Here is a 48,581-nt window from a genome sequence, read left to right on the forward strand (position 1 = left end):
AAAATACCGGGTCATTGGGAAGCTGATTTAATTAAAGGTAAAGACAATAAAAGTTCGATAGCAACACTTATTGAACGAAATACACGGCTCTGTATCTTGGCAACATTACCTGATGCAAAGGCAGAATCAGTGCGCAAGGCTTTAACTGAAGCTCTGAAATATTTACCTGCAGAACTGCGTAAAACGTTGACCTATGACCGTGGACGCGAGATGTCAGAACATAAAATACTCGAAGAAGATTTAGGCATAGATGTATATTTCTGTGACCCACATTCACCTTGGCAAAAAGGCACATGCGAAAATATGAATGGTTTAATTAGGCAATATTTACCTAAAGGGATTGATTTAAATCAGGCAGATCAGCATTATTTAAATCAAGTTGCCATGTCACTGAATACTCGTCCTAGAAAGGCGTTAGATTGGCTTACACCATTAGAGAAATTTGCTCAGCTTGTTGATTATCATATGGCTTTTGAAACTGTCGCACCTCATGTTTGAATTCGCCTTTTCTCGTATTTTAAACTGTATGTTCAACCGTATTTTCTAAATTTCTTATTATTTGCTGTACATCTTCAGAAATTGGCATTTTTTGCATGCTATTTTTATTTATACAAACCAGAACCGCTTCAGAAATTGCCACTATACTTTGCTGCTGCTCACTCCATAATAAATAACTCATACGAAATGAGGTAGTGCCTATATCTTCAATACGCACACCGATTTTAAGTTGATCCGGATAAACCACAGGCTTTAAATAGCGACATTGATTCGTAGCCACAACAGTTAATAATGGACCAACCAGTATATTTAATCGATCCAGATAAGCCAGTCGGGCACTTTCAATATAACGGTAATACACCGCATTATTAACATGACCAAAGGCATCCATATCACCCCAAGCCACGCGTTGCTCAAAAATCACTGGATACTGCGCAAGTGATTCCATATATTATCCCCTATATTCTTGTATCAATAAAATTGGCATTTGATTCAAACACCTGATTCAGTTGTTGTTGTAACTCATCCTGCCCCTGCAAGGCAGATTTAATGCGCAGATAACTCATACGCACATCATCTGGATAGAGTGCAAGCAGTTGCTGGGCTTCCTCTACTCGACCCGCAGCTTGCAGTACATGCCATTTGGCAAATGTTAAGACCGGCACTGCTGTATATTTTTCTTCCCACAATGAAATTTGCTGGTTAATAATTTCATAATCAGGATTTTGTCGAAGTAATTGTTGCTGAAACCATAAATAAAATACGTCCTGATTAAATTGCTGTTCCAATAAATGCACTGCTAGCGCTTCATGCTCGGCACTCATTTCAGGCATTTTAAATAACAACTTCAGCCACAATATTTTGACGGTATAGTCACGTGTAAATATTTCTTCGCTTAAGTCGATATAGCGCTGTTGCAAGTATTTTAAATCTTCCTGATCCGCCTGTTCAAAAGCCAGTAATAATTGTTCTAGCCAAAGTGTTTTAGTATTTTGCTCTAAATGACCATATTGAGTTGATCTTAAATACAACCAGGGAAATTTCAAGGCAAATTGTCCCCATAATTTGGTTAATCGCTGCTCATAAGCTGATTTAACTTTAAACAGCCACGGGGATAATTCATGCTGATTTAAGAATTCAAGATGGGTTAATGCCTGCTGACCGTCCTGTTGCGATAAGTACACTTCAATACGCTGTAATTCAGCCAGTTCAAATGCCATCGGATTGGACTGATTTAAAGATTTCAAGGCCTCATCAAAATCTTGCTGCCCCCAAGACAAACGTGCATGAATAATATCTTTTAATAATCCAGACTGGACAAAAGACTGCTGAATAAAATCACGTTGATCCTGTGAGGCATTGAGCAGCCACACCACTGCCAGCTGTTCATAAGGATGTAAATGATGAAAACTGAAAACGCGCTGTTTTTTGCGCTGCTCGCGATTCAGATAACGCGTAACCGCATACCACAGCATATGCATGACAAAGCTGATCGTAACCAGTAGCGCTGCCAGTATCCATAGACTGGTCTGTACCTGCCAGTTACGCCAGTACAGATAGACATACCCTGGTCCGTGACCGTAACTGAGTAGACTTAAAGCCGCAATACCGAGCAGACTGACAAATAAATAGGCAAGCAGAATCTGTTTCATAAGCGATCAGCTCATTAAGGTACGGGCATTCAGAGGAGGAACCGGTGTCAGCGGTATGGTGCGGATCTGTTCCAGCTGTTTAACCCATTGCTGGCTTTTCGCATCCGGTAATTGTTTGAGGACTTCAGCCACGGCACCAAGCGATTGCTGGAAAGGAATTTGCTGACTTTGCTGTAGCGCGTTTTGTGCCATCAATAAACGTAATTGCGCCTCTTTCAACACTAGTCCTCGCTGCATTAACACCGTACTTGGCTGCTGCACAGCTTCAATTTGAATCAGATTGCGCCAGAAGGAACCAGACTCTGCCGGTGTGGCACTGTGCTGGGCTTTTAACTCCCTGGCAATTTCAGCATCCATTTGATTAAGTAAATCCCGGATTTTATTCTGCTGTACCAGACGACTATTGATGAACTGTTGCAACATTACCTGATCTTTACTGAGTACACGCTCCAAACCGTCTAATAAAGCCGGTGCAAGCGTATAATTCGGCAAATCCAGTTGCAGCTGACTGAGTTTTTCCAATGCTGTGCTGTATTGCTGCTGCTGCAAAGCGAACTCAATCAGGCTGAGTTGCTGACGAACCAGTTCGGCATCATGCGATTCAGGTGCAGTAGCTATCTGTGAGTTGAATACAGCTGGTGCATCCTGGCGCTGTTCAGTTACCTGGCGTTTAAGTGCAACCACCTTGTCATTCAAACTGGCATTTTGCTGCTGCAATAGAGTAAAGCTGGAGCTGAGTTCTGTATGGGCCTGGCGCAAACTGAACAGGTCATAACTGATTTTGACCATCCAGGCGAATGCCACAATGAACAGCACGATTAAAATTTTCTTCATGAGTTCCCCAGTACTCGCTTCATCTCCCGTACGATCACATCGCTGCTCAGGCTCTCAAGTTGTACATACTCAAATGCTGCAGCATGATGTTGACGGTATTCCCCTAAAATAGCAGCCAAACGTGGGCCTAAAACCAAATAAATTCCCTTGCTGATCAGGGAGATGTCCTGCTGCATTAGCTGCACCCAGTTTAACCAGCTGGCTTCACTACTCATCAGAACCATATAATGGCGATTGTCCTGCAATCGAGGCAAAAGCGCAGCTATGGTCTGTTGTGACTGAACCGGACACTGACGTTGATACAGTACAAAATTTAGTACCTCAACACCCTGCTGACGCAAATGGTCCATCATAAATAATCGACCGCCCTCACCTCGCCAAAAGGCTACAACAGCATCTTTTTCAAGACTCTCCAAAATCGGTAATTGTAGCATTCCTTCAGAGGTTTCAACCTCAGGCACATGACTTTGAATGCCATATTGTAGCAATGCCTGTTCAGTGCTTCGCCCTACAGCAATCCACTGTATATGGGCCAATGTAGCCAGTTCAATGCCTGCCTGCGCCAGATATTGCATGCCAATCTGCACCGCAGTCGGACTCACCACCACAATGACTTGAGCACGATTCAACTGCTGATACAAGCTATTCAATTCTGCTGAATAAGGCTGTGCAACCAGCTCCAGCAAAGGTAGCTCCACCACAGGAATTTGTGCTGCCTGTAACTGCTGTGTGAGTCGGACAGCACGATCCTGAGGACGAGTATTGATAAACAGCATGAATCTTATGAATATAGTGCTTTAAGCAAATCACCCGCACCTTGGGCTAATAGATTCTGTGCCAGAGCCACACCGAGCTGCTCCGCCTGATTTACATCACCCTGTAATTCTGCTTTTAATAAAGTGGCACCATCCACGCTACCCACACGGCCTTCGATGGCAATTTTACCATCCTGTAAAGTTGCATAACCTGCAATCGGCACCTGACAACCACCTTCCAGATAGGCATTAAATGCGCGTTCAGCACGGACACAGGCATCAGTCTCCGCATGTAAGAGTGGCAGGATCAGGTCAAGTACGGCCTGATCACGATCACGACATTCAAGACCAAGCGCACCCTGTCCCACAGCTGGTAAACTGACCGCAGGCTTAAGCGTATGACGAATACGATCTGCCAATCCCAGACGTTTTAAACCGGCACTGGCAAGAATAATAGCATCGTAATTACCTGCATCGAGTTTCGACAGCCGTGTGCCGACGTTACCTCGCAGATCAATGATCTCAAGGTCCGGACGTGCCTTTAAAATCTGACTCTTACGACGCAGACTGGATGTGCCTACTTTAGCGCCCTGTGGCAACTCGTCAAAGCTGGCATAGGTATTAGACACAAAGGCATCCAATGGATCCTCACGTTCGCAGATCACTGCAAGACTTAAACCTTCAGGCAGTGCCATAGGTACATCTTTCATGGAATGCACGGCCAAGTCTGCACGACCATCCAGTAATGCAGCCTCAAGTTCTTTAACAAACAGGCCCTTGCCACCAATTTTTGCCAATGGGGTATCAAGAATTTTATCACCCTGTGTCACAAACGTGACCAACTCGACCTGAAGGTCGGCATGCAGTTCCTGCAGACGTGCACGGATATGCTCCGCTTGCCATAGTGCAAGAGGACTTTGTCGAGTTGCAATTTTTAGGGTCTTCATAAATTTCAAATACAGTGAATGAGAACAATAGTCTAAACTTAACCTGATCACTTTAAAATGCAAGTGAATTTATGCAAGTTTCAACTGCAACCCGATCCCATACGCTTCAGAGCTTATGAATGCGTTCACGTAAAAATGGTAAATGGCGCCGACTTACTGCAAGTCTTTCATCCAGCTCACGGCAACGCACCTGATACTGCCCCGAACTGACCACTTCCAGCCCATCCAGATAGTTCACAGACACCAGCGCATTGCGGTGAATCCTGATAAAATTCTGACCGAATTCCTGTTCCAAGTCCTTTAATGTTTCATCGATCAGGACACTGCCATTTTTATGCCGTACCGTGACATATTTCTGATCAGCCAGGAAATAGTAAATATTTTCCACAGGGACAAGCTCCACCCCGCGATAAGTCTTTGCCGCAATCTGATGGCGGCTGATATTGAGTTCTTCCATATTTTCTTTTTGTTTTAGTTGGCTCATCTGAGCTTGGGTAAGTTTGGTTAAATGCTCGAATACCTGTGCTAACTCCTGTTGCATCACTGGTTTGAGCAAGTAGCCTTCTGCATTCGACTTGAATGCATCAAGCGCATGGTTGTCATAGGCCGTACAAAAAACAATTGCCGGCATTGGGTCAAGCTGGCGCAGATGTTGTGCGCAATGCAGACCGTCCATTTCGGGCATTTGAATATCTAATAGAATGACATCGGGCTCGTGCTGATGGGCCAGATCAAGGGCTTGCTGACCATGGGTTGCGGTTGCAACCACAGTATGGCCGAGCTGGCTGACCAGGCGTGCCAAACGCTCTATGGCAAGAGGCTCATCATCACAGATCAGGATGTCCATTTATCCTCCTTCAGTTAACGGCATGTCATTGTTGTTAAGTTAACTGCATTTTATTGTTATTTATATTGATATTGCACAACCGTCGTAAAAATTCCCTTACCGGCATAGGTTCTAAAGGTTACTCTCGGGCCATAATAGGCCTTCAAACGCTGTCGAACATTTTCAATTGCAATACCATTTCCCCGCTTTAATGCTGCATGATCCTGTGAATATGGGTTTGTTATAATAATATTAATTTGATTTTGCAGGATTTCAATCAATACGCTTATCGTACTCTTTGTTAGAATTTTTTCAACTCCATGGAAAATACTATTTTCTAATAGGGGTTGTAAAGTCAGTAATGGAATTTGGACTTGTGAGTATAAGTCTTTGTTTTCTAATTTCCATTCAACCTGCAAACGATCACCAAGCCGGATTTGCTCAATCTCCAGATAACGTTTGCACAAATCGATTTCTTCTTGCAAGCTGACCAGCTTTAATTCCTGAAAGCTGGCACGAAACAGTCGGGAAAGATTAAGTAGCATATGTTCCGCTTTATCGGGATCAATGCTGATCAGGCTGATAGCACTATTTAGACTATTAAATAAAAAATGTGGTTGAATCCGGGCCTGCATCGCCTGAATCCGTGAATTTAACTCGCTATGGCGTTGACGTGTCCATTGCTCCCTTAAGTAAAGATAACGAAAACAGAAAGTTCCGAGCAAAATTCCAAAACTCAGGTGCATTCCGACCTGCTTAAAAGCAATTTCAGATGTAAGATCATGCAGATGAAAATTTATCCCAAAATGTATCAGAATGTTTAAACTAACTGTCGTTACCAGCACGATAGCCTGTAATAACAAGAATCCGGTAATCAATGCAGATTTGATCCCCATACGATCAAAATACTGGTGAAACAGTTCTACACAAGCCGCAAATGATAGCAACACCCAGTTAATATAGAGGATGTATTGCAGCAAGTGCATAAAATTGAGCGCTTGCCAGGACTGGGCTTCTGCCAGACTCAGTACCAAAGCCAAAACATTACCGCCAACAAACAGTTCCAGCAGATAACGCCAATTGCCAATCTGGCCAAAAAAATAAGAAGATTGTTGCTGCCCCATCAGATCTGTAACAGATTGAGCAGATGGGACTTCGGCAACAGCCGTTGAATTTGCTATACTCTTTTTCGTTCTACTGCTTTTAATCTTATTGAGCCGACATGACCACATCTTCTAATTCCTCAAATCCATCACAAGCCCAGACTTCGGGTATGTGGGGCGGTCGTTTCTCTGAAGCGACTGATGCTTTTGTTGCTGAATTTACAGCATCTGTACAATTTGACCAACGTTTTTATAAACAAGATATTGCGGGTTCAATTGCGCATGCAACCATGCTTGCAAAAGTGGGCGTGCTGACTGAACAAGAACGTGATGACATCATTGAAGGCCTGACTGCGATTAAGGCAGATATTGAAGCAGGTAATTTCGAGTGGCGCATTGACCTTGAAGATGTGCACATGAACATTGAGTCACGTCTGACTCAGCGTATCGGCATTACAGGTAAAAAATTACATACTGGCCGTAGCCGTAATGACCAGGTGGCAACAGACATCCGCCTTTATGTCCGTGATGAAATTGATGCCATCCTAAAATTATTAGAGAAATTACAAAAAGGCATTTTGAGCTTGGCGGCGAAAAATACCAATACCATCATGCCAGGTTTTACTCACCTGCAAACGGCACAGCCTGTGACTTTTGGTCACCACTTGATGGCCTGGTTTGAAATGCTGGTCCGAGACTCTGAGCGTCTGATTGACTGCCGTAAACGCGTTAACCGTATGCCATTGGGTTCTGCTGCTTTAGCAGGCACTACGTATCCAATCGACCGTACTTATACAGCTGAACTGCTAGGTTTTGAAGCAGTAGCTGAAAACTCATTAGATGCTGTTTCTGATCGTGACTTCGGCATCGAATTCAATGCAGCAGCATCTTTAATCATGATGCACCTGTCTCGCATGTCTGAAGAAATGATTCTGTGGACATCTGCACAGTTCAAGTTTGTGAATATTCCGGACCGCTTCTGTACTGGTTCATCGATCATGCCACAGAAGAAAAACCCAGACGTGCCTGAGCTGATCCGTGGTAAGACTGGCCGTGTGTATGGCGACTTGATGAGCTTGTTGACTCTAATGAAAGGTCAGCCATTAGCCTACAATAAAGACAATCAGGAAGACAAAGAACCATTATTTGATGCGATCGATACCGTTCGTGGTTCATTGATGGCATTTGCAGATATGATTCCTGCACTGGTTCCAAATATCGAAATTATGCGTGAGGCAGCGCTTCGTGGTTTCTCGACTGCAACTGACCTTGCAGATTACCTGGTGAAAAATGGCGTTGCTTTCCGTGATGCACATGAGATTGTGGGTAAAGCCGTTGCACTTGGTGTTCAGGAAGGTAAAGACTTGTCTGAACTCACCCTTGAACAGCTACAGCAATTCTCTGACCTGATCCAGGCAGATGTATTTGAAAAAGCGTTAACTTTAGAAGCATCTGTAAATGCGCGTAACCACATTGGTGGTACTGCACCTGTACAAGTCGCAGCAGCAATCGAACGCGCCTATGCACGTCTGGAAAAACTTTACGCTTAATTGCGCTATCTTAAATTCGGAGTATTGATATGTCTCGACAAGTATTTTGCCGTAAGTATCAAAAAGAAATGGAAGGCTTAGACTTTGCACCCTTCCCAGGTGCAAAGGGTCAGGAACTGTTTGATACTGTATCTAAACAGGCTTGGCAGGAATGGCTGAAGCATCAAACTACATTGATCAATGAAAAGCGTTTAAACGTGTTTGAAGCGGATGCAAAAAAGTTTCTTGAAGAACAACGTGAGAAGTTTTTCAATAATGATGAATCATTGGAAAAAGCTGAAGGGCTAAAGCCTGAGTAAAACTTAAAGCGTTGCTTTAAGTTTTACGCAAGACAAACACCAAAGGTGTGCGTAGGCTTTAATTAGAAAAGAGTCTCTTATGAGGCTCTTTTTCTTTGTAAGAGCACTGCTCTGCCACGCCGCAAGACAAGCAGCTTATTGTGCATAGGATTTAATCTAAAAGAATCCCCAACTTGGGGATTCTTTTTTATGCACTGCTCTAAAAATTACGCAAGACAAGCGAAGCGCGTAGTTTCAAATGTCAAGAAGGAGTCTAAGAAGACTCCTTTTTTATGCACTATACCGCCACGCCGCAAGACAAGCAGCCATGCTGCGCGTAAGCTTTAATTTAAAAAGAATCTCCATCATTAGACAGACTCTTTATATGACGCTCAACATGATTAAAGACAGGAACCGTCCTCTCAAGTAAAATCCGAAAAAGGTTTCTTAAAGCATTTTTTAATTTTCTCACCCACCTTTCTCTTGATTGCAGAAATGTACCATAAATAAGCAAATAAAATCCCTAGAATTCCCTTCATCTAGTTATCTATTTTCTAATCAATAGATCATATCCTTCCTCTTTTCCTAAACTTCTCAGAACAACAGCTTGCATCAGTTTTAAGATCATTTTTTGTCAATATTATTTATTTTATAGATTAAATTTATTTTAAATATGAAGTTTTACTAATCAATTAAGTTTTAAAATGCTGAATTTACTTATCCAATTTAAAGAATTTAATTATGAGTCTTATTAGATTTAAGCCCTTCATTCATCTCAAAATAATAGATTGTAAACGGCAGATACATGCCACTATAGAAATGCAACATTACACTACAAGAATGTACATGAATTAAAAAATGGATTTCCTATAATAGCAATTAAGAGGATGGCAACATCTTTGTATAATAGCGATAAATATCCCCGATTTCATCCCAGTTCTTCCCCCAAAGGCTGGGTATTTTTTTGCCTGAAAATTACCATCGACCATAAAAAAGCCCCAGTGACTGGAGCTTGATTCAATATTCGATTAAGGCTGTTTCAAATAGGGCCAGGCCGCTTTCAGGTAGATAAACATCGACCATAACGTGAGCACGACTGCAGTATAGAGCAATGCATAAGCCAGCATATCCAGCGGCTGCCAGTTAAGCAGAAATACGGTAATTGCGATCATCTGGAAGGCTGTCTTGTATTTGCCGACTGTAGACACCGCCACACTGGTTCGCGCACCCAGTTCAGCCATCCATTCACGTAAAGCTGATACCGTAATTTCCCGCGAGATAATCACAATTGCAGCAAAGGCCATGGAGATCGAAGGCTGCCATTGCACCAGTACAATCAGTGCAGCTGCAACCATCAGCTTGTCTGCCACCGGATCCAGGAATCGACCAAAAGCCGAAGTCTGATTCAATGTTCTCGCCAGATAGCCATCAAACCAGTCCGTTACCGCCGCAACCACAAAAATTGCAGTCAACAGCATATGACGCGTCATATCCGGATTGCTTTCATCAATCCCCATCGCCGGCGGCCAATAGGCCACCAATAGAAAGACTGGAATCAGGACAATACGTGCCAAGGTCAAGATGTTTGGAATATTCAGGATACGACCTGTAGTCATAGACACCGCCAATTGTTCCCCTCATGTACGATGAAAATGCACACTTTTATTGAGGTTTGATCCATCGTTAATAGGCTTCACTTTATACGAATTGGCCAGCAGTGTCACTAGGCAAACACTGTCACTGTCTGTCTGGCAATCGCAATCAGGCGATTTTCAGCATCCCATAGATAGGCATGTTCTGTCGCGTAGCCATCTGCTGCATGATCAGTAAATACTTTATATTTAAACCAATCATTCAACTGATGTTGTACTGGATACACATAGGTCACCGTCCAGTTGAGGCTACTGGCTGGTGCAATCTGCTTAAACATCGGCAATACACCGGGTGGCCAGATATCAAAAATTGCCATCAGGTCAGCAACTTCAAATTTGCGGTTTGCATGTCTTTCCGGATCAAAACGGCACCATCCGCCAAAATCAGGATGATCACTCCCCGTGCATGGCAAATTCACTTCAGCCCAACGAACCTCAAACTGCTGGTAACATTCTGGCATACCTACGTTTGGAGGAATGCTAAACAGGCTTTCTGGAGCTGGATAATCCGGAGCAGATGGCTCCTGATGTACTTGAATAGTTGAGTCACGTGCTACACCAAAACTGGCTAACAAGATACTCTGCACTGCATCATCCTGCCACAGGCGAACTTCAACCGTAGTGACGGATTTACCCTCACGCAGAATTTCTGCAGTTAACCTGACTGGCCGTTGTTGGACCGGCCCCACAAAAGTCACGCTGGTGCTTAAAAGATGTTTCGCCGCGTCATTAATGCTCAGCACCGCTTTTTGCATCATCATCGCCGCAGCCAGACCACCATACAGGGTCCGTCCTTGTAACCATCCTGCTGGAAGATCAACCCATTCCTCAACAGCAATCGCTGCATACACCTGTTCCAGTGTCATTGTGCATCCCTGTGGTTCATTTTAGTTCTGATATCATTCAATAAATTTGAATTGATGTGAATGCTCAATGACTTCTCCGTCACTGAGCACTTTGGCAAATGATTTAATTTGAATTTTTATTCATGCAGTACTTTATAAATAGTACGAGCCATGACTTCACCTAAGCCTGGTACTAACATCAAGTCTTTCTCTGAAGCCTTCAGCACACCTTGAATGCCGCCGAAATGGGTCAGCAGGTCACGACGGCGTTTTGGGCCCAGACCGGGAATCACTTCCAGAACTGAAGAGCCTCGTTTCTTGTCGCGTTTGGCACGGTGTTTGGTGATTGCAAAGCGGTGTGCTTCATCCCGTACCTGTTGAATCAGATGCAGGGCTTTATGATCTTCGGGAAGTTGAATCTTGGTGCCATCAATAAAATGTAAAGTTTCTAAGCCTGGTTTACGTCCCTCACCTTTGGATACACCCACCATAAAAGCGTCCAGACCAAGATCCTGCATGACTTCTATTGCCATATGCAGCTGTCCCTTACCCCCATCAATCAGTAACAGGTCGGGCAACATGTGCTTTTTATAACGTCGGGTCAGCGCCTGACGCATTGCAGCATAGTCATCGCCTTCGGTAATGTCGTTAATCGAGAACTGGCGATAATCCCGCTTACGCGCACCGCCACTATCAAACACCACACAGGATGCGACCGTTTCCTCCCCCATGGTATGCGAGATATCAAAACACTCAATCCGGTCCACAGGATGTCCCACCACCTGCTCCAGCTGATGGAAACGCTCATTCAGTTCAAAGTGATTCGCCAGTTTCGATTTAATCCCTTGCAGTACATTCATTTGTGCCAGTTCCAGCCATTCGGCACGGGTTTCGCGGACCTTGGACTTGATCTGGATTTTTTTATCAAAATGCTGGGCCAATGCCCGTTCCAGCTCGTTACGATCAGTCACCTCTACATTGACGATCAACTCTGCTGGAATTTCATCAGCAACCTGGAAATAGAAGTTGGCAATAAAATCACTCAACATCTGACTGAGATCATCACCCTGGATATCCGGGAAATAACTTTTACCTCCCAGCATTTTACCATTACGCACATGCATGATCTGTACGCAGGTCACGCCGGCCTGATGGGCAATCGCCAGAATATCGGCTTCACCTTTGACCTTGTAGATCGCCTGATTGGCTTGAACATCACGTAACAGAGCCATACGATCCCGATAAAATACAGCCTTTTCAAATTCGAGCTGCTCGGCAGCAGCTTCCATTTTGGCAATCAGCTGCTGGTTTAGCTCCTTGGTATCGCCCTGCAAGAAGCGAATCGAGTTGTTGACATCTTCCTGATAGTCTTCAGGTGAAATCAGTCCGACACAGGGTCCTGAGCAACGCTTGATCTGGTATTGCAGGCAGGGACGCTTACGCTGTGCAAAATAGCTGTTTTCACACTGGCGCACATTAAACAGTTTCTGTAAAACGATCAGGGTATCCTTGGCATTGTAAGCACTTGGATAAGGTCCAAAAAACTTGCCCGGTTGATGTTTGCCCTTGCCTCGACCTGCTGCAATCCGTGGATAAGGTTTATCACTAGACACAAAGATATAGACATAGGATTTATCATCGCGCAGCATGATGTTATACGGTGGACGATGCAGCTTGATCAGATTCTGCTCTAACAGTAATGCTTCAGTTTCAGAACGCACCACCAAAGTCTGAATATCATAAATCCGCGCCACCAATGCTTGGGTTTTCGGATGTTCAAGGGTCTTGACGAAATAACTGGATACACGGTTTTTCAGATTTTTTGCCTTACCCACATACAGCAATTCTCCATCCTTGCCATACATCCGGTATACCCCCGGAAGTGTGGTCATATTCGCCAGGATTTTTTCAATATGGGGACGCGCGTTCTCGTTCACCTGCAACCTATTTTTCACATGCAATATGCAGATAATGTGATGCTTATTGCCTGATTTTCAAGCGCGGTGACAAAATTACCATCAAGCCTGCCCACAAGTGAAGTTTATAAATATGCAATCCCGGTTAATTTATAGGCTCGCCGTTATACTGTGATTGCTAAAAGCTATAAATTTCAACTGATATCTTTGTTATGCTCGACGGGTTCGTTTTTGAGATTCCCCAAGATGACCACGCAGCATTCCGGTTTCCATATCGTCCAGCCTGGTACCTCCACGCATACTGCTTCGGAACGTGACCGCCTGATTGGCAAGCCACGCTTTCACTTTGAATCCAAGGCAGTCATGGACCTGCTTCGGGAACGGATTATTGGGCAGGATGCTGCGCTGAATGAAATTGAAAAGATGCTACATGTGGTCAAGGCTGATTTTTCCAGCCCGGATCGTCCCCTGTCTGTGACCTTGATGCTTGGCCCAACCGGAGTAGGTAAAACCGAGACCGTGCGCCTGATCGCCGAGGCTATCTATGGACGTCCAGATGCGTTTTGCCGTATCGACATGAATACGCTGGCGCAAGAACATTATGCCGCAGCGCTAACAGGTGCGCCCCCGGGTTATGTCGGCTCAAAAGAAGGTCATAGCCTGTTCGATGAAACTGCGATTGCAGGTAGCCATACCCGTCCGGGCATTATGCTATTTGATGAATTAGAAAAGGCTTCAACCGAAGTCATTCGAGGTTTAATGAACGTGCTTGATACAGGTCGTTTAACTCTCACAGCAGGCATCAAGACCATCGATTTTCGGAATTGTATGATCTTTATGACCAGTAATGTTGGCGCGCAAGCTGCCCAGCAATATCTGGAAAAGCTCAGTTATTTGCCGCAGCAGGTTCAGAATCTGTGCCTGAAAAAAGTACCGACACAGCGTATTATTGAAAAGGTCATGCAGCGTAAATTTGATCCTGAATTTTTGAACAGGATTGACCGTACCCTGCATTATCAGGCTGTACAAAATGATGCTCTGCCACGACTGGTTGAGATTGAGCTGGAAAAACTCAATTAGCGATTACAGCATCAGAAGCGAACTGTGATCCTAACTGATACAGCCAAGGCCTATTTCTATCAAGGGCATGATATTCGTTACGGCGCACGTCATCTGGGTCGCAAGATGCGTACTGAACTAGAACCAGTTTTAGCGGTATATTTTTTAGATCAGCCTGAACAGTCTACGCTGAAGCTAGATTGCATTGAAGGTAATTTGGTGATTTAGCCTGAATAGCTTCGACCACAGAATGAGCGCTTAAGATGCCTGCTGGTTCTGTACCGCATTAATAAATGCCATCTGGTCTTTGGGTGAGATCAGCACAAATTTATTGGTTCCATCTTCACGATAATCCACGCGTAAACGCTTCAGGGACAAAGCGGGCGCAACAGATGAATAATCGGTTGGAGTGACCGCCTGAATAGCAGCTACGGGAATCTGCCAGCTAAACCACATACTTTTGACGATCAATTGATCAGCAGTAAGCTGATATCGGGTATTCAGCACAGGCCACCAGATCATTACAATGGTTAGTATATAAACTGCGGTATGCAACGGATATTGCTGCATGGTGCCTTTGGCTGACATCACCAGCAGTAACTGTACCAAAAGTCCGGTCATACACACCAGAAAGGCCACCAGCCACCAGTCTTTTTTGGAACGAAATACCTGCATGTGTGCTCCCCCATTCTTAAAGCTATTGTAAATCTAAAAATAGGATCTACCAGCAGAATTACTTAACTCATCAGATATTTTAAAAATGATACAGCATGAAATAGCAATCATGAATTGCCGTATTGATTACTGTTATTTCCCTTTTAGTTTGTACTGCTTCTTGACCGCATACATCTTGTCATCGGCACAGCGGATCAGGCTGGCGCTATCCAGATAGCCACTATTGGCATCGGCCTGATGAATCCCGACACTAAGACTGACCGGCATTGTCAGTTGGCTCAAAGTCTGCTCTACGCGTGGAATAAAGCTTTGCAAGGCATCTGCCTCGGTACAGTTCGGCAATACCACTAGAAACTCATCACCGCCATAGCGGAAACAGTAGTCTTCATCCCGGGCAATCTGCTTTAAGGTACTCGCTACTGCCTGAATCACCTGATCACCATAGACATGGCCATATTGGTCGTTTAACAGTTTAAAGTCGTTGATATCAATAAATACCACGGTCACAGGCGCATGCTGTTGCCGTGCACGATAAAGTAGTTCATTTAACATCGAGGTCAGGCTACGCACATTATAAAGCCCTGTCAGTGGATCCAGCCGGGACAGGGTTTCCATTTCCTGTGCATGTGCACCAAGTGCCATGGCATATTCCTGCAGTTTGTGATGGGAGCTATTCACTTCTTTGACCAAGCTCCAGATATAGGTTTCAACCACCAAGGTAATATCAAAGGTATACAGTTTTTCCAGGGTGTCCTGCACCTGCCGCGCCAGGGCTGCATCCGCCACATACTGTTCCACCAGTTTAAAGATGCCTAATTTAATCTGATGCAAGGCAGCCAGATACAGACGCGGCTCTACCCCAATACGTTTATGCACCAATCCGATACGCAAGCGGTTATTGACATAGACACTGTCATAGCAGCCAGAAAACAGATCCAGAATATATTGATGCTGGGCGACCTTGAGGCGTTTAAGCGTATCGACATCACCAATCAGATTATTAATTTCGGGTACAGAGGTTTGATAGTCATAAAATTCAGCCACAGTGTCCTGCAAGCCTGGCTCTATCAGTTCACGCACAGTCGCCAGTGCTGCCAGGGCTTCTTCGGTCAGTCCAAGTAATTGCTTGCGTCGCTGAATGTCGGGCAATGAAATCTGCATCTGCTGCATCAGCGTCTGATCTGTCAATTTCATGCAGTGATCTTCTTATTATTGTTCTAGGTTTTTACTTATTTTCACCCATTCTAAGCCGGGCCGATTCACAATCCCAGCCAGCTTATCGGCAAACTACCACCTCACAACCAAACTGCAACAAAGCTGGACTTGGAGCGCGATTTTGATCAGGCTGCAAAACAGCAACAAAGAAATTCTCTGCCCTAAATTGACTTTTTTGACAGTAAAACGATTTTTTCAAAGACTTGAAAAGCCTCGTTATCACCCAATATAAATGGAGTTCTCATTAAAAAATTGTGAGCTGAAACAAAATCTTCAGTTCATTGTGCTTGATAAGAGCCATACTAGAACGGATAACAGCTAAAACAGTTCAGGCAAAAATAGATGACCCTTGCGTCACGGCTTGATACAACTTGTTATGTTCTTTTTGGATATAGTTATCGTAAGATTGGCGAAGCATAAATATGCGCAGGAATCGCGCATAGGCTCTTCACAACATCAACTTAGAAGTCCTCCAAAATAAAGGAGATCAGGCATGATCCACGCTGGCAATGCCATTACCGTCCAAATGCTTTCGGACGGAATTGCAGAATTCCGCTTTGACTTACAAGGTGAGTCGGTCAACAAATTTAACCGTGCAACAATTGAAGATTTTAAAGCTGCAATTGACGCGGTAAAAGCAAACGCTGACATTAAAGGTTTAATCGTCACTTCAGCGAAGTCAACCTTCATCGTAGGTGCAGACATTACTGAGTTCGGTGCGAACTTCGCGCAAGGCGAACAGGCAATTGTAGAATGGGCCCTGCCTGTTCATGACATCTTCAACTCTTTTGAAGATTTAGACATTCCTAAAGTTGCTGCAATCAATGGTCAAGCATTGGGTGGCGGTTTTGAAATGTGTCTGGTGTGTGACTACCGTGTCATGTCAGAAGCAGCTGCTGTTGGCTTGCCTGAAATCAAACTGGGGATCTTCCCGGGCTTCGGTGGTACTGTTCGTTTAAGCCGTGTGATCGGTATCGACAATGCAGTTGAATGGATGGCAATGGCCAATCCAAAGAAACCTGCTGCTGCGCTGAAAGACGGTGCTGTTGATGCAGTCGTTGCTGCGGACAAACTGCAAGACGCTGCAATTGATCTGGTTAAACAGGCGATTGCGGGTCGTCTAGACTGGAAAGCAAAACGCCAGGAAAAACTAGATCCTGTTAAGTTGAACATGCTTGAGCAAATGATGGCGTTCAATACAGCGAAAGGTGCGGTTCTTGCAAAAGCAAACCCTGCTCAATATCCAGCGCCAAAATTGATGCTTGATTCACTACAGACAGGTGCAAGCCTTCCACGTAATGAAGCATTAAAAGCAGAAGCACAAGGCTTTGCCAAAGCTGCAGTAACACCGCAAGCAGGTGCGTTGATTGGTCTATTCATCAACGATCAAGTGGTGAAGAAAACTTCCAAGAAATATGAGAAAGGTGCACACCCTGTGAACCAAGCGGCTGTATTAGGCGCAGGTATCATGGGTGGTGGTATTGCTTACCAGGCGGCAAGCAAAGGCACACCAATCATTATGAAAGACATTGGTAATCCACAACTTGCTTTAGGTATGAAAGAAGCAAACGGCTTACTGACCAAACAAGTTGAACGCAAGAAGATGAAGCCTGCTCAAATGGGTGAAACTCTTGCGCGCATCCGCCCAACTTTAAGCTATGACGAGTTTAAAGAAGTGGACATCGTGATTGAAGCGGTGACTGAAAATCCAAAAGTGAAAGGTATCGTACTGAAAGAAACTGAAGCGAAAGTTCGTGAAAACACGATCATTGCTTCGAATACTTCTACGATTTCAATTACGCGTCTGGCTGAAAACCTAGAGCGTCCTGAAAACTTCGTGGGTATGCACTTCTTTAACCCAGTGCACATGATGCCATTGGTAGAAGTGATCCGTGGTGCGAAGACTTCTGACGAAGCGATTGCAACCACTGTGGTACTTGCTCAGAAAATGGGTAAAACACCGATTGTTGTGAATGACTGCCCGGGCTTCTTAGTAAACCGTGTATTGTTCCCTTACTTTGGTGCGTTCGACCTTCTACTGAAAGATGGTGCTGACTTCCAGCAAATCGACAAAGTGATGGAAAAATTCGGCTGGCCTATGGGTCCTGCTTACTTGATGGACGTTGTGGGTATTGATACTGGCGTTCACGGTGCAGAAGTGATGGCGGAAGGTTTCCCTGACCGTATGAAGCCTGACTACAAAGGTTCAATCCAGGTGATGTACGAAAACAAACGTCTAGGTCAAAAGAATGACGTTGGTTTCTACAAATACGAATTGGACCGTAAAGGCAAGAAAGCCAAAGTGGTTGATCCAACTGCATACGAACTTGTGGCTTCTGTTGCAACTGCGGAAAAACGCGAATTTGATGCTCAGGAAATCATTGACCGTATGATGCTTGCTTTCTGTAACGAAACTGTTCGTTGCTTAGAAGACAACATCGTTGCTACGCCTGCTGAAGCAGATATGGCGATGATCATGGGTGTAGGTTTCCCTCCATTCCGTGGCGGTCCATGCCGTTATATCGACCAGACTGGTGTAGCTGAATACGTTGCGCTTTGCGACAAGTACGCACACTTAGGTAAGGCTTATGAAGCGCCACAAATGTTGCGTGACATGGCTGCTAACAACAAAAAATTCTACGGTTAAGGAGCAACGTGAATGGCTACTTTAAATCCACGTGACGTTGTCATCGTTGATGGCGTACGTTCAGCAATGGGTAAAACCAAAAATGGTATGTTCCGCAATGTACGTGCTGACAGCCTTTCTGCTGAATTAGTACGTGCGCTTGTTGCTCGTAACCAGTTCGATGTCAACGAAGTTGAAGACGTAATCTGGGGCTGTGTAAACCAGACTCTAGAACAAGGTATGAACATCGGTCGTAACATCGCGTTACTGGCAGATCTTCCTAAGACTGTTGCAGGTCAAACGGTTAACCGTCTGTGTGGTTCGTCTATGCAGGCAATCCATACTGCTGCGGCACAAATCATGACTGGTCAAGGTGATGTTTTCATCATTGGTGGTGTTGAGCATATGGGTCACGTAGGTATGATGCACGGCATCGACCTGAACCCTGAAGCGTCTAAGCACTATGCTAAAGCGTCTAACATGATGGGCTTAACCGCTGAAATGCTCGGTCGTATGAACGGCATTACCCGTGAAGAACAAGATGCATTTGGTGTTGAATCTCACCGCCGTGCTTGGGCTGCGACTCAGGAAGGTCGTTTCAAGAACGAAATCATCGGTATTGAAGGTCATGATGCCAACGGTTTTAAACAGCTTTGCGACATCGACGAAGTAATTCGTCCTGATGCAAACCTTGAAGCGTTCAAAGCATTGCGTCCAGTATTCGATCCGAAAGGCGGTTCTGTGACTGCTGCGACTTCTTCAGCGTTGTCTGACGGTGCGTCTGCAATGTTATTGATGTCTGCTGAACGTGCTCAAGCTTTAGGTCTTAAGCCACGTGCTGTAATTCGCTCTATGGCGGTTGCAGGCTGTGATGCAGCAATCATGGGTTATGGTCCAGTACCTGCAACTCAAAAAGCGCTTAAACGCGCTGGCTTGTCAATTGCAGACATTCAAACCTTTGAATTAAACGAAGCGTTTGCTGCACAAGGTCTGTCTGTACTGAAAGGCTTGGGTATTTATGACCAGCAAGACCGCGTTAACCTGAACGGTGGTGCAATTGCATTGGGTCACCCATTGGGTTGTTCGGGTGCGCGTATCACAACAACATTGTTGAACGTGATGGAACAGCAAGATACACAAATCGGTCTTGCGACGATGTGTATCGGTTTAGGTCAAGGTATTGCAACAGTGATCGAACGTGTTTAATTCTTAAATACGTGACCAAAAGAAACCCCGCCTAGTGCGGGGTTTTTTATTAAATATAGAAAAAAGATTGAGGAGGAGCTTTTTTATTACAAAAATCTTTTATATCAATTTGATTGTCGTATTTTTTAACACTAGCAACTTTAAATGCATGTGCAATATTTCTACCAAAAAAATATTCTGAAAAGTATTTTTGGCTAATACCAGCTTTATCCTTTGTTATTTCCCACAAGTCATCTGGCGAGTTGCTTACGATACTATCAACCTTAAATTCTCCAACAACCTTACCTATTGGCTTGGTTGCATAAATAATCACAGTATCGATATTGGTATTTTTAGGTAAGCATTTTCTGAATTCGAAACACTTTTCACCAGACAATATTTTGTCAGCAAACTGTGGTTTTATTGATAATAATATTTTCATTTACTCTACCTAACTGACATATACTTTTAAATTGAACATCTGATAGCTCAAAACAGCCCCAATAAGCGTTTTCATTCAAACCAACTTCATTAATTAAATCATTACGAATAATTCTTTTTGGTAAAGCTATATTATAAGAAAATCTAATTATGTAAGGATATTTTTTGTCTCTATAAAATTGCTTGAGTTCAATTTCTGAGAAAATTGAAAAAGGTAAGGCATAACTTAAAAAACTTTCTAAAGATTCAAAGCTTGCTATATGTCTATATTCTTCAATAGTACAAATACTTGTCATCACAGCAAGATACTTTGCTCTACCAGGTACGGGAGTTGTTCTATAAATACATAAAATATCGCCTTTTTTTGCAGTACAAATTGCATCCATCTTACACAAATAAATTTTGTGAATACTATTTGTATGAGATACATCTCTAATTACATTTTGAGGATCTTCAGTGGTAAGGACTGAATCTGGTAAAAGTCTAGAGTGAAACTCCGGATAAATAGCTAAAACGTATTTGCGATTACCCATTGTATTTAATAAGGGATAAGAAGTGTAAATATCATAAGGGGCAGATTTATCTAATTTCTTGAAATAAACCCTTTCGACCCCGTTCAGAGTTTGTTTAATGGCTTCTTGAACAAATCCATATTTTTCCAAAAGTTTGATTAAACCTATGTGATGGTCAAAAACTGTTACATACACTTCATCAAGATTATTAAATATTAAATGATCAAAAACTTTCTTAATAAATCTTTCACCAAGTTTCGTTCCATGAGCATTTATCTTTAAAGTGCCTAACTTGAGCCTTAACTTAGCGGGCATATTAGGTATTAGATCTGTAAGTGCATCATGTTCTATCTTTAGATATAAGAATCCATCAATAGTTTGATTATCAGTATAAAAAACATATGCTTCATCGTTTGCATCCGCTTTCTTCTTAAACCATTCAGCAAACTCTTTATAATCACTTTTTAAACTATCAAAAAATGAATTTTCTAAGTTTATCTCGGAAAATTTTTGTTTTATTAACATGTTGCCCCTTTAATATTTAAATAATTATTAACATTTGATTATTTTATATACAATTATACTTATATAAACAAATTTTTTTCTACGCTGAGAATCTTGACTGTTATCCCTTTGTAAAATTAGTGTATTTTTCAACCATTAAAATCTTAATTATGAATTACTTAAATTCTTGTAAGTGTATGATCAAGCCTCTTTTTCCTACTTCCTTAAGGGATTGATATGAACACGCTTAAAACAATGATCGCGACTGCAATCGTAGCAACTTCTGCATCTGCAATGGCAGCTGAAGCTCCAGCAACGGCTAAAACAGTAGCAGTACAAACTGTTGCTCAACAAGCTGCTGTACCTGCGCAAGTAAAAGTTGAAGCAGCTAAAGCAAATGCACAAGCGAAAGTTGAAGCGGCTCAAGCGACTGCAACGAATGCAAAACAAGCAGCAGAAACAAAAGTTGAATCAGTAAAAACTGAAAATGCGGTAAAAGCAGATACAGCAAAAGCAGCAGCTGAAGACAAAGTTGCAGCAGTAAAAACAGAAGCTGTCGTAAAAACTACAGAAGCAAAAGAAACTGCAATGGCTAACGCAGCAGAAGTAAAAACTGAAGCAGCTCAACAAGTAGAAGCTGCAAAAGCTGCACCTGCTGAAGCAGCAGTAAAAGCTGAGAAAAAAGGCTGGTTCTCTTGGTTTAAAAAAGCAGCTTAATCCTGCGATTTAAACTGCAAAGGGATGTCATCTGACATCCCTTTTTATTATCGTCTATTTTTAAATACGGCCTGCGACTAAGTAATCAGCCTGTATTTTCAAATATTAAAAAAATTAAGCTGAAACCTTCTGCGCCAGCATCGTGGCAAAATGTTGTTTGATCCGATTACCCTGCTCATCCCTGCGATATAGCTCACCAACATCCTCATTATATTTAACCAGCTTCCAGTCTTTATAAAAGGCACTTAATTCACCTTGCTTAAAGGCAAAAGGAAAATCTGGCTGGGCTGGAATGTCATCAGTATCCATGGCACACACAATCAGATTATAGCCATTGATTTTGGTCGCCTGCTGCATTTGAGTCATCAGTGCTGGAACGGTCTTGGCTTGCAGGAACATCATCACCACAGTGCAGCAGACAAAATCATAACTGCCAGAAATGCTTGGATCTGCATTCAAATCCCGTTGTGCAATATGAATCTGCTGAATATCTTCAGCATCAATGATCTGCTGAAATTTTTCCAGACTCTGGGAGTTCACATCCCAGGCATCAACCTCATAGCCCATCTGGTTTAAATACAACGAATTCCGTCCTTCTCCGCAGCCGACATCTAAGGCACGACCACCCGTTAAATAAGGCGTAGCAGCCACAATTTCAGAATGTGTTGGAGAAATCGCATATTTTTTATGAAAATAATCTTGTGGGGCGCAATAGAATTTTAACTGGCATTCCACATCTGCACTGGCAGAGACAATCTGATGCCAGCGCTGTGGTTCAATGAATGGCGGTTGCTGCTCAGGTGTAAAAACATGAGTAGATTGCACTTCTCCGCTTTCATCAACCAAGGCAAAAATCAGCTCACCTTTTAAGACTGTCAGTTTGGCCCAAGTACCCGCCTTGGTATTATGCGGACGCTGAAAGCCCTGAGGAATCTGCTCCTGTGTCCAGATCGGCATTTCCTTATAACAGACTAAGTCCTGAGTCATGCAGCATTGCTCCTGTTCTCGCACCATTTTATTCAACTGATAATTTCCTGTTTATCTATAGCATGCTTCTGTTTTTGGCACCATGCTCAGGATGATTTATAGCTAAATGACGCTTTCAGGCTACAAAGCTTCTTCAACAATTTTCTGATTTTTGGTCTTAATTTGCTGCATCTGTTTATTCAGGTTTTCAATATCTTTATACAATGCGATAAAGGGCTGCACCGCTTTTTCATCATGGAACATAAACATGCGGTTGCGTTTTTCCCATTTATATTTCTTGAGCAAGGCAAATAGCTGATCAGCCTTGGCCAGACTCTGCTTTTCAATTTCGAAGATGGCATAAGCATCACTTTCCTGCTGGGTTGCTTTCAGGTTCTGTGCCAACTGCTGACGATAACGCTGCTTGATATCGAGCCGCTTGACCTGTTCAATCTGGCTTTCTTCACGGCGCTGGATGGTCTGCTCATAGTTCCGCACAATCTGATGCACCTGCTTGAGCATGGTCTCAGTTTCTTGATAACCTTGCGCCTGATCTTTCTCCAGACGGTCAATATCCAGAAAATGCTCCCAGTTCGCTGCTTTCAGATCTCGCAAATACTGATTACGTTCTTCAGCGCGGTCTCGCATCTGTCCCAATACATATTCCGCCATGACCGCATAATCACCATCCAGACGGTCTTCTTCAATGTCCAACTGAATCGGCTGGCTCCAGTCCTGTGCCTGTTCAAAGATTTCAGCTGTCTTTTCATTCAGAACAGTTTCATATTCGATCAGCTCGGCTTCTTCCTGCTGTTGCGCAGTGTATTGATAAAATAGCCATGCAAAGACAACAAGTGTCGCACCAGCCAGGACCATAAAGACACGCGGCATGCACATGCTCCCCTGCTGCAAGTTATGTATAGGTTTCCTTTTAACCAATATGCTGATTTTTTAGACATAAATCAATTGTTCTATACAAAAACCCTATGCAGGGACATAGTTCATGTTACGAGGAAATTTCACTGAAATTCCTTTTTTAAGCCAGCTCTGAATCGTTTGATCCTGCCTAGCAACCGTTGGTAGCACACCATTCATTAATCAGCGTTCGGTCAACATTATTCGGATTGAACTGCTCCCGAGCCGCCTGAACTGAAGTGGCATCGCGGTTAATACCAAATGGCACCAGCATCAGATAAATACCGTCACGTGGATCAGGAGAACGCAAACCATCGGCAATGGCCTGCACATACTGTTGCAGCCCTGGTGGCAGGTTATCCAGTCGTGCCGGATTGGTGGTAGGCAGAATTTCGATATCACCCGCGAAGTCAGCATTAACCGTATAGTCTTGCAGTTCGCGTTCAATCTTCATCATTCGCATCTTTAAGGCCTGTTTCTGGCTGGATTGTTCTTGCAGGGGAAGCATGAACTCTGTTTCTTCACGCAGTTCACGATCTGCCATCACAGTCAGTGTCGGCAAGGTGACGGAATCGGGTGCAGCATGTGCATTAACCAGACGCAGTGCAGTAAACAGACTCAGTAGCATCAGAAAAGTTGTGTCGAGGGGACGCATAAGGAAAACCTCCGCATCGTCATTTCAGTGGGAGAAACCTTATTCTTGCTTGAACTTATGTAAAGGTGCTGAGTATTACTGTGAGCGTCGATAGACGGTTAGTACCGTATGATTACTGGTGTTCGATGTAAACGGTTTTTATGCAGATTGCTTTTGAATAAAAGATAAATCTCTCGCAAATTCCAGATATAAAAAATCCCCGACTAACGAGGATTCAAAGACTTAAGATTAGATTGCTTACTTCGAGCTTAAGGGAGAGCAGGGGAAAGCTTGTTAAAATGATCCTGCATACCGAGTTTGATCGTGCTCGGATTAATTTGTAGTTGAAAACGATATTCGGCAGATTGGCTATTGCTACGATCAATCCCCAGCGGCTGTAGCATGATATTTAAACCCTGAGTTGGATCACTGGATTGCAGGCCTTGGGCAATACTCATGACATATTGCTGCAGCATTGGAGAAACTGAACTAAAGTCAGGCTGGCTCTGCGGCTGAAAATCCAGATTTTCGATCACCTGTGCATTCAGTACAAAATTCTGGGCTTCCTTGGAACTGCGCATCACCTGATGCTGTAAGGCACGCTGAGTCTTTTCTTCCTGGACAAAAGGAACATAACCAGTTTCATTGCTCTGTTCAGGTTCCGCCATCACGGTCAAGGTCGGCAGCGTTACCGCTACTTTGTCATCGTCGGCTAGTGCTCCCATGCTGAATGTGCCCAGCATGATTCCAAATGCAGACCTAAATGCAGAAATTGTCATAATATTCATTGGCTTGCCTCCCCGTAGTTCTCTATCACCCAAGTTTTATAACTGCAGATGTCATAAACTATTTTTAATATTCTTATCTATTAGATTACATGGATTATTTGGACAACTCATGCCTGCTCGGATGAATGGCATCTCAGGAAAACGATCTCGAAACCTAAAAGCATATGACGCTCACAGTTTCAAAGCCGGATAATAAGCAAAGATCATTTTCTGTTGAATAACAAAATGACAGGCGAAAAAAAACCTCAAACATGGTTTGAGGTTTTTTCGAATATGGTGGCGAGACCCAGGATCGAACTGGGGACACACGGATTTTCAATCCGTTGCTCTACCTACTGAGCTATCACGCCGATGCGGTGTATTAAGCCGTATCTGCACACATTAGTCAATCGAAATTAGAAAAAAAATGATTGAATGTGTAAAATTTAACCCAAAAAAAATCCCTGATGGGATCAGGGATTGAAAACTTTAAATCGTTTTGAATATGGTGGCGAGACCCAGGATCGAACTGGGGACACACGGATTTTCAATCCGTTGCTCTACCTACTGAGCTATCACGCCGATGACGCGTATTAAACCGTTTCAGCCCAATGCCGTCAAGCATGAAAAGTATAATTTTTATTAATCGTCTACTTTTGCAGCAGATTTAATTATCACTTGCTTAATTTTTAATTAAAACGGCCTAAATTATTCATTTTCAGTCAAAAATTTGCATAAAAAAGCAGCCATAAGGCTGCCTTAATATAGGAAAAGTTTAAATTTTTTCAATATGCGCTAGACAACGATGAATCGCGCCACAGCCAGGTTCAAACACCTTCACACCTTTTTCTTCTTCCATTCGGCACGCTTCACTGACCAGCCTTTCTGCAACCCCACGTCCACGATTGGCCGGATGTACAACGACATACTCCAGCAGGCGGGTTTCGCCTTGACCCGTGCACCAGATCGCACCAATAATACGGGTATTAAATTCTGCAGTATAAAGTACGGTATACTGTTGCAGGTTTTGCTCTAGTTGTTCCATGGCATCGGCCCCATCACTAAACTCCGGGCTGGTGTCATACAGTCGCTCAAGCTGGCTGCGCACTTCATCATTTTCCAAAGAAGTATAGGCATGTACGGTTATAGGCATTGATAAACCCTCCTGAGCAATCTAATATGCGGTGACGTCGTCACGGCGAAAATATTTTCTACATCAATCATTTTGACGTATTTGAGGAACGTGTCTATGACAGATCGTATCAGTGAAGTGGTAAGAAATACCAACGAAACCAAAATTCGAGTTCGCTTGAATCTCGATGGGTCTGGTCAAGGCACTTTAAATACTGGTATTCCATTTTTAGATCATATGATTGATCAAATCAAGCGACATGGTCTGTTTGATATTGATATTCATTGTGACGGCGATCTGGAAATTGACGATCACCATACTGTAGAAGACTGTGGTATTACCCTGGGTCAAGCCTTTGCACAAGCATTGGGTGACAAGAAAGGTTTACGCCGTTATGGTCACTTCTATGCCCCGCTGGATGAGTCTTTGAGCCGTGTCGTGGTTGATCTGTCTGGCCGTCCGGGTCTGTTTATGGATATTCCATTTACCCGTGCCATGATTGGCCGTTTTGATGTAGACCTGTTCTCTGAATTCTTCCAGGGCTTTGTAAATCACTCGCTGATGACTTTACATATTGACAACCTAAAAGGTAAAAACAGTCACCATCAGATTGAAAGCGTATTTAAGGCGTTTGCCCGTGCATTGCGTATGGCATGTGAAGTTGATCCACGTGCTGCCAATACTGTTGCTTCAACCAAAGGTACCCTGTAATGACCCGTATTGCCCTTCTTGACTATGGCATGGGAAATCTTCACTCCGCTGCCAAAGCATTAGAACATGTCGGTGCTACAGTAGATGTGACCAATGATCCGAAGCTGATTGCTCAGGCAGATAAGATTGTTTTCCCGGGTGTAGGCGCAATGCGTGACTGTATGCACGGTATGCATCAAGCGCGTATTGATGATGTGGTACGTCATGCGGTGTTCAATAAACCGGTACTGGCAATTTGTGTCGGTATGCAGGCGCTGATGCAACGTTCTGAAGAAAATGGCGGTGTAGATGCACTGGGTATTTTTGAAGGCGAAGTGAAACGCTTCCCGGATGTGGAAGGTTTAAAAGTACCGCATATGGGCTGGAACCAGGTGCATCAGGCTGATCCAGGTCATCCAATGTGGAAAGACATTGAACAGGATGCTCGTTTCTATTTCGTACACAGCTTCTATGTAGAGCCAAAAGATCCAAGCATCGTGGCTGCGACATGTGACTATGGTTTAGAATTCTGTACGGCACTGCATAAAGAAAATCTGTTTGCGACCCAGTTCCACCCGGAAAAAAGCCATACCGCAGGTTTACAACTGCTGAAAAACTTCGTGGAATGGAATATCTAATCCTATCCATGCTTAAAAAACCCGCTTGAAGCGGGTTTTTTTATTGCTCAATATTTAATCTTTTACTTTTTAATAAATTACTATATCATTCATTTACTTATAAAAATCTTAATGATAAAAACAAGGAAATAACTATGAATAATTTAAATGATTCTGCTTTAAATGCAGGGGGACGTTTTGGGCGTCGTTCATATCTGGCCTGGAATATGCTGATGGGCTTTTGTTTGATGCTTGTCGGTATTTTAGCTGCTGTTATTCTACCAGGCGCAAATCCATTTCTGAGTCCAGATGGCTCCTTGCCTATGCTATCACTGGTAGTCATGGGATTAATTTATATTGCAGCAATTTATTTCAGTATCATCTTTTTAATTCGTCGCCTGCATGACCGAAACCATAGCGGCTGGCTGTCTTTGCTGATGCTGGTACCTATCGCCAATATTTTATTTGCCTTATATGCCCTGTTTGCTCCGGGTAACCGTGACAGCAACCAGTTTGGCCACCCCCGTACCACACGTGGCTGGGAAAATGTACTGGCGATTCTTTATATTCTGCTGATTGTTTTGGGGATTGCAGCGGCCATGGCGGTTCCGTCTTATCAGGACTATGTCAATCGTGCAAAACAGGCAAATTTGCAACAGCAATAAGTTTAATCCAGTCAACTCAATTCAAAAGCCAGATCTAAAAATAAGTCTGGCTTTTCATCTTGATTTAAAAAAATTCCTTAAAAGCGCTTTAGACTGAATTTAAAAAGTCTTAAGCTGCATCTTCATACACGGACCCACACAGACTCGTCATGGATGCCCTTCATTCTCCAATTTTACCCACCAAAGAAGAGATCGCCACACTTCCAAGATTTCAAAATATCTCCTTTGAAAAAATTATTGTGATTCAGAATCTTCAACAGGCAGAAGTAATATGTGAAGAACTTGAACAGGTACAAGTCTTTGGCTTTGATTCAGAATCCGAGCCCATATTTAAAGCCGGTGAACAGTCTACAGGACCGCATTTGATTCAGTTAGCTACCCGAGAAAGGGCGTATTTATTTCAAATGAATACGGAACTATGGCATTTTTTACAGCCGATATTTGCCAATCCCCATCAGATGAAAGCTGGCTTTGGCTTAAAAAATGACAAGCATCTGTTTCGTAAAAAAGGCGTTGAACTGAATGGGGTACTGGAACTCTCCAAATGCTTTGGCAGTTTTGGGTTCAAACAGGCTGTTGGGGTCAGAAATGCGATGGCACTCCTGTTCCAGGTCAATTTCCCAAAGTCCAAAAAGATCAGTACCTCTAACTGGGCAGCACGGAAACTCAGCCAGGCTCAAATTGAATACGCGGCTGCGGATGCTTATGCCTGTATTTTAATTCTAGAAGAACTTTGGCAACAGAAACTCCTAAGCCGTGAATTGAAACTTTCCTAAAGAAAATAATCATTGCTTCTGGATGTTCCTTAACACTGTTACTTGAGAAATTAAGCGCCGATAGATTGTAAGATTATGTAAACCATATGACGCACCAAAATTTAGCAAATGAATAATCACTTTTTCTAAAAACCTGAGTAAATTACTCAACTTTTTTACTATTCTTTTAATCGAACATTAAGCTAAACAATAAAAATGCACAAAAATAACACCACTCATCTTTTAGAAGCACCAAAACAACCAATATAATTCATTGTTTTTAATTACATTTTTTCACAAAATATAAAATTAATATCAATCCTTTGATAAACATGAATTTTACATAAAATTTTCCTGACTTATGATCAAAATTATGGTTCTAGGCTCTATAAATTTGGCAGATTTTTGCTAAAACATGATGTGCATAACAATTCTTTATCGTTAAGTGGTTCAAATTTCTAGAGGGTAAAAATCATGGCAAGTTTATTGGGCGGCGGTAAGTTCAATGGGGTATTCACACTGGCAGTGCAAGGTATTAGCAAAGCCGTAGGCTTCCTGACTAAGGCGGTTATTACCTTAGTTGATGAAGTGGTTGAAACAGTCAGTACCCTGACGGCACCTTTGACGGACGCACTGACACAATTACCTGTAGTTGGCGATACGCTAAAAACTGTCCTGGATACCAGTACAGGACTGTTAGCAGATGTGAGTCAAGGCGTGCATGCAGTATCAGACCAGCTATTACAGGGAGATTTATCTGGTGGTATAGACATACTGCTAAATGGAACTACAGACCTGGTCGGTCAAACTTTAGATGGCGTCTCTGATATCTTGGATAGCGTTTTAGATACTACGGCGCCGCTGACTGCCCCACTGCTTTCTTTGCCAGTCATCGGTGATGTGGTTGTATCAGTCGGGCAGACTACTTCTAACCTGAGTGGACTGATTTCAGAAACGGGTGATTATGTTGCTGGCATCCAACCACTAGATCTGGTGAATGATGTATTCAGTAATCCGGTAGCGAGTGTGGGCGGTGTCCTGCAAGATGTCTCAGGCACTGTCGATGCACTGCTGGATGACCTTGCCCCGATTACTGATACGGCAGCAGATCTGCCAGTTATCGGCAGTATCGTCACAACTGTAGGCGCCACAGCAGGTGCAGTCAATGACGGTCTTTATGACCTGGGTACTCAGCTTGGTAAAGTAGGTCCACTGGATCTGGAACTTCAACTCGCATATGTTTAATTGAATTTCATCCATGCTGAATGATCAGCCTGATCAGATATAAAAATAACAATGAGCTGTACTCACTCACTCCAACCTGTCCATGACAGGTTTTTTTCATATGCGAGATTCAGTATTTAGATTTAGAAATCCGCCGTTTATTTGTTAAGATGGCAGCCATTCAAATTCAATCGACGATTAGGCCAGGAGCGAAAGCATGCTGATCATCCCTGCAATTGACCTGAAAGATGGCAAATGTGTCCGTTTAAAACAAGGTCGTATGGAAGACGATACTGTATTTTCTGATGATCCAGTGGCTACTGCGCAGCATTGGGTAAATGTAGGTGCGCGTCGTCTCCATCTGGTTGATCTGAACGGTGCTTTTGCAGGTACCCCGATTCATAAGCCAGTCGTAGAAGCGATTGCTAAAGCACAACCAAACTTACCGATTCAAATCGGTGGTGGTATCCGTTCACTGGAAACCATTGAGCATTACCTAGATGCAGGCGTATCTTATGTGATCATTGGTACAAAAGCAGTGAAAGAGCCTGAGTTTGTTGAAGAAGCATGTAAACGGTTCGCTGGTCATATCATTGTTGGGATTGATGCCATGAATGGCATGGTCGCAACGGATGGTTGGGCCAATGTGACTGACGTGAAAGCGACTGATCTGGCTAAACGTTTCGCCGATGCAGGCGTGTCCAGTATTGTCTATACCGACATCGCACGTGACGGCATGATGCAGGGTGTAAACATTGAGCAAACTGTGAACCTGGCAACTTACTCAGGTCTTCCAGTGATTGCGTCTGGTGGTGTCACTAATATCGATGATGTTCACGGCTTAAAAGGCCAACCAGGCATTCTTGGCGCAATTACTGGTCGTGCGATCTATGAAGGCACTTTAAATCTTCGTGAAGCACAAGCAGTTTTAGACGCTTAATCTGAAAGATTGATGTTGCTGTAAAAGAGGTCTTCGGGCCTCTTTTTGTTTTTACCTGAATACTGATCTCCCATGTCTACCTTATCCTCTGAATCCTCAATACGGAAAGCGAAGCTCCCTCAGCTTTCTCTGATTTTAATTACCATCATTTGGGGTACAACCTTTGTGGTGGTGAAATACGGACTGACCTTTGCCAGTCCCGTGCTGTTTGTGGCCTTGCGCTTTATGGCTGCTGCTATTGCCGTGACACTCATTTCCTGGAAATATCTCAAAGGCATGACCGCTTTCGAAGTTTTTGCTGGTGCGGTCATCGGATTGCTCATTGCACTGGGCTATGGCACGCAAACAGTTGGACTACAAACGATTAGCAGTAGTGAATCGGCTTTTTTAACCGCACTATATGTGCCTCTTGTGCCTATTTTGCTATGGTTGCTGTTTCGTAAAAAACCACATGTCATGACATGGATTGGGGCAGCCCTCGCCTTTTTAGGTCTGGTCTTCTTAACAGGAAATGGCTTTGGTGCGATTCAACTGAGTTTTGGACAGCTACTGACGATTTTGGGTTCGATTGCAATTGCACTTGAAATCATCTTTATCAGTTACTTTGCACCGAAGGTAAATACGCGCCACGTGACCGTGTTACAGCTGATTTTCGCATCACTGTTCTGCTTTATTATGGCAGCAATACTCGGCGAACCTCAGCTACCGGAGTTCCATCCTCACCTTGCCATCATTTTAGTTGGCCTCGGTATAGCCAGCGCAGTGATTCAACTGGTCATGAACTGGGCACAAGAAATGGTTGATCCTTCTCAGGCTGCCATTATCTATGCAGGTGAGCCGATCTGGGCCAGTCTGTTTGGCCGACTCGCTGGAGAACGTTTACCTGCTCTGGCTTTATTGGGCGGATTAATGGTGGTACTGGGTGTAATTGCCAGTGAATGGAAACCGAAGTTTTTAAGAACAGAAAAAAGGGAAGAGTTGAAGGAAAATCTTTCTTAATTTTTCCCTCCCCTAACCCTTTATGAATCTCCCTAAATCCCCCTTTAAAAAGGGGGATTTTTTATATCTATATTGAATTTTAAAAAGATACCATTTTGCCCGGATTGACCAAAGCATCTAAACCATAAGCCATTTTCGCCATTGGAATCACCACTGGTGCAAGTGCTCGACCAAATAGAATATCTTGATGCTGGATACTGGTTAACATATTAAAGTCATCGGCTTTGCCACAGAAGTCATCTGCAATCGCTTTGCCAATACGCACAGTTCGTGCCACGCCATGACCACTCCAACCTTGTACTGCATAGATTGGAAATTTATCACCAAACTTGCGGCTGTCGGCTGCGCCATTCATGGTCAGATCAGTTGTACCACTCCAGACAAAATCAAGTTCGACCTGTTTTAACTACGGGAAGACATGCTGAATAGTGCCTACCTGATTCGGATATTCTGCTGCCAAAAATCATAGAGCTATAAAAAAAGAGCAGCGATATGCTGCTCTTTCCATCTCAATATTTGATTTATCGATACATCGGCAGATTATCATTCAAACGCATAATCCCGCGAATTGCACGATACACAATCCAGATCCAGGCCAAGCCAATCACAATCAGGCAGAAAGTGGTTGCACCGAATGCTACACCTGCGAACAGATCCGGATCTTCACCGGTAAAGAACAGGAACAAAAATGGAATAAAGGCGACAATATTCCAGATCAGATACCACCAGAAGGTGCGGATCTGCCAGGTAAAATGGCTCTCGAAAATTGTGCCGCGAACCGAACTGCGTTTCACATAGTTAATTACCAGCGCAATGACAGCAAGCAGGCCACCGGTAAAGATCGCCACAATATAAAGAATATATAGAATAAGAGTCAGTGTGCGGTTAGGGTCCTTGTCAATCGAATAGTTCATACCCTCTCCTTTTTATCAATTTCCCTTAAATATTTAAGCCGTTTAAAGGGGAAATAAGCCATAGAATCAAAATGATGTTAAAGGCTATGGTACAAAAATAAATCTGACGGAATGGTTGTTTTTGTGTTTTATGTCTCAGTTTTTGTTGGGCCAGCCAAGCTGCCGGCCAACCTCCAAGAAAAGCCACCAGATGTAGCGCATTTTCAGGAATACGGCGATTACCGAGTTGGGCTGCTTCCTTGTCTTGCACATAAAGCCAGTAACTCAGCACATTCATGAGGCTGATCAACAACACTATCATCCCACTTAACAGGCCACTGAAACTGAATACCACAAGCGCCAGAATATATCCCACACAGAGGATTTGCATCGGCTGCAAATTTTCTTTTTTATTATTTATGCTAGTTTTCTGTTTAGCCGTCAACGCCTTGATTTGGGCAGCTTTGAGATAAGTCACCTGCTGAGCACGATAACGGCCCTGATTATCCACAATCACGGCATAATCTAAGGCACAACCCACAATCGGGCGCGGACCAAGGCGCGCAAAGTCCTTAATGTGCAGAAACACACGTTCCTTGCCGGCATCATTTGGCTGAATAAAACCATAGCCTTTTTCATCAAACCATTCCACCAAACGCCCTTGATCACGCATATTGTTGTTCCTGTTGGTTAAGCGGTGACAAACTTAAGTCGTTCGATCAACATATTACGCATTTCTTCCGGATTCTTTTGCAGGATATCGTTTCCGGTACGGCCTTGAGCCGCATTTTTCTGTGCCACTTGTAAACGCATCATCCAGAAACGACCGGCTGCCATCGCCAGGTAAAGCTGCAGACAGGCTTTTTCATCCTCAGTCAAAGGACGGATACTTTCATAAGCCTTTAAAAAAGCAACTGCACGTTCTTCATTCAAGGTCACTGCAGGATAATCTGTGCAGAAGTCATTTAAGGTAATAGCAATATCAAACAGCAGCTCATCTTTATTCAATTCATAAAAATCCAGAATGCCATTGAGCTGATCCCCCTCAAACAGGGTATTGTCACGGAACAGATCTGAGTGAATAAAGCCACGTGGGCGATCAGTATAAACGGCTGTCAATGCTTCATACAGGCCGAGCAACTTACCTAACAGGACTTTATCAGCAGCATTCAGGGTTGGCTTGATTTCCTGCGCCACGGCATACCAGTAGGCATGATCACGCACGAATTCGCGTTCCAGTTTAAAATCTTTTAGCGCTACATGCATTTTTGCCTGCGCAATGGCAATGGCTTCGGCCTGAGCCTTAGTCGCTGACATAGGATGTTCGCCCAGCATCCGTGGCGCGATCTGGGCTGGCTTTCCTTTAATGCTATGAATGGTCTTGCCTGAATGCGATAATGGGACAGGCACAGCCACCCCTACCTGTCCCAGATGCTCAAGTACGGGAACCAGTTCACCAGCAGCCTGTTCATCCATGTCCTCGAACACAGTCAATACATATTGCTGGTCTTCACAGACCAGAAAGTAGTTGGTGTTCTGGATACCTCCTTGAATGGGAATCAGATCAATCGGCTTGAGACCATAAGGCGCTGCAAAATCCTGAACTTCCTTTAAAGTCAAAGTGGTATAAACCGACATAGAAAACCTGCGAAAAACTTACATATTTTTGCTAGAATACCGTTTCCATCTGCCAAGGTGTAGCGCTTGCGTGGGTGAGTTTCATAATCGGCTGTAATAATTGGAAAAATTTATGCTAGCTAAACGTATTATTCCTTGCCTCGACGTTGATAATGGTCGTGTGGTCAAGGGTGTTCAGTTCCTTGATATTCGTGATGCGGGCGACCCGGTCGAAGTGGCGCGTCGCTATAATGAACAAGGTGCCGATGAAATTACTTTCCTTGATATTACCGCTACACATCATGGACGTGACACGACTTATCGTACTGTAGAGCGTATGGCCGAATCTGTATTCGTACCGTTAACTGTAGGTGGTGGTGTCCGTAAAGTTGAAGATATCCGTTTACTGTTAAATGCTGGCGCGGATAAAGTCAGCATTAACTCAGCAGCTATTTATAATCCTGAATTCGTCCAGGAGGCTTCTCAGCGTTTTGGTGCACAATGTATCGTAGTGGCTATTGATGCCAAGAAAACCGGCGAGAATAAATGGGAAATCTTTACTCACGGTGGCCGCAAGGAAACGGGTATTGATGCGATTGAATGGGCCGTGAAAATGGCGGACTACGGCGCCGGTGAACTGTTAGTGACCTCAATGGATGCTGATGGTACCAAAGCGGGCTATGACCTGGCACTCATGCGTACCATTAATGACCGCGTTAACATTCCAACAATTGCTTCTGGTGGTGTCGGCAACCTGCAACATCTGGCGGACGGGATTTTAAAAGGGGGCGCAGATGCTGTACTTGCAGCCTCAATCTTCCACTTCGGCCAGCATACCATTCCAGAAGCAAAAGCCTATCTGGCAGCGCAAGGCATTGAAATGCGTCTTTAAAAATTTTTAGAGACAAGATCTGAAAAAGGCATGTTAATCATGCCTTTTTTATTACTTGAAAATTTAAGCACATGAATTAGGGACAAAAAAAAGGAGTCTTGCGACTCCCTATAAAACCAAGAATAGACTACAGCGCTTGGTGTCAACATAACCAGTAAAATCTAACCATAACTCAAGTATTCATAACAGCCTGTCAGCGTTAGGCTATATCGCTGACAGGTGTAAATATAGGTCAAAAAACACCCCGAATATTGACAATTTAAGCAGGATTTATTGACAAATCACGACAAAAATAGCGTGCAAATGCATTTTATTTCCTTGTCTAAAACTTCTAAGTTTCTTTTAAGGGTTTAAAGCTCTATTTTTTCTCAACCCATTTGGCTGGAAAGATCTGCTGAATACTGCTGCTCAGGGCTTGAGAAACCGGTTTGGGTAGATAGATGCCGAGTGGATTTTGTTCCTGTAATTCAGGCGATGAAATCACCCGTGTCCCCATGACGTAGTCGAACCATGGCCGGGTCACACACCAGTTGGCATCCTGATTACTATTCATATGATGGTCATAATGCCAGGGAATTTTTCGCTTGGCCCATTCTGGTTCCAGATGTGCCCGACGATGCACATAATAATAATTGCAGGCACTATAAAGCACTGCGAGCGACATTCCTTTTGAAACCGGATAAAAGGTCAGACCAAATACACTGGCAACAACAACCAGAGATCCAATTTCATTACGGGTACGCCAGTTCTGCCAGCCTTCTACATAGCCATGATCAGAGAATGCCGTCTTACGCACTTCCCGATGATGCTCCCAGTGTGAACGCATGCTCTGCGGTACTGGACTGTAGCGAGCCTGCCCTTTGCGAGGTATACCATGCAGAATATATTTATGCGCAAACCATTCAAAACCATTGGCAATTACCAGTCCTGCCAGAAAACCTTTTAGCATCGTCTGTCCCTCCTTTTTATTTACTATAGGTGAGCTAAAAGGCTAGATATTGACCACAAAATTCAATATGATTGACAAAACACGACAAAAAAGAATTAAAAAATGCACAGCATACAGGACGATGCAGGCACGGTTTATGGAGGTCTGGGACATTTGTTGCTGGAGTTCTATCTATCCAAACAACTCCCCATTCCAGAAAAACTACTCGCTATACAGGACGTTGAACGCTTTGAATTTGTCATCTGGCGTGAGTTGCTCATGCAATTACAGCAAAAGTTGCAGACTCCTGCCTTAGGCCTGGAAATTGCTAATTTCGTACAACCCCGACATCTGGGCATTATTGCCTATCTGGCCCTGTCCTGTGAAACCTTGGGCGAAGCCATGATGCGCTATCATGACTATCATCGTCTGGTCTATGACGGCAGTCCTTTAGAAGTCCGTGTCGAAAATGACTACCTGTCAATTGCCTGGGTCGATGTGCCTCTAAATCTGGCGACTCAATTGACTGATGAAGTCGCCATGGCATTGATGCTGAAATTTGTACGTTCGCTGATGGCTACCGATGATATTCACTTACATGAAGTCCATTTCCGCCAGCCGACCAACAAGTATCTCAATCTGTATGAACAGTACTTCCGTTGCAAGGTTCGTTTTGATCAGCCAAAGAGTGTGATTTTTATGCATGTTTCTGAACTGGCAAAACCATTACGTCAAGGTGACCAGACGCTACAGAAGCTGTTAAAACAACAGGCAGAAGCCTTATTGGAAAAACTGCCGAATACTTCACAGATAGATCATCGGATTCAGCAGGCGATCCTGACCGGACTGCAAAAAAACATGTTTCAGATTGAGCATATTGCCCGTCAGTTACACTGGTCGGTTCGGCAGTTACAGCGTCATTTGCAAAAACAGGGCAAGACCTATCAGCAGCGAATGCAGGAAATCCGTTTTATGCTAGCCCAGCAATATTTGACCGATGAAAATCTAAGCCTGCACGAGATTTCCCTGTTATTGGGTTATTCAGAACAAAGTGCCTTCCAGCGTGCCTTTAAGCAGTGGACCCGTCAGACGCCGCAACAGTGGCGCTCAGACTATCTGAAAAACAAAACACAGGAGAAATTTTTAGATTACCCAATATCAAATTTAGATTTTTGAGTAAAAATAATAAAGATAATTCAAGAGAAATAAACTTTTAAACCTGAATAAAAAAAGCTCATAGTAATCCTGAGCTTTTTCTGTTTCACATGGAAGAGTCATGAAATTTTAAAAAATGACCCATTATAAAAATGGATTATCAATTTCCTGAGCGTCATCACGCTGGATCTTGTCAGGCAGATCCGGGGTATTTTCCAGTTGCTGTACCACATCATTGAGTAGCGCCTGCAAGGCCTTGGCTGCTTTCAGTCCGGCCTGATCCTTGGTTAACTGCAAGTTTCCATAAAGGCTGACACAGTCCACATCATTTTCAATGGTCAGGTCATGAATCGCATGTGATTCGGTGCCGTTTTCATAAGGTTTAAACATTTTTTCTGTCGCTTCCTTGTTGTTTTTTAATTGTACCGGACCGATTTATGCTACCTGAATCCTGTCTGGCACAACAGAATTATTTCAAAAGCTGTAAAATGAACTGTAGCACTGCTTCCAGCAATTGCTTGATCAATGCACCTTGCGGATCATTATTGTCTGCTGCGTCACTAGTGGAGCCCTCAGATGTTGAAGTATTCCCGCTCACAGACGTACGACCTCCACCAGAACGTTTGAATTCCTCTTGTAATGCTTCCAGGTCACTCTTGGATACATCTTCGGCGCACTGGCTTTCTGCATCCCAGTTTGCATAGGTGATAGGCTTATTGGCCTTCACCTCGCTGGCTTTCAAAGGCAGCTTATAGGTATTACGTTTCTGTTCTTCAGTCAGTTGCGGGAAGATGTTGATATTAACCAGTTCCTCCAAGGCACAGACGCTGATGATCTGGACTTTTGGTGCCGGATTTTTCAGGTTGTTATCCACATAATACACCCCGGCTGCACCAGTTTTCGGCATATATACCGCTTTATAGGTCGCATTCGGTACGATTACGCCTTTGCCAATCGTCTCCAGCTTTTTCGCGCTATAAACCGGTCCCGTAACCACATAGACATCCTGTTTCTGTTTAGTCACCACCGCACGGGTGGCTTCTTCCAGTTCACGCCACGCCTGCTGATTGTTCTTCGGGGCTTGCGGTACCATGTTGGCTAAGGAGAAACTGTCAAACTGTGCCTGCTTGGTTGGCATATCAGCATTTGGCGCCATATGGCCACGGTCATAGCCAGTACCACGGTAATCTGCCAGAGTTGCACGATGCGCCGAACTGACACGTTCTTCCTCATGGAAGCTGTCTTCACGCGGAATCTTTTGACTCAGGCGAGATGGCGTCAATATTTCTGCCACCCATAATGGTGTTTTGGAGACACCAGAATACATGACATTAAAGCCGTTAAAGCACAGTGCATAGCTGTTCTTTTTTAAGCTATCCTTCATTAAGTAAGGTGGCACATCCCGGTAAAACTGATCCAGACAGGCAGAATTTGATGGTGAAGACAGCGATACCCACTGGCTGATTTTTTCTTGACCAAAGGCAATCGCAAAACTACCCGATGCCACTACACCCAGAATAATTTTTACAGTATTTTCGTTAAGGAACTGAAAGACAGGATTTTTTTTGGTACGTTGCTTCTTGGCCATGATTACAGCTACTTTAGAACATCTACAGCGGTGTTGCCGAGCTTAACAAGCCCTTTAAGCCGTGTATATCGTGACTTTTCCAATCGATTAACAAATAAGCAATATGTAAATAAACATCCATTAAGTATGTAACAGCCTGTCGGTTTTTTACGAATACTTGAACTAGATTTCAACCCATTTATGTAGCTTTCCTTGCTGCCCACTCTTTAATTATGCAATTGTAAGAAACTCTAATTCCTCGAAGAAATATACGAAGGAGCATTGTGATGTTATCGCTGAAGAAAAACTCCCATACTTGCAAAACTCATTATTCAAAATTACTGGCTCTAGGTGTATTTACCAGTGTAATGAGCCTCAGTGCATTGGCTGAACCACGGGTACAGCCGGGCGAAACATTAGAAAGCCTGTCCAAGGCACGAATTAGCACCACTGTAAACGGTCAGAATGCTTCTCTGGAAAATCTGGTCAATTCTGGTCAGATTCGTTTAGTGCAGCCGAGTCAGGCACCTGCTATGCAAAGTAATCCGTCGTCTGGCATGCAATCTGGTCAGCCGGGCATGTCTCAGGCTCCGGGTATGATGCGCCATTCTCAAGATCCTGCCATGATGCGACAAGGTGCAACTCCAGGCATGCAGCAACCCAACGATCCTCGTACTCTGCCTGAGATGCAGCAAGATTCCCCAATGACACCAGCAGGCTCTACTGCTCCAGGTGTAACTACTCCATAACAAGTCTGAAACAGATATTAAAAAACCAGAGCTAAACTCTGGTTTTTTTCATTTTAAATATTGTTGCTAGATTTCGATCTGGCTACCAAGTTCCACCACCCGGTTAGTTGGAATCTGATAGAAATCACTCACCGGACTGGTATTACGTTGCATTGAAATAAACAGTTTTTCACGCCATGGTGACATGCCTTCTCCGATTGCATGAATTACCCGGTCACGAGAGATAAAGAAACTGATCTGCATCAGATCATAATCAAAGCCCCATTCCGTGTAGGCTTGCTTGACCGCCCGTGGAATATCAGGCTGATCCTTGAAACCAAAATAGGCATAAATCCGGTAAAAATGCTCATTCAGCTTTTCAACTTCTACCCGATCTTCCTCTCCCACAAAGGGAATATCCCGGGTAATCACCGTAACCATGATATTACGTTGATGCAGTACCTTGTTATGCTTGATGTTATGCAGCATGGCATGTGGTACGACATCCGGAGTTCCGGTCAGGAAAATGGCATCACCCGGCACAAACTGAGTCCCGCCACCGGTAGAAACACTCTTGATAAATAGCTCAATTGGCAAGGTATTTTGCTGCATACGTTTGAGTAACAGTTCGCGGCCATCTTTCCAGGTCATGAGTATCGTAAACAGTACGGCACCCAGCATGATTGGCACCCAGCCACCGGAATAGATTTTCAGTGAAGTGGATGCGACAAAAATCAGATCGAGCGCCAGAAAAGGAGCCGCGAATAATACTACTTTCCAGATTGGCCAGCGCCAGAAACCATAAGCTAAAATGGAGATCAAGATCGTGCCACAGAGCATGGTCATGGTTACTGCCACCCCATAGGCGCTGGCAAGTCTCGCACTGTTCTCAAATAACAAAATCAGAATCACGACCGAAATAAACAGCATCCAGTTAATAAATGGCAGATAAATCTGGCCACGTTCTTCAGCTGAAGTGTGTTTCACGCTCAAACGTGGTAAATAACGTAGCTGAATTGCCTGATTGACCATCGAGAATACCCCGGTAATCACGGCTTGTGAGGCAATGACCGCAGCAGCCGTTGCCAGACCAATCATTGGATACAGGCTCCATTCCGGCAGCAGCATATAGAATGGATTAGCCAAAGCTTCTGGACTACGTAGCAGAAGCGCACCCTGCCCTGCATAATTGAGTAACAGACATGGCAAGACAATAATGAACCAGGCCAGACGAATTGGCAGGCGACCAAAATGTCCCATATCTGCATAAATCGCTTCACCTCCGGTCATGGTCAGAATCACTGCGCCCATGGTCAGGAAAGCCACATAGGGTTGATCCACCACAAAATGATAAGCCCAATAAGGGTTGATCATATGCAGGACCATCGGTGTCTGGATGATACTCCATAGACCAAAGCCACCAATCGACAGGAACCACAGTAAAGTCAGTGGACCAAAAAATTTACCCATGGTCCCGGTGCCATGACGTTGTACCAAAAACAGGCCGGCAATGATGCCGATGGATAAAGGCTCCAGCCATTTATTAAACACCGGCGTAGCAATACTCAATCCTTCAATGGCAGAGAGTACAGAAATCGCAGGTGTGATAATCCCGTCACCAAAGAACAATGAAGCACCAATAAAGCCTAAAGCAATCAGGTAAATCTTTTTCTTATCCGAGATTAGTGTGGTTCGCAGGTTGAGGGCCAGCAGTGACATGATGCCGCCCTCACCATTGTTGTCAGCACGCATGATGATAGTGACGTATTTAAAACTCACCGTCAGCATGATGCACCAGAAGATCAGGGAGAGAATGCCCAGTACCGAGGCTTCGCTGATGGCAAGATGCGAGGTCAGGAAACATTGGCGCAGTGCATAAAGAGGACTGGTACCAATATCACCAAAAACGACCCCAAGCGCAGCCAGCGTAATGACTGGTAAAGCTGCTTTTTGTGCAGTACTTTGCATATATTGTCTTCGTTTTAGAAAGCATTTTTGCGAATCATAGCACTGCCTCTAAACTTTTTCTGCAAATCAATTGTTTCAAGCTTGGCAGACTGGTTTTTTTTCTATATCATCCACCGCCATGGTGAGGTGTCCGAGTGGCTGAAGGAGCACGCCTGGAAAGTGTGTATACGTTTATAGCGTATCGAGGGTTCGAATCCCTCTCTCACCGCCATATTTTACGGAACTGCAATCTTTAGCAGTAAATAAAGGCTTAAATCTAAAGGGTTTAAGCCTTTTTTGTTGTCTATAATTAAATATCATGCTGCAATTTCACTATTGGCTATTCCTTAACGCCTTCATTTTTTAGCTTCTATAAAAGAAAAATATTTAATCAGATTCTTTAATTTTTATGGCTTAATAAAGGAAAATTCATTAAGTACTTCGGCTAGATTCCATTTTTAGAAGTTACGGTAATTTTAATTTTATGAATCACTATCAAGCTTGTAATATTCTGCCAATTGTTTGAAAAGTGATCTAATATAAAATGTGTAATCAGAAGCTTGCTGTAGTTTCTTTTCCAATTTAATACCTCCTTCCTTATGATGGAGGTATTTTTTTATTTAAAAAAATCAGTTCTTATACAGTGGTGAATTCTCTTATACTCTTATTATTCAGCCCCGGATAACAACTAGAAAAGACGATGAAAAAACTAACCTTTACCACCCTGCTCGTTATGTTTGTTATTGCTGGTTGCCAAAAGCAGCCTGAGCAGGCAGAAGCCGCAATGTCGACAGATAAAAACTCTGTAGATGTCATTCAGTTTGAACAGGCGGATCAGAAAATCAGTGGTTTTCTGGACCAGTTAGATAACCCGGCTACGCCTATGGAACTTCGCAAGAAAATCATATGCGAAGATTATCCTGAGGTGTATTTCAAAGAATATGTACCTGCCTTTATAAAAATTGCGCCAGAAAACACAAAAGAACAGTTAGCACAGGATCTGAAGCTGGCACTGGATTTTTATAAGAAGAAGGACAATGTCGTTTGCTAATGCTTGCCTTTTGATTAATGAACAAATGAATTGCCCTCTTTTCCCTATATATACTTCATGAAAGTTATACAAAAAATTCAGTTACTGAATTCTAACTTGGCATAAAAATAGCTTAATTTTATTGTCATCATCGCTATGTTATGTTGCTCTTAGCGGGCACATAAAAGGAGAACAAAAACCAGTAGATCTAACCAACCACGCCATTGATCTTGATTCAAACTAAAAGCTAAAAGATAGACACACTGCTATTCGGGAGCGAACATGAATAACAGCGCAAACTATGCCAAACAGATCAAAAATGCTAAACGTGGCGGTTACACTCCGACCATTGCCAAAGACGTCAACAAACACAAGATTCAAAAAGCCCTCAGACTCATCGAACAGTGGAGAAGCCTCGCTCAAGAACTCAAACCTCAAATGCAGTTTGATATGGCCTTTACCTTGGAGGAATGTGCTCAGGATCTGGACCGTATCCTAAAAAGCCGATAAACCTAGTTTTTATTCATCTCTGAAACCAGTTTAAATTTTCCACCCTCGCCCACACTTTCGCATGTGGGCGATTTTCATGAAGCCAGCTGATGTATTTCAAGTTTTGCAGCTTTTCGTATCATGCAGAATTCAATCAAACTTAAAATTTCACCAAAGCATTTAAACGGTTATTTTTTGGCTTGCATCACCCCAAAAAATCTGTAGAATGCACACCACAACGCCGGCATAGCTCAGTTGGTAGAGCAACTGACTTGTAATCAGTAGGTCCACAGTTCGAATCCGTGTGCCGGCACCATTTTCTTAGCCTCGCTTTTTTAGTGAGGCTTTGATGTTTCTGGAGTCTGCATTTTCTTCGGGCTTGATCTTTTCAGGCACTGTTCTAGTGCTTTGCTTTCGCGCTGATCTGCACATACCGCACCACACCTTCTTCAAAAAGCTTTCGGCATATTTTTGCGGTCATCTGAATTTTAAATTCATCTAGTCTGGACGTCTTCACAGACTGAACCATTTTTTTTGAATTTAAATCCTGCTGTACATACCTGGCAAAACCGGCAAATACTGATTCTGACAGATCTTCAACCTGAACATCTGTGAATTCAAACTGATCCAGACATTCATATAGCGTACCGAGCGGCATCAAATCACTTAAATTGACATCTGCTGATTTCAGCAAAAGCTGGTATTTACGCTTTTGAAATGAATTTAAAGTTTTCCAGCGCTCAGACAAAACTAGATGATGAAAACCGATTCGCGCTTTTGAATTCAAAACTGGGACTATCTGTTCCAGCAAGCTTGGTACGCTATTGTGATAAGCCGCATCCAGACACAGCACAGCGTCAAATTTATGTGGGAAATGGATATCTTTTAGTCGAAGAAAAGAAGCATGATAAATTGCATTCAGTTCAGGTAAATGCTGCTGAATCTTGGTAACACAAGTTTTCTGTAGCTCTACGCCTGCTAGGTATTGCACCTGATAGTGCTGCTGCCAATGCAGCAAACTGGCACCCTGGCCGCAGCCAAGATCCAGTAATTTATCTTTTGAATTTAAATGAATAGTTGCAGCCAGATGATCAGCCAAAGCCTGACAAGCAGCAACATAGTCTTGCTGCCCTATCTGCCAGTAACCAAGATTGCTCCAGGGCAATAGCGAAGTATCTCCAAGCAATGCTGCATTGATAGCATATTTATGCTCGGGTAGACGCTGCCGAAAGGCCTGGAACAGTTTCATGCTTAATAACCGAGTTGTGGTGCAACCTCAATATTCGGTTTTAATCCCTCGAATGGCAATGGTGCACCAAAGATTTCTGCAATCTTCATCGCTGAAGTAACTGCAGATTCCAGAATTGGCAAGCCATCACATGACCATGAACCACAATAGAATACCTTACGGCCCTGATCCAGATGACGTTGCTGTAATTCCTTGTTCAAGGCTACAGTATGCGCATCAACCACTGCGCGGGTCAGTGTCACAGAAGAAATAACTTTCTTCGGATCGATATCAGTCACCGGGCGCCAGGTCTGGAATACCGGAGATTTACCTACCAATGTCGGTTCAACCGCATTGAGCCATACCGTAAACTGCTGACGGGTAAACTTGCGGTCCATCATATAGCTTAGTACTGCCCAGTCTTTACGTTTCGGCGGCATCACGCTGGTATCGGTATGGATTACCAATTGCCCCTGCTCAAACTGGAATTTTTTCAATAATTCTATATCTGTTGCAAACTGGTCTTTATCAAGAAATTCCTCGATCTTGTTGGTGGGTGTAGCAACGATGACACGGTCAAATAACTTGGAATAACCCGCCGCATTTTCTACACGGACCTGATCACCCTGCTGTTGTACCAGCGTGGTTGCTGCACCACTGACAATGTCGATGCCTTCAATCAGTTTATCCACCAAGGCTGGTGTACCACCCTGCATACGCAATAATGCATCGCCATCTGTCAGCTGACGTAGGAAAATCAATAAGGGCTTGGCTGGCCATTCACCAATGGTTTTTGGGTTACAGGTACAGATGGTATACAGTACCGGCATCACCGCACCATGCCAGAATACTTCTTCAATATCATTGCGATTAATAAATTCTGCCAGGCTGATATCCTGATTTTTAGATTTAAAGAATTTGTTCAACGCTGTTTTTAGTTGTAATAAACCTTTAACCAGACGCCAGCCATACTGCTGAAGACCTTTACGGTTATTGATAATCGGAAAGTTACCAATCCGGCTACGCGAAGTCGTCAGCCAGGTTTCAGTCCGGTCCTCAAATAACCAGCTGCATGCCATATAAGTGCGTACCGGATAGGTCTTGATCCCCAGATGAGTCGCAAGACTTAGCGTATTTTTCCACAAGTACGGATTCATCACACGCAAAGGAGCATCTACCAGCCCACCTTCAAACTCGAGGCTGTGACTGTCCATGCCGCGCCCTTGCAGCGCTTCAAAAATAGTGATGTGATGTCCTGCATCCTGAAGAATTCTGGCTGTAGCCAGTCCGGCCATGCCACTACCAATTACTGCGATATCCAAACTGATCATCCGTCATTGAGAAACTTTTAGAAATTATGTACCAAGCCTGCCGTAATTAGGCTATTAAAATCTTCCAGATTGCGTTTTTTTCAGATGGACTAAAGCGCTTGAAAATTCATAATTTTTTACATTTTTAATATAAAAAGTTAACACTGTTTAAATTTATGCTTTTATTGATATTTTTTGTATTTTTAAAAAAATTATCCTTTAAAAACAATACATTTAAATTAACCAATTTTTTAACTTTCGTTTTACAAAAGATACAAGAAGCGCTATAATTTTCTGCATAATAAAATGATAACTCCATCGCCCTCCACAGTGTTGAAGTTATTTAAAAAATCTTATAATCAGAAGAACTTACAGCGCATAACTATTTAAGAGCCTCTGCACTGCAGAGGCTTCTTTCTTTCTGGACTGACATTTTTATTCAGTAGCTACCGGAATTTCTCCAAATTTACCCTGATTAAAATCCTGGAAGGCTTGGACAATTTCTTCCTTGGTATTCATCACAAAAGGACCATAACCTTGAATGGGTTCCTTCAAGGGTTCACCAGTCAAGACTACGAATTTGCTGTCTTGATAAGCCTGAATCTGGATTATAGGATCGCTATCCTGAGCAAATATCACAATAGAACTGTCCAGAACTTTCGGGCCAGCATTCACTACCAGCTCTCCACTCAATAGCACCAGCAAAGCATTATGACCGGCAGGTATCTGCAGCATCGTTTCATAATCTGCTTTGAGTTCACCATCCCAGACATTGACCGGACTAAAGGTATGCGCCGGACCATGATGCCCATCAAATTCACCAGCGATGACCCGGATATGTCCCTCACCTTCATCCATTTCAATCCGGGGAATATCAGTTGCAGTCAGTGCCTGATAACGCGGTGTAGTCATTTTGTCTTTGGCAGGTAAATTCACCCACAGCTGGACCATTTCAAACAGACCACCATTCCGGGCAAAGTCTGGAGAATGGAATTCTTCATGCACTACGCCTGCACCTGCAGTCATCCACTGTACATCACCTGCCTGAATCGTACCGCCACCACCGCCAGAATCCTTATGTGTTACTCCACCCTGATAGGCGATCGTCACGGTTTCAAAACCACGGTGTGGATGTGAACCGACACCGTGCTGCACCGTAGTCGGATCAAAATGATACGGCGCTGCATAATCCAGCAACAAAAACGGACTGATGACCTGACCAAGACGGTCATAAGAAAACAGATTTTTGACCGGAAATCCATCACCGACCCAATGCATGTGCTGATTACGGTAAACACCTATGACTTTTTTCATCTTTTTACTCCTATCTGAATAGGATGAACATGCAGTCATTGTATGCGTTGCGGATAACTATCGATACTAGGCCAATGAAATGCAGTATCCCGAATATAAGACAATACTGGTGTCAGTACTGGTACCCTACAACTGGTTTATACCTTATGTAAAAGCCAGCGTCTGGTGATGGAAAAACTGATTGAGCATCTGGTTGAAAGCTTGCTTGCCGCAGCCGAAAGTCATCAAGACTATATGATTTAATTGTCCTTTCATTTTCAAATGACCATAAAAAAAATCCAGCGCTGAAGGCTGGATTTTTTAGATTTGATAAAGATTTATTGAATTAGATTTTACCTACCAGGTCAATTGAAGGAGCTAGGGTTGCTTCGCCTTCTTTCCATTTTTGCAGGACATACTTCACCTGGGTGAGCATGTACGTACTGAGCTGCTTTAACTTTACGAAGCAGTTCCTGCGCGTCACGACCGATACCACCTGCGTTGATTTCAATGATCTGGATTTTACCATCCGGATCGATCACGAAAGTACCGCGGTCAGCCAAACCTTCAGCTTCGATCAGCACTTCAAAGTTTTTCGCCAGAGTCCAGGTTGGATCGCCAATCATTGGATACTGGATTTTACCAATCACGTCAGACGTGTCATGCCAAGCTTTATGGGTAAAGTGCGTATCCGTAGATACACCATAGATTTCTACACCCAGTTTCTGGAATTCGGCATATTGATCGGCAAGATCGCCTAATTCTGTTGGACAAACAAAAGTGAAGTCAGCAGGATAGAAGAATACAACAGACCATTTGCCTTTCATGTCTTGCTCAGATACTTCAATAAATTGACCATTGTGGTAAGCAGTTGCATTAAATGGCTTAACTTCAGTATTGATTAAACTCATGTGATTTTTCCTATCAGTTCGCGGGAATTCATTCGATGAACTAAGAATACGCAAAAACTAATAATAGATAAAACCGTAACTTTTTATAAAAACTATCGGTTTTTTAGATTTATAAATTCTATTAATTTTTTACTTATTATCTTTTATTCCAATTTAACTCCTGACCTCTACCGAGAGAAATGCTGTAAAGAATCCCAAACTGACTGCGCCAAAGCAGATGCATGTTTTTGCGGAGAATCCTTGACTCGACCTGCCAGCCAGGCACGGCAATAGCTTTCTGTCGCGCCAATTACTAAAGAGGTCAGTAAAGCAGGTGGTACAGCTTGCAGACAAGCGGCATCTGACTGCTGGGCCAGCCATTTCTTTAAATCCTGATTGCGCTGGCTGGTACGCTGTTCCAGATCCTGACGCAGTTCTGAGGTATGTACCACATGATGGGCCGCATAGAGAAAACGGGCAAAGTCTGGATAACTGATGACCCAATCAATATAACTTCGGA

Annotated in this window: 46 protein-coding genes, 4 tRNA genes and 5 pseudogenes; 21 read left to right on the forward strand and 34 right to left on the reverse strand. The window is 43.4% G+C overall.

Annotation, left to right across the window (positions count from 1 at the left end; all coding sequences use genetic code 11):
* Positions 1 to 498, forward strand: a pseudogene (locus tag HADU_RS00950) (IS30-like element ISAba125 family transposase); the annotation flags it as partial.
* A gap of 19 nt (positions 499 to 517) precedes the next feature.
* On the opposite strand, the gene HADU_RS00955 reads toward HADU_RS00950, so the two are convergent.
* The 7 genes from HADU_RS00955 to HADU_RS00985 form a co-directional block, all read right to left on the reverse strand.
* Positions 518 to 946 (reverse strand): acyl-CoA thioesterase, encoded by a 429-nt coding sequence (locus tag HADU_RS00955; protein WP_005220703.1) that lies wholly within the window; start codon positions 944 to 946, stop codon positions 518 to 520.
* Positions 947 to 956: 10 nt separating this feature from the next.
* Entirely contained in the window at positions 957 to 2,150 is a 1,194-nt protein-coding gene (locus HADU_RS00960) for a heme biosynthesis HemY N-terminal domain-containing protein (protein WP_005220701.1), read from the reverse strand.
* A 6-nt stretch (positions 2,151 to 2,156) separates the two neighbouring features.
* Positions 2,157 to 2,984: a hypothetical protein gene (locus HADU_RS00965; RefSeq protein ID WP_005220699.1), complete on the reverse strand. Its 828-nt coding sequence runs from the start codon at positions 2,982 to 2,984 to the stop codon at positions 2,157 to 2,159.
* Positions 2,981 to 3,760 (reverse strand): uroporphyrinogen-III synthase, encoded by a 780-nt coding sequence (locus tag HADU_RS00970; protein WP_008302466.1) that lies wholly within the window; start codon positions 3,758 to 3,760, stop codon positions 2,981 to 2,983. The genes HADU_RS00965 and HADU_RS00970 overlap by 4 nt, the downstream gene beginning before the upstream one ends.
* A 5-nt stretch (positions 3,761 to 3,765) precedes the next feature.
* The gene (hemC, locus tag HADU_RS00975) at positions 3,766 to 4,686 is read right to left on the reverse strand and encodes a hydroxymethylbilane synthase (protein WP_008302467.1); all 921 of its coding nucleotides are present in this window, start codon (positions 4,684 to 4,686) and stop codon (positions 3,766 to 3,768) included.
* Positions 4,687 to 4,792: 106 nt separating this feature from the next.
* Positions 4,793 to 5,533: a LytR/AlgR family response regulator transcription factor gene (locus tag HADU_RS00980; protein WP_008302468.1), complete on the reverse strand. Its 741-nt coding sequence runs from the start codon at positions 5,531 to 5,533 to the stop codon at positions 4,793 to 4,795.
* 56 nt (positions 5,534 to 5,589) lie between these two features.
* A complete protein-coding gene (locus HADU_RS00985) occupies positions 5,590 to 6,744 on the reverse strand; it encodes a sensor histidine kinase (RefSeq protein WP_008302469.1) in 1,155 nt (384 codons plus the stop codon).
* Here HADU_RS00985 and argH point away from each other — a divergent pair.
* Together argH and HADU_RS00995 are read left to right on the forward strand one after the other, a co-directional pair.
* A complete protein-coding gene (gene argH / locus HADU_RS00990; protein ID WP_008302470.1) occupies positions 6,735 to 8,165 on the forward strand; it encodes an argininosuccinate lyase in 1,431 nt (476 codons plus the stop codon). The two genes, HADU_RS00985 and argH, sit on opposite strands and share 10 nt — an antisense overlap.
* A 29-nt stretch (positions 8,166 to 8,194) precedes the next feature.
* A complete protein-coding gene (locus HADU_RS00995) occupies positions 8,195 to 8,464 on the forward strand; it encodes an oxidative damage protection protein (RefSeq protein ID WP_005220695.1) in 270 nt (89 codons plus the stop codon).
* Positions 8,465 to 9,471: 1,007 nt separating this feature from the next.
* Here the strand turns inward: HADU_RS00995 and pgsA are convergent.
* The 3 genes from pgsA to uvrC form a co-directional block, all read right to left on the reverse strand.
* Positions 9,472 to 10,059, reverse strand: a complete 588-nt coding sequence (gene pgsA / locus HADU_RS01000; RefSeq protein WP_008302472.1) for a CDP-diacylglycerol--glycerol-3-phosphate 3-phosphatidyltransferase — start codon at positions 10,057 to 10,059, stop codon at positions 9,472 to 9,474.
* A 107-nt stretch (positions 10,060 to 10,166) separates the two neighbouring features.
* A complete protein-coding gene (locus tag HADU_RS01005) occupies positions 10,167 to 10,961 on the reverse strand; it encodes an acyl-CoA thioesterase (protein ID WP_008302474.1) in 795 nt (264 codons plus the stop codon).
* Between the two features lie 116 nt (positions 10,962 to 11,077).
* On the reverse strand, positions 11,078 to 12,877 hold the full coding sequence (uvrC, locus tag HADU_RS01010; protein ID WP_034592013.1) for an excinuclease ABC subunit UvrC: 1,800 nt from the start codon (positions 12,875 to 12,877) through the stop codon (positions 11,078 to 11,080).
* A 225-nt stretch (positions 12,878 to 13,102) separates the two neighbouring features.
* Here uvrC and HADU_RS01015 point away from each other — a divergent pair.
* Positions 13,103 to 14,143 (forward strand): annotated as a pseudogene (locus HADU_RS01015) (AAA family ATPase).
* 30 nt (positions 14,144 to 14,173) lie between these two features.
* On the opposite strand, the gene HADU_RS01020 reads toward HADU_RS01015, so the two are convergent.
* Together HADU_RS01020 and HADU_RS01025 are read right to left on the reverse strand one after the other, a co-directional pair.
* Entirely contained in the window at positions 14,174 to 14,590 is a 417-nt protein-coding gene (locus HADU_RS01020; protein WP_004813613.1) for a PH domain-containing protein, read from the reverse strand.
* 132 nt (positions 14,591 to 14,722) lie between these two features.
* A complete protein-coding gene (locus HADU_RS01025; protein ID WP_008302481.1) occupies positions 14,723 to 15,784 on the reverse strand; it encodes a diguanylate cyclase domain-containing protein in 1,062 nt (353 codons plus the stop codon).
* A gap of 514 nt (positions 15,785 to 16,298) precedes the next feature.
* On the opposite strand from HADU_RS01025, the gene fadB reads away from it, so the two are divergent.
* Positions 16,299 to 18,452, forward strand: a complete 2,154-nt coding sequence (gene fadB / locus HADU_RS01030; protein ID WP_008302483.1) for a fatty acid oxidation complex subunit alpha FadB — start codon at positions 16,299 to 16,301, stop codon at positions 18,450 to 18,452.
* Between the two features lie 12 nt (positions 18,453 to 18,464).
* Positions 18,465 to 19,637 (forward strand): acetyl-CoA C-acyltransferase FadA, encoded by a 1,173-nt coding sequence (gene fadA, locus HADU_RS01035; RefSeq protein ID WP_008302486.1) that lies wholly within the window; start codon positions 18,465 to 18,467, stop codon positions 19,635 to 19,637.
* 49 nt (positions 19,638 to 19,686) lie between these two features.
* Here fadA and HADU_RS01040 read toward each other — a convergent pair whose 3' ends face one another.
* Positions 19,687 to 20,058 (reverse strand): ASCH domain-containing protein, encoded by a 372-nt coding sequence (locus tag HADU_RS01040; protein ID WP_008302488.1) that lies wholly within the window; start codon positions 20,056 to 20,058, stop codon positions 19,687 to 19,689.
* Positions 20,021 to 21,094, reverse strand: coding sequence for a hypothetical protein (locus tag HADU_RS01045; protein WP_008302489.1), 1,074 nt, complete (start codon positions 21,092 to 21,094; stop codon positions 20,021 to 20,023). The genes HADU_RS01040 and HADU_RS01045 overlap by 38 nt, the downstream gene beginning before the upstream one ends.
* Positions 21,095 to 21,310: 216 nt before the next feature.
* Here HADU_RS01045 and HADU_RS01050 point away from each other — a divergent pair, with 216 nt between their 5' ends.
* Positions 21,311 to 21,790, forward strand: coding sequence for a hypothetical protein (locus HADU_RS01050; protein ID WP_034592005.1), 480 nt, complete (start codon positions 21,311 to 21,313; stop codon positions 21,788 to 21,790).
* Between the two features lie 114 nt (positions 21,791 to 21,904).
* Here HADU_RS01050 and tehB read toward each other — a convergent pair whose 3' ends face one another.
* The 7 genes from tehB to HADU_RS01085 form a co-directional block, all read right to left on the reverse strand.
* Entirely contained in the window at positions 21,905 to 22,777 is an 873-nt protein-coding gene (tehB, locus tag HADU_RS01055) for an SAM-dependent methyltransferase TehB (protein WP_005220683.1), read from the reverse strand.
* 120 nt (positions 22,778 to 22,897) lie between these two features.
* Entirely contained in the window at positions 22,898 to 23,647 is a 750-nt protein-coding gene (locus HADU_RS01060) for a hypothetical protein (protein WP_005220682.1), read from the reverse strand.
* Positions 23,648 to 23,822: 175 nt separating this feature from the next.
* Entirely contained in the window at positions 23,823 to 24,326 is a 504-nt protein-coding gene (locus HADU_RS01065; RefSeq protein ID WP_005220681.1) for a hypothetical protein, read from the reverse strand.
* 248 nt (positions 24,327 to 24,574) lie between these two features.
* On the reverse strand, positions 24,575 to 25,093 hold the full coding sequence (locus HADU_RS01070) for a hypothetical protein (RefSeq protein ID WP_005220680.1): 519 nt from the start codon (positions 25,091 to 25,093) through the stop codon (positions 24,575 to 24,577).
* A 274-nt stretch (positions 25,094 to 25,367) separates the two neighbouring features.
* Positions 25,368 to 25,443 (reverse strand) — tRNA-Phe (locus HADU_RS01075).
* A gap of 135 nt (positions 25,444 to 25,578) precedes the next feature.
* A tRNA-Phe gene (locus HADU_RS01080) sits at positions 25,579 to 25,654 on the reverse strand.
* Positions 25,655 to 25,847: 193 nt separating this feature from the next.
* Positions 25,848 to 26,225: a GNAT family N-acetyltransferase gene (locus HADU_RS01085; protein WP_004813635.1), complete on the reverse strand. Its 378-nt coding sequence runs from the start codon at positions 26,223 to 26,225 to the stop codon at positions 25,848 to 25,850.
* A 96-nt stretch (positions 26,226 to 26,321) separates the two neighbouring features.
* On the opposite strand from HADU_RS01085, the gene hisB reads away from it, so the two are divergent.
* The 7 genes from hisB to HADU_RS01120 all read left to right on the forward strand — a co-directional run bounded on the left by hisB (position 26,322) and on the right by HADU_RS01120 (position 32,094).
* The gene (hisB, locus tag HADU_RS01090) at positions 26,322 to 26,915 is read left to right on the forward strand and encodes an imidazoleglycerol-phosphate dehydratase HisB (protein ID WP_004813636.1); all 594 of its coding nucleotides are present in this window, start codon (positions 26,322 to 26,324) and stop codon (positions 26,913 to 26,915) included.
* Positions 26,915 to 27,532, forward strand: a complete 618-nt coding sequence (gene hisH / locus HADU_RS01095; protein WP_008302492.1) for an imidazole glycerol phosphate synthase subunit HisH — start codon at positions 26,915 to 26,917, stop codon at positions 27,530 to 27,532. The genes hisB and hisH overlap by 1 nt, the downstream gene beginning before the upstream one ends.
* A 134-nt stretch (positions 27,533 to 27,666) precedes the next feature.
* Positions 27,667 to 28,176 (forward strand): DUF805 domain-containing protein, encoded by a 510-nt coding sequence (locus tag HADU_RS01100; protein ID WP_008302493.1) that lies wholly within the window; start codon positions 27,667 to 27,669, stop codon positions 28,174 to 28,176.
* A gap of 149 nt (positions 28,177 to 28,325) precedes the next feature.
* Positions 28,326 to 28,952 carry a 3'-5' exonuclease gene (locus tag HADU_RS01105; protein WP_008302494.1) on the forward strand — a complete coding sequence of 209 codons (627 nt, stop codon included), beginning with the start codon at positions 28,326 to 28,328 and terminating at the stop codon, positions 28,950 to 28,952.
* A 453-nt stretch (positions 28,953 to 29,405) separates the two neighbouring features.
* On the forward strand, positions 29,406 to 30,176 hold the full coding sequence (locus HADU_RS01110; protein ID WP_008302495.1) for a hypothetical protein: 771 nt from the start codon (positions 29,406 to 29,408) through the stop codon (positions 30,174 to 30,176).
* Between the two features lie 196 nt (positions 30,177 to 30,372).
* Positions 30,373 to 31,095 (forward strand): 1-(5-phosphoribosyl)-5-[(5-phosphoribosylamino)methylideneamino]imidazole-4-carboxamide isomerase, encoded by a 723-nt coding sequence (gene hisA, locus HADU_RS01115; RefSeq protein ID WP_008302496.1) that lies wholly within the window; start codon positions 30,373 to 30,375, stop codon positions 31,093 to 31,095.
* A 72-nt stretch (positions 31,096 to 31,167) separates the two neighbouring features.
* Positions 31,168 to 32,094, forward strand: coding sequence for a DMT family transporter (locus HADU_RS01120; RefSeq protein WP_008302497.1), 927 nt, complete (start codon positions 31,168 to 31,170; stop codon positions 32,092 to 32,094).
* 79 nt (positions 32,095 to 32,173) lie between these two features.
* On the opposite strand, the pseudogene HADU_RS01125 reads toward HADU_RS01120, so the two are convergent.
* The 4 genes and pseudogenes from HADU_RS01125 to HADU_RS01140 form a co-directional block, all read right to left on the reverse strand.
* A pseudogene (locus HADU_RS01125) lies at positions 32,174 to 32,500 on the reverse strand (FAD-dependent oxidoreductase); the annotation flags it as partial.
* A gap of 115 nt (positions 32,501 to 32,615) precedes the next feature.
* On the reverse strand, positions 32,616 to 33,008 hold the full coding sequence (locus tag HADU_RS01130) for a DUF4870 family protein (RefSeq protein ID WP_008302500.1): 393 nt from the start codon (positions 33,006 to 33,008) through the stop codon (positions 32,616 to 32,618).
* Positions 33,009 to 33,033: 25 nt separating this feature from the next.
* Positions 33,034 to 33,660 carry a DUF1294 domain-containing protein gene (locus tag HADU_RS01135; protein WP_008302501.1) on the reverse strand — a complete coding sequence of 209 codons (627 nt, stop codon included), beginning with the start codon at positions 33,658 to 33,660 and terminating at the stop codon, positions 33,034 to 33,036.
* Between the two features lie 17 nt (positions 33,661 to 33,677).
* Positions 33,678 to 34,625: a homoserine kinase gene (locus tag HADU_RS01140; RefSeq protein ID WP_005220661.1), complete on the reverse strand. Its 948-nt coding sequence runs from the start codon at positions 34,623 to 34,625 to the stop codon at positions 33,678 to 33,680.
* 112 nt (positions 34,626 to 34,737) lie between these two features.
* Between HADU_RS01140 and hisF the strand changes: the two genes are divergently transcribed.
* Positions 34,738 to 35,496 carry an imidazole glycerol phosphate synthase subunit HisF gene (gene hisF / locus HADU_RS01145; RefSeq protein ID WP_004813648.1) on the forward strand — a complete coding sequence of 253 codons (759 nt, stop codon included), beginning with the start codon at positions 34,738 to 34,740 and terminating at the stop codon, positions 35,494 to 35,496.
* A gap of 358 nt (positions 35,497 to 35,854) precedes the next feature.
* On the opposite strand, the gene HADU_RS01150 is transcribed toward hisF, so the two are convergent.
* A complete protein-coding gene (locus tag HADU_RS01150; protein ID WP_008302507.1) occupies positions 35,855 to 36,445 on the reverse strand; it encodes a sterol desaturase family protein in 591 nt (196 codons plus the stop codon).
* 102 nt (positions 36,446 to 36,547) lie between these two features.
* Between HADU_RS01150 and HADU_RS01155 the strand changes: the two genes are divergently transcribed.
* Positions 36,548 to 37,600, forward strand: coding sequence for an AraC family transcriptional regulator (locus HADU_RS01155; RefSeq protein WP_005220654.1), 1,053 nt, complete (start codon positions 36,548 to 36,550; stop codon positions 37,598 to 37,600).
* 123 nt (positions 37,601 to 37,723) lie between these two features.
* On the opposite strand, the gene HADU_RS01160 is transcribed toward HADU_RS01155, so the two are convergent.
* Positions 37,724 to 37,969 carry a hypothetical protein gene (locus HADU_RS01160; protein WP_004813651.1) on the reverse strand — a complete coding sequence of 82 codons (246 nt, stop codon included), beginning with the start codon at positions 37,967 to 37,969 and terminating at the stop codon, positions 37,724 to 37,726.
* 79 nt (positions 37,970 to 38,048) lie between these two features.
* The gene (locus tag HADU_RS01165) at positions 38,049 to 39,167 is read right to left on the reverse strand and encodes a DNA/RNA non-specific endonuclease (RefSeq protein WP_008302509.1); all 1,119 of its coding nucleotides are present in this window, start codon (positions 39,165 to 39,167) and stop codon (positions 38,049 to 38,051) included.
* A 266-nt stretch (positions 39,168 to 39,433) separates the two neighbouring features.
* Here HADU_RS01165 and HADU_RS01170 point away from each other — a divergent pair, with 266 nt between their 5' ends.
* Positions 39,434 to 39,895 carry a hypothetical protein gene (locus tag HADU_RS01170; protein ID WP_004813654.1) on the forward strand — a complete coding sequence of 154 codons (462 nt, stop codon included), beginning with the start codon at positions 39,434 to 39,436 and terminating at the stop codon, positions 39,893 to 39,895.
* A gap of 66 nt (positions 39,896 to 39,961) precedes the next feature.
* Here the strand turns inward: HADU_RS01170 and HADU_RS01175 are convergent, their stop codons facing one another.
* Entirely contained in the window at positions 39,962 to 41,842 is a 1,881-nt protein-coding gene (locus HADU_RS01175; RefSeq protein WP_004813656.1) for a potassium transporter Kup, read from the reverse strand.
* 120 nt (positions 41,843 to 41,962) lie between these two features.
* Between HADU_RS01175 and HADU_RS01180 the strand changes: the two genes are divergently transcribed.
* From HADU_RS01180 to HADU_RS01195, 4 genes are all read left to right on the forward strand, one after another.
* Positions 41,963 to 42,053: transfer RNA gene (locus HADU_RS01180), tRNA-Ser, on the forward strand.
* 468 nt (positions 42,054 to 42,521) lie between these two features.
* The gene (locus HADU_RS01185) at positions 42,522 to 42,872 is read left to right on the forward strand and encodes a hypothetical protein (protein WP_004813657.1); all 351 of its coding nucleotides are present in this window, start codon (positions 42,522 to 42,524) and stop codon (positions 42,870 to 42,872) included.
* Positions 42,873 to 43,133: 261 nt separating this feature from the next.
* Positions 43,134 to 43,361 (forward strand): hypothetical protein, encoded by a 228-nt coding sequence (locus tag HADU_RS01190; RefSeq protein ID WP_004813658.1) that lies wholly within the window; start codon positions 43,134 to 43,136, stop codon positions 43,359 to 43,361.
* Between the two features lie 219 nt (positions 43,362 to 43,580).
* Positions 43,581 to 43,656, forward strand: a tRNA-Thr gene (locus tag HADU_RS01195).
* Between the two features lie 84 nt (positions 43,657 to 43,740).
* On the opposite strand, the gene HADU_RS01200 is transcribed toward HADU_RS01195, so the two are convergent.
* The 5 genes and pseudogenes from HADU_RS01200 to HADU_RS01220 all read right to left on the reverse strand — a co-directional run.
* A complete protein-coding gene (locus tag HADU_RS01200) occupies positions 43,741 to 44,589 on the reverse strand; it encodes an SAM-dependent methyltransferase (RefSeq protein WP_004813659.1) in 849 nt (282 codons plus the stop codon).
* A 2-nt stretch (positions 44,590 to 44,591) separates the two neighbouring features.
* Positions 44,592 to 45,899 carry an FAD-dependent oxidoreductase gene (locus HADU_RS01205; protein WP_008302512.1) on the reverse strand — a complete coding sequence of 436 codons (1,308 nt, stop codon included), beginning with the start codon at positions 45,897 to 45,899 and terminating at the stop codon, positions 44,592 to 44,594.
* 414 nt (positions 45,900 to 46,313) lie between these two features.
* Positions 46,314 to 47,192 (reverse strand): pirin family protein, encoded by an 879-nt coding sequence (locus HADU_RS01210; protein ID WP_008302514.1) that lies wholly within the window; start codon positions 47,190 to 47,192, stop codon positions 46,314 to 46,316.
* A 325-nt stretch (positions 47,193 to 47,517) separates the two neighbouring features.
* Positions 47,518 to 48,082 (reverse strand): annotated as a pseudogene (gene ahpC, locus HADU_RS01215) (alkyl hydroperoxide reductase subunit C).
* 167 nt (positions 48,083 to 48,249) lie between these two features.
* A pseudogene (locus HADU_RS01220) lies at positions 48,250 to 48,581 on the reverse strand (TetR/AcrR family transcriptional regulator); the annotation flags it as partial.

The organism is Acinetobacter sp. HA, from assembly GCF_000264725.1.
In the GTDB taxonomy this organism is placed as follows: Bacteria; Pseudomonadota; Gammaproteobacteria; order Pseudomonadales; family Moraxellaceae; genus Acinetobacter; species Acinetobacter schindleri.

What these genes read in the sequence shown, in the direction of transcription:
- HADU_RS01155 (WP_005220654.1), top strand. Translation starts at nt 36,548, where the DNA reads ATGCACAGCATACAGGACGATGCAGGCACGGTTTATGGAGGTCTGGGA.
- hisH (WP_008302492.1), top strand. Translation starts at nt 26,915, where the DNA reads ATGACCCGTATTGCCCTTCTTGACTATGGCATGGGAAATCTTCACTCC.
- hemC (WP_008302467.1), bottom strand. Translation starts at nt 4,686, where the DNA reads ATGAAGACCCTAAAAATTGCAACTCGACAAAGTCCTCTTGCACTATGG.
- HADU_RS00970 (WP_008302466.1), bottom strand. Translation starts at nt 3,760, where the DNA reads ATGCTGTTTATCAATACTCGTCCTCAGGATCGTGCTGTCCGACTCACA.
- argH (WP_008302470.1), top strand. Translation starts at nt 6,735, where the DNA reads ATGACCACATCTTCTAATTCCTCAAATCCATCACAAGCCCAGACTTCG.
- HADU_RS01170 (WP_004813654.1), top strand. Translation starts at nt 39,434, where the DNA reads ATGTTATCGCTGAAGAAAAACTCCCATACTTGCAAAACTCATTATTCA.
- HADU_RS01175 (WP_004813656.1), bottom strand. Translation starts at nt 41,842, where the DNA reads ATGCAAAGTACTGCACAAAAAGCAGCTTTACCAGTCATTACGCTGGCT.
- HADU_RS01105 (WP_008302494.1), top strand. Translation starts at nt 28,326, where the DNA reads ATGGATGCCCTTCATTCTCCAATTTTACCCACCAAAGAAGAGATCGCC.
- hisA (WP_008302496.1), top strand. Translation starts at nt 30,373, where the DNA reads ATGCTGATCATCCCTGCAATTGACCTGAAAGATGGCAAATGTGTCCGT.
- HADU_RS01100 (WP_008302493.1), top strand. Translation starts at nt 27,667, where the DNA reads ATGAATAATTTAAATGATTCTGCTTTAAATGCAGGGGGACGTTTTGGG.
- HADU_RS01205 (WP_008302512.1), bottom strand. Translation starts at nt 45,899, where the DNA reads ATGATCAGTTTGGATATCGCAGTAATTGGTAGTGGCATGGCCGGACTG.
- HADU_RS01150 (WP_008302507.1), bottom strand. Translation starts at nt 36,445, where the DNA reads ATGCTAAAAGGTTTTCTGGCAGGACTGGTAATTGCCAATGGTTTTGAA.
- hisB (WP_004813636.1), top strand. Translation starts at nt 26,322, where the DNA reads ATGACAGATCGTATCAGTGAAGTGGTAAGAAATACCAACGAAACCAAA.
- hisF (WP_004813648.1), top strand. Translation starts at nt 34,738, where the DNA reads ATGCTAGCTAAACGTATTATTCCTTGCCTCGACGTTGATAATGGTCGT.
- HADU_RS00965 (WP_005220699.1), bottom strand. Translation starts at nt 2,984, where the DNA reads ATGAAGAAAATTTTAATCGTGCTGTTCATTGTGGCATTCGCCTGGATG.
- fadB (WP_008302483.1), top strand. Translation starts at nt 16,299, where the DNA reads ATGATCCACGCTGGCAATGCCATTACCGTCCAAATGCTTTCGGACGGA.
- HADU_RS01190 (WP_004813658.1), top strand. Translation starts at nt 43,134, where the DNA reads ATGAATAACAGCGCAAACTATGCCAAACAGATCAAAAATGCTAAACGT.
- HADU_RS01135 (WP_008302501.1), bottom strand. Translation starts at nt 33,660, where the DNA reads ATGCGTGATCAAGGGCGTTTGGTGGAATGGTTTGATGAAAAAGGCTAT.
- HADU_RS01210 (WP_008302514.1), bottom strand. Translation starts at nt 47,192, where the DNA reads ATGAAAAAAGTCATAGGTGTTTACCGTAATCAGCACATGCATTGGGTC.
- HADU_RS01070 (WP_005220680.1), bottom strand. Translation starts at nt 25,093, where the DNA reads ATGAATATTATGACAATTTCTGCATTTAGGTCTGCATTTGGAATCATG.
- HADU_RS01200 (WP_004813659.1), bottom strand. Translation starts at nt 44,589, where the DNA reads ATGAAACTGTTCCAGGCCTTTCGGCAGCGTCTACCCGAGCATAAATAT.
- HADU_RS01040 (WP_008302488.1), bottom strand. Translation starts at nt 20,058, where the DNA reads ATGAAAATATTATTATCAATAAAACCACAGTTTGCTGACAAAATATTG.
- tehB (WP_005220683.1), bottom strand. Translation starts at nt 22,777, where the DNA reads ATGACTCAGGACTTAGTCTGTTATAAGGAAATGCCGATCTGGACACAG.
- HADU_RS01120 (WP_008302497.1), top strand. Translation starts at nt 31,168, where the DNA reads ATGTCTACCTTATCCTCTGAATCCTCAATACGGAAAGCGAAGCTCCCT.
- HADU_RS01085 (WP_004813635.1), bottom strand. Translation starts at nt 26,225, where the DNA reads ATGCCTATAACCGTACATGCCTATACTTCTTTGGAAAATGATGAAGTG.
- HADU_RS01060 (WP_005220682.1), bottom strand. Translation starts at nt 23,647, where the DNA reads ATGCCGCGTGTCTTTATGGTCCTGGCTGGTGCGACACTTGTTGTCTTT.
- HADU_RS01065 (WP_005220681.1), bottom strand. Translation starts at nt 24,326, where the DNA reads ATGCGTCCCCTCGACACAACTTTTCTGATGCTACTGAGTCTGTTTACT.
- HADU_RS01140 (WP_005220661.1), bottom strand. Translation starts at nt 34,625, where the DNA reads ATGTCGGTTTATACCACTTTGACTTTAAAGGAAGTTCAGGATTTTGCA.
- HADU_RS01005 (WP_008302474.1), bottom strand. Translation starts at nt 10,961, where the DNA reads ATGACACTGGAACAGGTGTATGCAGCGATTGCTGTTGAGGAATGGGTT.
- HADU_RS01025 (WP_008302481.1), bottom strand. Translation starts at nt 15,784, where the DNA reads ATGAAATTGACAGATCAGACGCTGATGCAGCAGATGCAGATTTCATTG.
- HADU_RS00985 (WP_008302469.1), bottom strand. Translation starts at nt 6,744, where the DNA reads ATGTGGTCATGTCGGCTCAATAAGATTAAAAGCAGTAGAACGAAAAAG.
- HADU_RS01110 (WP_008302495.1), top strand. Translation starts at nt 29,406, where the DNA reads ATGGCAAGTTTATTGGGCGGCGGTAAGTTCAATGGGGTATTCACACTG.
- HADU_RS00980 (WP_008302468.1), bottom strand. Translation starts at nt 5,533, where the DNA reads ATGGACATCCTGATCTGTGATGATGAGCCTCTTGCCATAGAGCGTTTG.
- HADU_RS01185 (WP_004813657.1), top strand. Translation starts at nt 42,522, where the DNA reads ATGAAAAAACTAACCTTTACCACCCTGCTCGTTATGTTTGTTATTGCT.
- HADU_RS00960 (WP_005220701.1), bottom strand. Translation starts at nt 2,150, where the DNA reads ATGAAACAGATTCTGCTTGCCTATTTATTTGTCAGTCTGCTCGGTATT.
- HADU_RS01130 (WP_008302500.1), bottom strand. Translation starts at nt 33,008, where the DNA reads ATGAACTATTCGATTGACAAGGACCCTAACCGCACACTGACTCTTATT.
- HADU_RS00995 (WP_005220695.1), top strand. Translation starts at nt 8,195, where the DNA reads ATGTCTCGACAAGTATTTTGCCGTAAGTATCAAAAAGAAATGGAAGGC.
- pgsA (WP_008302472.1), bottom strand. Translation starts at nt 10,059, where the DNA reads ATGACTACAGGTCGTATCCTGAATATTCCAAACATCTTGACCTTGGCA.
- HADU_RS01050 (WP_034592005.1), top strand. Translation starts at nt 21,311, where the DNA reads ATGAACACGCTTAAAACAATGATCGCGACTGCAATCGTAGCAACTTCT.
- HADU_RS00955 (WP_005220703.1), bottom strand. Translation starts at nt 946, where the DNA reads ATGGAATCACTTGCGCAGTATCCAGTGATTTTTGAGCAACGCGTGGCT.
- HADU_RS01020 (WP_004813613.1), bottom strand. Translation starts at nt 14,590, where the DNA reads ATGCAGGTATTTCGTTCCAAAAAAGACTGGTGGCTGGTGGCCTTTCTG.
- HADU_RS01160 (WP_004813651.1), bottom strand. Translation starts at nt 37,969, where the DNA reads ATGTTTAAACCTTATGAAAACGGCACCGAATCACATGCGATTCATGAC.
- HADU_RS01045 (WP_008302489.1), bottom strand. Translation starts at nt 21,094, where the DNA reads ATGTTAATAAAACAAAAATTTTCCGAGATAAACTTAGAAAATTCATTT.
- fadA (WP_008302486.1), top strand. Translation starts at nt 18,465, where the DNA reads ATGGCTACTTTAAATCCACGTGACGTTGTCATCGTTGATGGCGTACGT.
- HADU_RS01165 (WP_008302509.1), bottom strand. Translation starts at nt 39,167, where the DNA reads ATGGCCAAGAAGCAACGTACCAAAAAAAATCCTGTCTTTCAGTTCCTT.